The 56,719-nt window shown below is 66.8% G+C and carries 53 protein-coding genes (1 of these 53 only partly in view); 36 read left to right on the top strand and 17 right to left on the bottom strand.

Features of this window, described 5'->3' with window-relative positions:
- Both K320_RS0106800 and hemC read right to left on the bottom strand, forming a co-directional pair.
- Positions 1-39, bottom strand: the beginning of a protein-coding gene (locus K320_RS0106800; RefSeq protein ID WP_024538085.1) for a uroporphyrinogen-III synthase. 777 nt of this gene lie to the left of the window's left edge; only the first 39 of its 816 coding nucleotides appear in the window; its start codon is at positions 37-39; the stop codon falls past the left edge of the window.
- Between the two features lies 1 nt (position 40).
- Positions 41-979, bottom strand: coding sequence for a hydroxymethylbilane synthase (gene hemC / locus K320_RS0106795; RefSeq protein ID WP_024538084.1), 939 nt, complete (start codon positions 977-979; stop codon positions 41-43).
- 83 nt (positions 980-1,062) lie between these two features.
- On the opposite strand from hemC, the gene ppc reads away from it, so the two are divergent.
- The gene (ppc, locus tag K320_RS0106790; RefSeq protein ID WP_024538083.1) at positions 1,063-3,909 is read left to right on the top strand and encodes a phosphoenolpyruvate carboxylase; all 2,847 of its coding nucleotides are present in this window, start codon (positions 1,063-1,065) and stop codon (positions 3,907-3,909) included.
- A gap of 145 nt (positions 3,910-4,054) precedes the next feature.
- Here the strand turns inward: ppc and K320_RS0106785 are convergent, their stop codons facing one another.
- On the bottom strand, positions 4,055-4,390 hold the full coding sequence (locus tag K320_RS0106785) for a YegP family protein (RefSeq protein WP_024538082.1): 336 nt from the start codon (positions 4,388-4,390) through the stop codon (positions 4,055-4,057).
- A 170-nt stretch (positions 4,391-4,560) separates the two neighbouring features.
- Here K320_RS0106785 and K320_RS0106780 point away from each other — a divergent pair, with 170 nt between their 5' ends.
- The gene (locus tag K320_RS0106780; RefSeq protein WP_024538081.1) at positions 4,561-5,106 is read left to right on the top strand and encodes a hypothetical protein; all 546 of its coding nucleotides are present in this window, start codon (positions 4,561-4,563) and stop codon (positions 5,104-5,106) included.
- 5 nt (positions 5,107-5,111) lie between these two features.
- Here K320_RS0106780 and flhC read toward each other — a convergent pair whose 3' ends face one another.
- The 3 genes from flhC to bfr all read right to left on the bottom strand — a co-directional run bounded on the left by flhC (position 5,112) and on the right by bfr (position 6,672).
- Complete coding sequence (flhC, locus tag K320_RS0106775) at positions 5,112-5,648, bottom strand: flagellar transcriptional regulator FlhC (RefSeq protein WP_024538080.1); 537 nt, start codon at positions 5,646-5,648, stop codon at positions 5,112-5,114.
- Positions 5,649-5,664: 16 nt separating this feature from the next.
- Positions 5,665-5,994, bottom strand: a complete 330-nt coding sequence (flhD, locus tag K320_RS0106770) for a flagellar transcriptional regulator FlhD (protein WP_024538079.1) — start codon at positions 5,992-5,994, stop codon at positions 5,665-5,667.
- 201 nt (positions 5,995-6,195) lie between these two features.
- Positions 6,196-6,672 carry a bacterioferritin gene (gene bfr / locus K320_RS0106765; RefSeq protein ID WP_024538078.1) on the bottom strand — a complete coding sequence of 159 codons (477 nt, stop codon included), beginning with the start codon at positions 6,670-6,672 and terminating at the stop codon, positions 6,196-6,198.
- Between the two features lie 205 nt (positions 6,673-6,877).
- On the opposite strand from bfr, the gene ahpC reads away from it, so the two are divergent.
- The 7 genes from ahpC (at position 6,878) to K320_RS0106730 (ending at position 16,951) form a co-directional block, all read left to right on the top strand.
- The gene (gene ahpC, locus K320_RS0106760; protein WP_024538077.1) at positions 6,878-7,453 is read left to right on the top strand and encodes an alkyl hydroperoxide reductase subunit C; all 576 of its coding nucleotides are present in this window, start codon (positions 6,878-6,880) and stop codon (positions 7,451-7,453) included.
- 105 nt (positions 7,454-7,558) lie between these two features.
- On the top strand, positions 7,559-9,127 hold the full coding sequence (gene ahpF / locus K320_RS0106755) for an alkyl hydroperoxide reductase subunit F (RefSeq protein ID WP_024538076.1): 1,569 nt from the start codon (positions 7,559-7,561) through the stop codon (positions 9,125-9,127).
- Between the two features lie 248 nt (positions 9,128-9,375).
- On the top strand, positions 9,376-13,647 hold the full coding sequence (locus K320_RS0106750; RefSeq protein ID WP_024538075.1) for an Eco57I restriction-modification methylase domain-containing protein: 4,272 nt from the start codon (positions 9,376-9,378) through the stop codon (positions 13,645-13,647).
- Between the two features lie 240 nt (positions 13,648-13,887).
- The gene (locus K320_RS0106745; protein ID WP_024538074.1) at positions 13,888-14,775 is read left to right on the top strand and encodes a DMT family transporter; all 888 of its coding nucleotides are present in this window, start codon (positions 13,888-13,890) and stop codon (positions 14,773-14,775) included.
- 54 nt (positions 14,776-14,829) lie between these two features.
- On the top strand, positions 14,830-15,804 hold the full coding sequence (locus tag K320_RS0106740) for an NAD(P)H-dependent flavin oxidoreductase (RefSeq protein WP_024538073.1): 975 nt from the start codon (positions 14,830-14,832) through the stop codon (positions 15,802-15,804).
- 67 nt (positions 15,805-15,871) lie between these two features.
- Complete coding sequence (locus tag K320_RS0106735) at positions 15,872-16,234, top strand: type II toxin-antitoxin system prevent-host-death family antitoxin (RefSeq protein ID WP_051384850.1); 363 nt, start codon at positions 15,872-15,874, stop codon at positions 16,232-16,234.
- 57 nt (positions 16,235-16,291) lie between these two features.
- Positions 16,292-16,951, top strand: a complete 660-nt coding sequence (locus K320_RS0106730; RefSeq protein ID WP_024538071.1) for an AAA family ATPase — start codon at positions 16,292-16,294, stop codon at positions 16,949-16,951.
- 10 nt (positions 16,952-16,961) lie between these two features.
- Here the strand turns inward: K320_RS0106730 and K320_RS0106725 are convergent, their stop codons facing one another.
- Positions 16,962-17,420, bottom strand: coding sequence for a CopD family protein (locus K320_RS0106725; RefSeq protein ID WP_024538070.1), 459 nt, complete (start codon positions 17,418-17,420; stop codon positions 16,962-16,964).
- 60 nt (positions 17,421-17,480) lie between these two features.
- Between K320_RS0106725 and K320_RS0106720 the strand changes: the two genes are divergently transcribed.
- The 8 genes from K320_RS0106720 (at position 17,481) to K320_RS0106685 (ending at position 27,427) form a co-directional block, all read left to right on the top strand.
- Positions 17,481-18,992 carry a sigma-54 interaction domain-containing protein gene (locus K320_RS0106720; RefSeq protein WP_024538069.1) on the top strand — a complete coding sequence of 504 codons (1,512 nt, stop codon included), beginning with the start codon at positions 17,481-17,483 and terminating at the stop codon, positions 18,990-18,992.
- Between the two features lie 126 nt (positions 18,993-19,118).
- Positions 19,119-20,306 carry a substrate-binding domain-containing protein gene (locus tag K320_RS0106715; protein WP_024538068.1) on the top strand — a complete coding sequence of 396 codons (1,188 nt, stop codon included), beginning with the start codon at positions 19,119-19,121 and terminating at the stop codon, positions 20,304-20,306.
- A 144-nt stretch (positions 20,307-20,450) separates the two neighbouring features.
- Complete coding sequence (locus tag K320_RS0106710) at positions 20,451-21,221, top strand: ABC transporter ATP-binding protein (RefSeq protein ID WP_024538067.1); 771 nt, start codon at positions 20,451-20,453, stop codon at positions 21,219-21,221.
- On the top strand, positions 21,218-21,943 hold the full coding sequence (locus tag K320_RS0106705) for an ABC transporter ATP-binding protein (protein ID WP_024538066.1): 726 nt from the start codon (positions 21,218-21,220) through the stop codon (positions 21,941-21,943). Before K320_RS0106710 ends, K320_RS0106705 begins: the two co-directional genes overlap by 4 nt.
- Positions 21,944-22,105: 162 nt before the next feature.
- Positions 22,106-23,089: a branched-chain amino acid ABC transporter permease gene (locus K320_RS0106700; protein WP_024538065.1), complete on the top strand. Its 984-nt coding sequence runs from the start codon at positions 22,106-22,108 to the stop codon at positions 23,087-23,089.
- Between the two features lie 15 nt (positions 23,090-23,104).
- Positions 23,105-24,169, top strand: coding sequence for a branched-chain amino acid ABC transporter permease (locus K320_RS0106695; protein WP_024538064.1), 1,065 nt, complete (start codon positions 23,105-23,107; stop codon positions 24,167-24,169).
- Positions 24,170-24,227: 58 nt separating this feature from the next.
- Positions 24,228-26,411 carry a 3-hydroxybutyrate oligomer hydrolase family protein gene (locus tag K320_RS0106690; protein ID WP_024538063.1) on the top strand — a complete coding sequence of 728 codons (2,184 nt, stop codon included), beginning with the start codon at positions 24,228-24,230 and terminating at the stop codon, positions 26,409-26,411.
- A gap of 164 nt (positions 26,412-26,575) precedes the next feature.
- Positions 26,576-27,427 (top strand): alpha/beta fold hydrolase, encoded by an 852-nt coding sequence (locus K320_RS0106685; protein ID WP_024538062.1) that lies wholly within the window; start codon positions 26,576-26,578, stop codon positions 27,425-27,427.
- A gap of 6 nt (positions 27,428-27,433) precedes the next feature.
- Here K320_RS0106685 and K320_RS0106680 read toward each other — a convergent pair whose 3' ends face one another.
- A complete protein-coding gene (locus K320_RS0106680; RefSeq protein ID WP_024538061.1) occupies positions 27,434-27,865 on the bottom strand; it encodes an RNA-binding S4 domain-containing protein in 432 nt (143 codons plus the stop codon).
- Between the two features lie 244 nt (positions 27,866-28,109).
- Between K320_RS0106680 and rpsB the strand changes: the two genes are divergently transcribed.
- From rpsB to K320_RS0106595, 17 genes are all read left to right on the top strand, one after another.
- A complete protein-coding gene (gene rpsB / locus K320_RS0106675; protein ID WP_024538060.1) occupies positions 28,110-28,865 on the top strand; it encodes a 30S ribosomal protein S2 in 756 nt (251 codons plus the stop codon).
- A gap of 85 nt (positions 28,866-28,950) precedes the next feature.
- Positions 28,951-29,847: a translation elongation factor Ts gene (gene tsf / locus K320_RS0106670; RefSeq protein ID WP_024538059.1), complete on the top strand. Its 897-nt coding sequence runs from the start codon at positions 28,951-28,953 to the stop codon at positions 29,845-29,847.
- 42 nt (positions 29,848-29,889) lie between these two features.
- The gene (gene pyrH / locus K320_RS0106665) at positions 29,890-30,609 is read left to right on the top strand and encodes a UMP kinase (RefSeq protein WP_024538058.1); all 720 of its coding nucleotides are present in this window, start codon (positions 29,890-29,892) and stop codon (positions 30,607-30,609) included.
- A gap of 36 nt (positions 30,610-30,645) precedes the next feature.
- Positions 30,646-31,206, top strand: coding sequence for a ribosome recycling factor (gene frr / locus K320_RS0106660; RefSeq protein WP_024538057.1), 561 nt, complete (start codon positions 30,646-30,648; stop codon positions 31,204-31,206).
- A gap of 51 nt (positions 31,207-31,257) precedes the next feature.
- Positions 31,258-32,010: a polyprenyl diphosphate synthase gene (uppS, locus tag K320_RS0106655; RefSeq protein WP_024538056.1), complete on the top strand. Its 753-nt coding sequence runs from the start codon at positions 31,258-31,260 to the stop codon at positions 32,008-32,010.
- Positions 32,004-32,846, top strand: a complete 843-nt coding sequence (locus K320_RS0106650; RefSeq protein ID WP_024538055.1) for a phosphatidate cytidylyltransferase — start codon at positions 32,004-32,006, stop codon at positions 32,844-32,846. Before uppS ends, K320_RS0106650 begins: the two co-directional genes overlap by 7 nt.
- Entirely contained in the window at positions 32,843-34,018 is a 1,176-nt protein-coding gene (gene ispC / locus K320_RS0106645) for a 1-deoxy-D-xylulose-5-phosphate reductoisomerase (RefSeq protein ID WP_024538054.1), read from the top strand. The genes K320_RS0106650 and ispC overlap by 4 nt, the downstream gene beginning before the upstream one ends.
- Positions 34,019-34,119: 101 nt before the next feature.
- Positions 34,120-35,484, top strand: a complete 1,365-nt coding sequence (rseP, locus tag K320_RS0106640; RefSeq protein ID WP_024538053.1) for an RIP metalloprotease RseP — start codon at positions 34,120-34,122, stop codon at positions 35,482-35,484.
- A 43-nt stretch (positions 35,485-35,527) separates the two neighbouring features.
- Complete coding sequence (bamA, locus tag K320_RS0106635; protein ID WP_024538052.1) at positions 35,528-37,825, top strand: outer membrane protein assembly factor BamA; 2,298 nt, start codon at positions 35,528-35,530, stop codon at positions 37,823-37,825.
- A gap of 8 nt (positions 37,826-37,833) precedes the next feature.
- Entirely contained in the window at positions 37,834-38,358 is a 525-nt protein-coding gene (locus K320_RS0106630; protein ID WP_024538051.1) for an OmpH family outer membrane protein, read from the top strand.
- A gap of 24 nt (positions 38,359-38,382) precedes the next feature.
- A complete protein-coding gene (lpxD, locus tag K320_RS0106625; protein ID WP_024538050.1) occupies positions 38,383-39,384 on the top strand; it encodes a UDP-3-O-(3-hydroxymyristoyl)glucosamine N-acyltransferase in 1,002 nt (333 codons plus the stop codon).
- Entirely contained in the window at positions 39,381-39,824 is a 444-nt protein-coding gene (gene fabZ, locus K320_RS0106620; RefSeq protein ID WP_024538049.1) for a 3-hydroxyacyl-ACP dehydratase FabZ, read from the top strand. Before lpxD ends, fabZ begins: the two co-directional genes overlap by 4 nt.
- A gap of 13 nt (positions 39,825-39,837) precedes the next feature.
- Entirely contained in the window at positions 39,838-40,626 is a 789-nt protein-coding gene (lpxA, locus tag K320_RS0106615; RefSeq protein ID WP_024538048.1) for an acyl-ACP--UDP-N-acetylglucosamine O-acyltransferase, read from the top strand.
- A gap of 14 nt (positions 40,627-40,640) precedes the next feature.
- Positions 40,641-41,783, top strand: a complete 1,143-nt coding sequence (gene lpxB / locus K320_RS0106610) for a lipid-A-disaccharide synthase (protein WP_024538047.1) — start codon at positions 40,641-40,643, stop codon at positions 41,781-41,783.
- Positions 41,758-42,381 carry a ribonuclease HII gene (gene rnhB, locus K320_RS0106605; RefSeq protein WP_024538046.1) on the top strand — a complete coding sequence of 208 codons (624 nt, stop codon included), beginning with the start codon at positions 41,758-41,760 and terminating at the stop codon, positions 42,379-42,381. Before lpxB ends, rnhB begins: the two co-directional genes overlap by 26 nt.
- Complete coding sequence (locus K320_RS0106600) at positions 42,378-43,259, top strand: TrmH family RNA methyltransferase (protein WP_024538045.1); 882 nt, start codon at positions 42,378-42,380, stop codon at positions 43,257-43,259. Before rnhB ends, K320_RS0106600 begins: the two co-directional genes overlap by 4 nt.
- Before the next feature lie 73 nt (positions 43,260-43,332).
- Positions 43,333-43,716, top strand: a complete 384-nt coding sequence (locus tag K320_RS0106595; protein WP_029695879.1) for a DoxX family protein — start codon at positions 43,333-43,335, stop codon at positions 43,714-43,716.
- A 66-nt stretch (positions 43,717-43,782) separates the two neighbouring features.
- Here K320_RS0106595 and K320_RS0106590 read toward each other — a convergent pair whose 3' ends face one another.
- The 4 genes from K320_RS0106590 to K320_RS0106575 all read right to left on the bottom strand — a co-directional run bounded on the left by K320_RS0106590 (position 43,783) and on the right by K320_RS0106575 (position 46,763).
- Positions 43,783-44,373: a C40 family peptidase gene (locus K320_RS0106590; protein ID WP_024538043.1), complete on the bottom strand. Its 591-nt coding sequence runs from the start codon at positions 44,371-44,373 to the stop codon at positions 43,783-43,785.
- A 206-nt stretch (positions 44,374-44,579) separates the two neighbouring features.
- Positions 44,580-45,191, bottom strand: a complete 612-nt coding sequence (locus tag K320_RS0106585) for a methyltransferase domain-containing protein (RefSeq protein WP_024538042.1) — start codon at positions 45,189-45,191, stop codon at positions 44,580-44,582.
- Positions 45,192-45,250: 59 nt separating this feature from the next.
- Complete coding sequence (locus K320_RS0106580) at positions 45,251-46,096, bottom strand: DMT family transporter (RefSeq protein WP_169730037.1); 846 nt, start codon at positions 46,094-46,096, stop codon at positions 45,251-45,253.
- 61 nt (positions 46,097-46,157) lie between these two features.
- Entirely contained in the window at positions 46,158-46,763 is a 606-nt protein-coding gene (locus tag K320_RS0106575) for a GNAT family N-acetyltransferase (RefSeq protein ID WP_211236097.1), read from the bottom strand.
- A gap of 139 nt (positions 46,764-46,902) precedes the next feature.
- On the opposite strand from K320_RS0106575, the gene K320_RS0106570 reads away from it, so the two are divergent.
- Positions 46,903-48,297, top strand: a complete 1,395-nt coding sequence (locus K320_RS0106570) for an MFS transporter (RefSeq protein ID WP_024538039.1) — start codon at positions 46,903-46,905, stop codon at positions 48,295-48,297.
- Between the two features lie 33 nt (positions 48,298-48,330).
- Here the strand turns inward: K320_RS0106570 and wrbA are convergent, their stop codons facing one another.
- Complete coding sequence (wrbA, locus tag K320_RS0106565) at positions 48,331-48,924, bottom strand: NAD(P)H:quinone oxidoreductase type IV (RefSeq protein WP_024538038.1); 594 nt, start codon at positions 48,922-48,924, stop codon at positions 48,331-48,333.
- A gap of 142 nt (positions 48,925-49,066) precedes the next feature.
- On the opposite strand from wrbA, the gene K320_RS0106560 reads away from it, so the two are divergent.
- Entirely contained in the window at positions 49,067-49,990 is a 924-nt protein-coding gene (locus K320_RS0106560; RefSeq protein WP_024538037.1) for a LysR family transcriptional regulator, read from the top strand.
- A 34-nt stretch (positions 49,991-50,024) separates the two neighbouring features.
- Here the strand turns inward: K320_RS0106560 and K320_RS0106555 are convergent, their stop codons facing one another.
- The 4 genes from K320_RS0106555 to K320_RS0106540 form a co-directional block, all read right to left on the bottom strand.
- Positions 50,025-51,575 carry an ATP-binding protein gene (locus K320_RS0106555; protein ID WP_169730036.1) on the bottom strand — a complete coding sequence of 517 codons (1,551 nt, stop codon included), beginning with the start codon at positions 51,573-51,575 and terminating at the stop codon, positions 50,025-50,027.
- Entirely contained in the window at positions 51,568-52,854 is a 1,287-nt protein-coding gene (locus tag K320_RS19015) for a phenylacetate--CoA ligase family protein (RefSeq protein WP_024538035.1), read from the bottom strand. The genes K320_RS0106555 and K320_RS19015 overlap by 8 nt, the downstream gene beginning before the upstream one ends.
- Positions 52,855-52,876: 22 nt before the next feature.
- Positions 52,877-55,396, bottom strand: coding sequence for an acyl-CoA reductase (locus tag K320_RS0106545; protein WP_024538034.1), 2,520 nt, complete (start codon positions 55,394-55,396; stop codon positions 52,877-52,879).
- Positions 55,397-55,478: 82 nt separating this feature from the next.
- On the bottom strand, positions 55,479-56,594 hold the full coding sequence (locus K320_RS0106540; protein WP_211236096.1) for a LuxE/PaaK family acyltransferase: 1,116 nt from the start codon (positions 56,592-56,594) through the stop codon (positions 55,479-55,481).
- Positions 56,595-56,719 lie beyond the last annotated feature (125 nt).

Genomic DNA, 56,719 nt, shown 5'->3' with positions numbered 1-56,719 from the left:
CGCGGCCCGGGTCACGATGGTGCGGCGCGGCGCGGACATGTCAGGTCCGCGGCTCGGCACGCGCGCCGGCGGCCTGCAGCGCGGCGGCCACGCGCAGGCCGAGCGCGTCGGCCTGCTCCAGCGTGCCGATCGCGGCATCGCCCTGCGCACGCACCAGCGGCGCGCCGCCGTCCAGATCACCCCAGGCGGCGGCCAGCCGCAGGCTGCTCCCCAGCCACTGGCCATGGGCCGCCAGCGGCATCGAGCAGCTGCCGCCCATGGCGCGGCTCACGGCGCGCTCGGCCGTCACGGTCAGCCAGGTGGTGTGATCGGCCAGCGGGGCGAGCGCCGCCAGCAGATCCTGCCGGTCGCTGCGCACCTCGATGGCCAGGGCCCCTTGCCCGGCGGCGGGCAGCATCTGCGAAGGCTCGAAGGTGCTGCGGATGCGATCCGCCAGCCCCAGCCGCTTGAGGCCGGCCGCCGCCAGCACGATGGCGGCGTACTGCCCCTCGTCGAGCTTGCGCAGCCGCGTATTGACGTTGCCGCGCAGCGGCTCGATGGCCAGATCGGGGCGCAGCGCATGCAGCAGCACCTGGCGGCGCAGGCTGGACGTGCCGACCACCGCGCCCCGCGGCAAATCCTCCAGCCGCGCGTATTGCGGCGAGACGAAGGCATCGCGCGGATCTTCGCGCTGCAGGATGCAGGCCAGCGCAAAGCCGTCTGGCAATTCCATCGGCACATCCTTGAGCGAATGCACGGCGATGTCGGCCCGGCCTTCCTCCAGCGCCACCTCCAGTTCCTTGATGAACAGGCCCTTGCCGCCGACCTTGGAGAGCGCGCGGTCCAGGATCTGGTCGCCGCGCGTGGTCATGCCCAGCAGCCGCACCTGGTGGCCGCGCGCCTGCAGGATGGACTGCACGTGCCTGGCCTGCCACAGCGCAAGCTGGCTCTCGCGCGTGGCGATGGTGATGGGGGACGGGGTGGCGCGTGCGGTGCTCATGGTGCCATTGTGGCGCAAGCGGGCGCTACACTGCGATGCATGTTGCAATGCAGCATCCGCATGACTCTTTTGCGAGCCTGACCATGACAGACAACGCCAGCCCTTCCGCCCCCGTCCATGCGCCGGCCGCGCGCCGCAGCGACAAGGATGCGCCGCTGATGCAGGACATCCGCCTGCTGGGCCGCATCCTCGGCGACGTGATCCGCGAGCAGGAGGGCGAGCAGACCTACGCGCTGGTCGAGCAGATCCGCCAGCTCTCGGTCGCGTTCCGCCGTGATGACGACCAGGGGGCGGACCGCGCGCTCAAGAAGCTGCTCAAATCGCTCACCGGCGACCAGACGGTGCGCGTGATCCGCGCCTTCACCTATTTCAGCCACCTGGCCAACCTGGCGGAAGACCGCCACCACATCCGCCGCCGCGAGGTGCACGAGCGCGCCGGCAGCAGCCAGGAGGGCGGCATCGACGTGGCGCTCTCGCGCCTGCGCTGGGCCGGCATCGCGCCGCAGACGGTGGCGCAGACGCTGGCGGCCAGCTATGTGGTGCCGGTGCTCACCGCGCACCCCACCGAGGTGCAGCGCAAGAGCATCCTGGATGCCGAGCGCGAGATGGCCCGCCTGCTGGCCGAGCGCGATGCCATCCAGGCACGTGCCCGGATGTTCAACAGCGCGCGCGATCTGCTCAGTCCGCGCGAGCTCGCCGCCAACGAGGCCGGGCTGCGCGCGCGCATCGCCCAGGTCTGGCAGACGCGGCTGCTGCGCGTCTCGCGCCTGACGGTGGCCGATGAGATCGAAAACGCGCTCTCCTATTACGAATCCACCTTTCTGGGCGAGATTCCGAAGATCTACGCCGAACTGGAGCATGCGCTGGCCGGCAGCGAGCCCATCGCCAGCTTTCTGCGCATGGGCCAGTGGATAGGCGGGGACCGCGACGGCAACCCCAACGTGACGGCCGAGACGCTCAGGCTGGCGCTGCGCCGCCAGGCCGAAGTGGCGCTGCGCCACCACCTGGCCGAGGTGCATGCGCTGGGCCGGGAGCTGTCGCTTTCTTCCGGGCTCGTGCAGGTCTCCGGCGCCGTTGCGGCGCTCGCCGAATGCTCCGAAGACAATAGCGTTCACCGCAGCGACGAACCCTACCGCCGGGCGCTCAGCGGCGTCTATGCGCGGCTGGCCGCCACCAGCGAGGACCTCGCTGGCATGGTGGCGGCGCCTTCCCCCGTGGCGAGGCTCCCGGCCTACGCCAGTGCCGACGCCTTGCTGGCGGACCTGCGCGCCATCCAGGCCTCGCTCGCCTCGCACAAGGGGGCCGCGCAAACCGCGCAACGCCTGCATCCGCTGATCCGCGCGGCGGAGGTTTTCGGCTTTCACCTGGCCACCGTGGACCTGCGCCAGAGCTCGGACCAGCACGAACGCGTGATCGCCGAACTGCTGGCCGCGGCGCGCATCGAGCCCGATTACGCCGCCCTGGCGGAAGCGCAGCGCCAGCAGCTGCTGGTGCGCCTGCTGTGCGACGCGCGGCCGCTGCGCGTGGTCGGCGCCAGCTACAGCGCGCATGCGCAGGGCGAGCTGGAAATCTTCGAGACCGCGCTCGAACTGCGCCGCCGCTACGGCCCGCAGGCGATACGCCACTACATCATCAGCCACACCGAGACCGTGAGCGATCTGCTGGAGGTGCTGCTGCTGCAAAAGGAAACCGGGCTGATGCACGGCACGCTCGATGCCCAGTGCCGCGCCGATCTCATCGTCTCTCCGCTGTTCGAGACCATCACCGATCTGCGCAACGCCGCCCCCATCATGCGGGCGTACTACGCCATTCCCGGCATTGCACGCTTGATGCAGGCGAGCGGCGGCGAGCAGGACATCATGCTCGGCTACAGCGACAGCAACAAGGACGGCGGCATCTTCACCAGCAACTGGGAGCTGTACCGCGCCGAGATAGCGCTCGTCGAATTGTTCGACGAGCTCAACGCGCAACTGCCGGGCGGCACCATCCGCATGCGCATGTTCCACGGCCGCGGCGGCACCGTGGGGCGCGGCGGCGGCCCGAGCTACCAGGCCATCCTGGCGCAGCCGCCGGGCACGGTGCGCGGGCAGATCCGCCTGACAGAGCAGGGCGAGGTCATCGCCAGCAAATACGCCAACCCCGAAATCGGCCGGCGCAACCTCGAAACCCTCGTCGCCGCCACGCTGGAAGCCACGCTGCTGCAGCCCACCAAGCCCGCCACCAAGGCCTTTCTGGCCGCCGCGCAGGAACTCTCCAACGCCAGCATGGCCGCCTACCGCGCGCTGGTCTACGAGACGCCGGGCTTCACCGACTATTTCTTCAACGCCACGCCGATCCGCGAGATCGCGGAACTGAACATCGGCTCGCGCCCGGCGTCGCGCAAGGCCGGCCAGCGCATCGAAGACCTGCGCGCCATCCCCTGGGGCTTCAGCTGGGGCCAGTGCCGGCTCACGCTGCCGGGCTGGTACGGCTTTGGCGCGGCGGTGCAGGCCTTCGTCGCCGCGCCGGGCAAGGACGAGAAAGCGCAGTGGGCGCTGCTGCGCAAAATGCACCGGCAGTGGCCGTTCTTCTCCACGCTGCTCTCCAACATGGACATGGTGCTGGCCAAGAGCGATCTGGCGCTGGCCAAGCGCTACAGCGAGCTGGTTCCCGATGCGCGCCTGCGCAGACAGGTGTTTGCCGCCATCGAGCAGGAATGGCAGCGCACCATGGAGGCGCTCTCGCGCATCACCGGCGACAAGACACGCCTGACGCACAACAGCGCGCTGGCGCGCTCGATCCAGCACCGCTTTCCCTACATCGACCCGCTGCACCACCTGCAGGTGGAGCTGATCCGCCGCTGGCGCGCCGAGCCCGGCAACGACCGGGTGCGCACCGGCATTCAGCTGTGCATCAACGGCATTGCGGCGGGGCTGCGCAATACGGGGTGAAGGGGTTGGGCGTTGGGCGTTGGGCGTGTCCAGTGAAGTGGTGTGGCCTCCCGATCCTCACCCCTCACCCCTCACCCCTCACCCCTCACCCCTCACCCCTCACCCCTCACCCCTCACCCAATGCCCCTCACCCAATGCCCAACGCTCAGGCCGTCTGATCGTCGGTGCTGGCGCCGGGCGCGTTGCCGATGCACGACTGGATGCCGTTGTCGCGCGCCGCCTCGCCCGAATACATCTGGCTCTGGCCTATCACCTGGCCATTGGTGGCCTTGAGCACGAAGTAGGGCGAGCCGTCCTTGCCCGTGAGCCTGTCGTAGCGTGCGGCGTCACCGCCGTTCTTCTGCACCGACGCGATGCCGTTGACCGCGCTGGCCTTGGCCTCGTACATCTCGCTGGAAAGAATCACCTGGCCGTTGCCCGCCAGCAGGTTGAAGTGAAATTTGCCGTTCCTGGATTTCTTGAGCTCGAACTTGCCTGCCATGGGTCTCTCCTTTTCATCTGTGAGCGCTGCCGCCTGCCGGCAGCTCGGGGCATTGTGATGCACGGGCCTGGGCCGGCACCGTCACGATTTGTCCGCGGTGGTCTGAATAGGGTGAAAAAACGCCTTTCATGCCGGTATTGCGCCGCTGGGCCGGGTCTAGGATCACGCGCATGCCGAGAACGCCCATTCAGCTCAGCCGCCGCGCCGTCGTACTGGGACTGGCGCCCGCCTCCCTGCTTGCCGGCTGCGCGCGCTACTACTACGGCGATCGCTACGGCCCCTTGCTCGAAGACGGCAGCGGCCAGATGCTGGAAAAAAGCACGCGTGCCGCAGTCGATCGCCTGCTGGGCAAGGGGGCGCAGGTGCCCGCCGCCGCGGTACGGGTGATGGCGCTGACCGAAACAGGGTCGGGCGGCCGCAGCTCCGGCTTTGGCCGTGTGGTCACGGCGCAGCTCACCAGTGAACTCGCGGCGCGCGGCGTGGCGCTGGCGCCGCAAGACCAGGCATCCGCGCCCGACACCGCCGATTGGCAGACGCTGGACGCTGCCATGCAATCCCGCGCAGCGGCGGCGCAGCTGGAGGGCAGCTACACCGTGGCGGCGCGGGTGGCGTATGTGAGCCTGCGCCTCACGGGCGAGGGAGGCAGGCTCCTGTCTGCCGTGGACTACACCGTGGCGCTCGAACCCGATGTGAATGCGCTGCTGCGCACCCCATAGCGCTCTCAGTGCAGCTTGAGCGCCGCCTTGCTCTTGCTCTTGCCCGCCCGTGCCGGCGGGTTGCACAGGCCGCAGACGTAGTGGCGGCTCTCGTACAGCTCGCTCACGAACTGGCCCTTGCATTTGCTGCATTTGGTGCGCGTGAGCATGCCCGCATCGACGAATTTCACCAGCCGCCAGGCGCGGGTGAACGAGAGTAGCGGCTCGATCTCGGCCGTCTGCACCTGCTCGTTGTACAGGCGGTAGGCCTTGGTGAGCAGTTCCACCGCGTCCAGATCCACGCCCTTGGAGAGGTATTCGTAGATGTTGAGGAACAGCGAGCTGTGGACGTTTTCCTGCCAGGTGAGGAACCAGTCGGTGGAAAACGGCAGCTGGCCCTTGGAGGGTGAGCGCCCCGCCACTTCCTTGTACAGGCGGATCAGGCGCTCGTAGGAGAGCGTGGTTTCCGATTCCAGCACCTGCATGCGCGCGCCCATTTCGATGAGCATGGCGGCGCGCTCGATCTGGCGCGATTCGTTGAGGACGCTTTTGGCAATGGCCATGAGGGGCTCCCGTTCGTCAGATCACTTCGGCCACGCGGCTGGCCATCAGGATGTTGGCGTGCAGCGTGTTGGTGGCTTCGTTGCCGGCCTTGGTCGGCGCCTTGTGGCTGGTCAGCAAACTCCACACCAGTTCGTCATCGACGCGGAAGCTGCACAGCAGGGTGTTGCGCGATGCGAGCTTGAGCACCTGCGCGGTGGAAAGCGCCACCAGGATGTCGGCCGCGTCCTCGTTCAGACCCAGGCGGAACACCGCTTCGGCCTTGTCCTGGCGGATCAGGTTCTGCGCCAGCATCAGATAGGTCAGGTTGGCTTCGCGGATTTCCGAGAGCATCTGTTCGTTCGTCATGGTGCGTGCCTTTCAGTGCAGGATCTGCGTGATCCGATGAAATGCATTGTGAAAGTCGCCCATTCGAAAAATAAGTCGGCGCGTGTCGGTAGCTGCTGTCGGATTTGCCGGCGCGCGGTGTAGGAAATTGCCCTACACGGCTGTCCGCGCAAGCACAAAAAAGCGGGCCTGAGCCCGCCTGTTTGCCCCGTAGCGTGCCTGTCAGGACAGCTCGCCCATCTGCGACTGCAGGTAGTTCTGCACGCCGACCTTGGCCAGCACCTCGATTTGCGTTTCGAGGAAGTCGATGTGCTCCTCGGTGTCTTCCAGGATCACGCCCAGCAGGTCGCGCGAGACGTAGTCGCGCACGCTTTCGCAGTGCGCCATGCCCTCCTTGACGGTGGCCTGCGCGGCGCGCTCCAGGCGCAGATCGCATTGCAGGATTTCGGGCACGTCCTCGCCCACCTGCAGCTTGCCCAGGTCCTGCAGGTTGGGCAGGCCGTCCAGCATCAGGATGCGGTCCATCAGCAGGTCGGCGTGCTTCATCTCGCCGATGGATTCCTCATGCTCCTTCTTGGCCAAGCGGTCGAACCCCCAGTGCTTGAGCATGCGGTAGTGCAGGAAATACTGGTTGATGGCCGTCAGTTCGTTCTTGAGCTGCGCTTGCAGATAGGAAATGACTTGTGCGTCACCTTTCATGGGTGCTCCTTGTGAGTGCTGCGGATGCGGCGATTGTGGGCGTGTGAGCGGTGGCTCGCAAGCCAGGGGGTCAAAAGTCTTTTGCACGGCGGATGCGTGCCATTATTCATATTTCCTATTATGTTGATTGATTATACAAACTAGACAAATAAGTATTAAACACTATACTAGGGTTTGTACTTAGTTCAACCACCAAGGAGTAAATATGTCGCTCATCAACACCCAAGTCCAGCCCTTCAAGGCCAATGCCTACGTCAACCGCGGCGGCAAGGGCGAATTCATCGAGGTGACCGAGCAGTCCCTCAAGGGCAAGTGGTCGGTGCTGATCTTCATGCCGGCCGCCTTCACCTTCAACTGCCCGACGGAAATCGAAGACGCCGCCGAGTACTACAGCCAGTTCGAGAAGGCCGGTGCCGAGGTCTACGCCGTCACCACCGACACGCATTTCTCGCACAAGGTGTGGCACGAAACGTCGGATGCCGTGGGCAAGGCCAAGTTCCCGCTGGTCGGCGACCCGACGCACCAGCTGACCAACGCCTTCGGCGTGCACATCCCCGAGGAAGGCCTGGCGCTGCGCGGCACCTTCGTGATCAACCCCGATGGCGTGATCAAGACCATGGAAGTGCATTCCAACGAAATCGCCCGTGACGTGAGCGAGACGCTGCGCAAGCTCAAGGCCGCGCAGTTCACCGCCGCCCACCCGGACCAGGTCTGCCCGGCCAAGTGGAAGGAAGGCGCCAAGACGCTGACCCCGTCGCTGGACCTCGTCGGCAAGATCTAAGCCCTCACGGATCTGCGGCCGGACCGATGCAGAGCGCGCAGGCGCTTTGCCGTCCGGCTTTTTTTCGCCCATTTTTCGTATAGCAAACAGGAGAAGTCCATGTCCATCCTCGACGATCAACTCAAGACCCAACTCGCGGCGTATCTGGAGCGCGTTCAGCTGCCGTTCGAGATGGTGGCTTCCCTGGACGATTCCGAAACCTCCGCGCAGATGCGCGAGCTGCTCACCACCATCCAGGGCCTGCGCGCGGACAAGATCACGCTGCGCCTGGATGGCCAGGACGCGCGCAAGCCCTCGTTCACGCTGCAGCGCACTGGTTCCGATAGCAGCCTGCGCTTTGCCGGCCTGCCTTTGGGCCATGAATTCACCTCGCTGGTGCTGGCGCTGCTGTGGACCGGCGGCCATCCGCCCAAGGAAGAGGCGGATGTGCTGGAGCAGGTGAAGCAGCTCGATGGCGACTTCAACTTCGAGGTTTACATGAGCCTGACCTGCCACAACTGCCCGGACGTGGTGCAGGCGCTGTCGCTGATGGCCATCCTCAATCCCAAGGTCAAGACCACGGTGATCGAGGGCGGCGCGTTCCAGAGCGAAGTCGAAGCGCGCGAGATCATGGCCGTGCCCGCGGTCTACCTGAACGGCGCGATGTTCCACGCCGGCCACATGGAGCTCAAGCAGTTCATCGCCAAGCTCGATACCGGCGCGGCCAGGCGCGATGCCGAGAAGCTCTCGGCCAAGCCGGCGTTCGACATGCTCATCATCGGCGGCGGCCCCGCCGGTGCGGCAGCGGCGGTGTACGCGGCGCGCAAGGGCATACGCACCGGCGTGGTGGCCGAGCGCTTTGGCGGGCAGGTGAACGACACGCTGGACATCGACAACTACCCCTCGGTGCCGCACACCGACGGCCCGAAATTCGCCAGCGCGCTGCTGCAGCACGTCAATGACTACGAGGTCGATGTGATGAACCTGCAGCGGGTCAAGGCGCTCACGCCTGCCGCTACTGCGGGAGGGTTGATCGAGGTGGAGCTGGAAAACGGCGGTGTGCTCAAGGCGAAATCCGTGGTGCTGGCCACCGGCGCGCGCTGGCGCAGCATGAACGTGCCCGGCGAAGACCAGTACCGCACCAAGGGCGTGGCCTACTGCCCGAGCTGCGACGGCCCGCTCTTCAAGGGCAAGCGCGTGGCGGTGATCGGCGGCGGCAACTCCGGCATCGAGGCGGCGATCGACCTCGCCGGCGTGGTCGAGCATGTGACGGTGCTGGAATTCATGCCCGAATTGAAGGCCGACGCCGTGCTGCAGAAAAAGCTCAAGAGCCTGCCCAACGCCGAGGTCATCCTGAACGCGCAGACCACCGAGGTGCTGGGCGACGGCAGCAAGGTCAACGCGCTGGCGTACAAGGACCGCGCCAGTGGCGATGAAAAGCGCCTGGACGGCGAAGGCATCTTCGTGCAGATCGGCCTGCTGCCCAACACCGACTGGCTCAAGGGCACGGTGGAGCTGAACAAGATGGGCGAGATCGTCGTCGATGCGCGCGGTCAGACCAGCGTGCCTGGCGTGTTCGCCGCCGGAGACTGCACCACCGTACCGTTCAAGCAGATCGTGATAGCGGCGGGCGCAGGCTCCACGGCGGCTTTGGGCGCTTTTGATCATCTGATTCGCACCACGGCACCGGCGTGATTTTTCAGGCAAAATAGGGCTGTAACGCTTATCCATCAAGCGCTGGAAGCTATCAAATAAAAAGCGGAGTGGCTGTTGCAGCCCCTCCGCTTTTTTCTGCGCCGATCCCGCCCCCGTCATGGCGGCGCACGCTTGCCTTTGTGGGAGCGGCCTCAGCCGCGAATGAAGCCATTCGCGGCTGAGGCCGCTCCCGCATCCTTCAAGCGCGGGGGGGCGCTTACACTGCCGCCACCCCCCAAGACCCAAACATGCAAGGCCAGCTTTTCACCCAGGATTTTCTGCAGCGCGGCGTGCTCGAAACGCCCGCCTGGCAGGCGCTGGGCGATGAATCGCTGGCGGCGTTCGAGCAGGGCCTTGCCGCCATCTTCGCCGGGCGCGACATCGCCTCGGTGCTCAACGAGGCGCAGACCGAATCCGAAATCATCGCCCCCATCCTCGCGCTGCTGGGCTGGGGCGATGCCAGCCTGCCGCAGGTCAACCTGTCGGTAAAGCGCCGCGAAGACGTGCCCGACTGGCTGCTGTTCGCCGACGCCGCGCGCAAGGCCGAGGCGCTGGCCGAAACCAAGGACGACCGCCGCTACCGCCACGGCCTGGCGCTGCTGGAAGCCAAGCGCTGGACGCGCCCGCTGGACCGCGGCGACGCCACCGACCTGGCCGACCCGGACACGCCCAGCTCGCAGATGCTGCGCTACCTGAGCCGCGCCGACGTGGTGGGCGAGCGCGCGGTGAAATGGGGCGTGCTCACCAACGGCAGCGTCTGGCGCCTGTACTGGCAGGATGCGCGCTCGCGCTCCGAAGAGTTCTTTGAAATCCCGCTGGCCCGCGCGCTCGGCTTGCCCGGCTTTCAGCGCGAGCTGGACGACCCGCCGCCCGCGCACCTGCTGCGCCTGTTCGCGCTGTTCTTTGGCCGCGCCGCCTTTCTGCCGCAGGAATGGGACGCGGCAGGGCGCACGCTGCATGCCTATGCGCTGAACGAGGCGCGGCTGTACGAAGAGCGCGTCTCGCAAGACCTGGGCGCGCGCGTGTTTGGCGAGGTGTTTCCGCAACTGGCCGATGCGCTGGCGCGCGGTGATCTGCAACAGCGCACGCATACCGTCGGCTACGGCGTCTATACCCGCCCGCAGTTCGACGAGGTCTATCTGGACGAGGTGCGCGAGGCGACGCTCGTGCTGCTCTACCGCCTGCTGTTCCTGTTCTACGCCGAAGACCGGCGCCTGCTGCCGGTGCACGACGCGCGCTACCAGGATTACAGCGTGCGCCGCATCCGCGAAGAGGTGCGCGACAAGATGGATGCGGGCGCCAAGTGGTCCAGCACCGTGGGCCGCATCTGGCTTGATCTGCAGGGCGCTTTCCGGCTGATCGACGAGGGCGACGACGGCATAGGCGTGCCCGCCTACAACGGCGGCCTGTTCAAGCGCGCCCGCGCGCCGCTGCTGGAGCGCTCCACGGTGCCCGACAAGGTCATGGCCCCCATCATCGACGCGCTCTCGCGCCGCACCGAAGAGGTCTTGAAGGGCTGGATCAACTACCGCGATCTTTCGGTGAGCCACCTGGGCGGCATCTACGAGCGCCTGCTCGAATACAAGCTGGTGCACGAGGTGCAGGCGCAGGACGACTACCGCGACAAGCCCGAGATCGACCGCGTCGCCGCCCGCCCCGCGAGCTTTGCGCGCAAGGTCTCGGGCAGCTACTACACCCACCACGACCTGGTGCGGCTGGTGCTGCGCGAATCGGTCGGGCGCCTGGCGGCCGAGCGCATGGCGGCGTTTGAAAAGGCGCTGGATGGCTGGAAGAGCCGCGCCAGCCTGACGCCGCCGCTCTGGGACAAGCTGGACGGCACGCCCGGCGCGGGCCAGCGCGACGCGATCGACCCGGCGACGCAGATTCTGGAGCTCACCATCTGCGATCCGGCCATGGGCAGCGGGCATTTTCTGGTGACGCTGGTCGATGACCTGGCCGACCGCGTGCTCGAAGCCGCCAGCCGTGCCAGCGACCTGGTCAACGCCCAGCCCTGGGCCGCGCACCTGGCCGAGCGCGGCCGCGCGTGGGAGAGCCCCATCGCCAGCCGCATCGCCGCCATCCGGCGCGAAATCCGCGCGCAGGCCAGCGCCCACGGCTGGGCGGTGACGGACGAGCAGCTCGACGACCGCCACATCGTGCGCCGCATGGTGCTCAAGAAATGCGTGTTCGGCGTGGACAAGAACGCCATGGCGGTGGAGCTGGCCAAGACCTCTCTGTGGCTGCATACCTTCACCGTGGGCGCACCGCTCTCGTTTCTGGACCACCACCTCAAGTGCGGCGACAGCCTGCACGGCGAACCTTTGGGCCCCGTGCGGCGCGGCCTGGCGGCGCTGGGCACGCTGTTTGACGCGGGCGCCATAGACCGCCTGGCGCTGGCCGCGCAAGGCCTGGCGCAGGTGGCGGACCTGACCGACGTGGACATTGCCGAGGCGCGCCAATCCGCCGCCTTGGCAGAAGAGGCCGAGGCGCGCACCGCGCCGCTGCACCGCCTGCTGGACTTCTGGCGCGCGCTGCGCTGGCTGCTGCCGGGCTGGCCGGTGGACAAACCCACCAAATTGGCCAAGCTGGGCGACGAGGCCACGCGCGCCGCGCTGGCCGCGCTGCTGGCGCCGGGGCGCAATCTGGTGGAGACCCTGAGCGCTGGGCGGCTGGAACAGCGCGAACCGGGCGCGGCCGAGGCGGCAGACCTGATGCGCGCCTGCGCCGAATTGGCGCGGCGCGAGCGCTTCTTTCACTGGTGGACGCAGTTTCCCACGGTGTTTGACGTGAACGGGGCAGGGGGCTTTGACGTGGTGCTGGGCAACCCGCCGTGGGACCGCATCAAGCTGCAGGAGGTGGAGTGGTTTGCCGAGCGCGACGCGGCGATTGCCACCCAGCCGCGCGCCGCCGACCGCAAGGCCCAGATTGCCGCGCTGCAAAAGGCCAACGCGCCGCTGGCCGTCGAATACGCCGAGGCGGTGCAGCGCGCCGAGGCCAACGCTCGCGTGCTGGCCAAGGCGGGCGACTACCCGCTGCTGGGCGGCGGCGATGTCAACCTCTACAGCCTGTTCGTCGAGCGCGCGCAAACCCTGGCCAAACCCGGCGGCCTGGTGGCACTGCTCACGCCCAGCGGCATCGCGGCGGACAAGGGCGCTGCGGCATTCTTCAGTGGCATTGCCACGCATGGGCGGCTGGGCGCGCTGTACGACTTCGAGAACCGCAAGGTGTTCTTTCCCGACGTGCACGCCAGCTTCAAGTTCTGCACGCTGGTGTTCGGCGGCCCCGAGCGGCGCTTTGACCAGACCCTGTGCGCCTTCTTTCTACACAGCCTGGACGAGTTGGAGGCGCGCGAGGCGACGGGCGAGGTGCTGGTGCTGAGCGCTCATGACTTTGCGCTGGTGAACCCCAACACTGGCGCCGCGCCCATCTTCCGCACCCGGCGCGACGCGGACATCACCACCCGCATCTACCGCCAGCATCCGGTGCTGGTGCGCCATGCGGCGGACGGCGAGCAGCGCGCGTGGCCGGTGAAGTACGCACGCATGTTTGACATGACCAACGACTCGGGCAAGTTCATGAAGCCCGGGGAATTGCAGCAGCACGGCTGGCAGCGCGCGCCGCTGAACCGCTGGCGCAAGGGGGGTGAAGAGGCGCTGCCGCTGTACGAAGGCAAGATGGTGCAGATGTTTGACCACCGTGCGGCGGATGTGGTGGTGAATACAGCCAATTTGAAGCGCGCCGCCCAACAGGCAAGCGTTGGTAGCTCTGAAAAAGAGAGTCCAGAGCGCTACCCGACAGCCCAATACTGGGTGGCTAAAAGCGACGTCAGCACAACGTGGGGCGGTACTTGGTGTATTGCCTACAAATCGGTCACAGCGCCGAGCAACATGCGCACCATGATTGCGGCGTTGATTCCAGCCAGCGGCGTTGGCAACAGCATGGCGATGTTGCTTCCCAGCGATGACGGGCTGGGTAGTTACGCCACAACTGCGCCGCTTCTGCTGGCAAATATCTGCTCATTGGCCTACGACTTTGTGCTTCGACAGAAGGTGCAAGGGCAGAACCTGAACTGGTTCATCATCGAGCAGACTGCCGTCATATCGGCTTCCCGCTTCAACGACCCGCTCCCCGCCGCCTTCACCACCGCCGCCCGCGCCGCCGGCCTGATGAACGGCCACCACGCCGAGCCGAGCATCGCCGACTTCGTCGCCCCGCAGGTGCTGGCGCTGTCCTACACCGCGCACGACCTGGCGCCGTTCGCGCGCGACATGGGCTATGTGGATGCGCGGGGCATGGTGCTGCCGCCCATCGCCTGGAACGAGGAGGAGCGCCGTGAGCGCCTGGCCGCGCTCGATGCGCTGTTCTTCTGGCTCTACGGGCTCAGTGGCGCGGAGGTGGACTACGTGCTCTCCACCTTCCCCATCGTGCGCGAGCAGGACGAGCGCGCCTTCGGCCGCTTTCGCACGCTGGAAGACGTGCAGCGCTGGCGCGCGCTGCTGCCGGAGTTTCAAGCCATTTAGGGCTCCAGCGCTTTGCCAGCAAGCGCTGGCAGCTATCAATATGGTAGATAAGTGCGGTGCCGGCAGACTTGGCGCCAAGGTTCTACATTCCACCTGAAATGGAACCAAGACACGGCATGGACGCCGCGCCGATTGCGTCGCCGCACGCCCCCACCCCCGACCTCCCCCAGAGGGGGAGGGAGTAACACCGTCGCCTGTTTCATGCGATGTGGGTGGCGTGCAGCGCCATGGATAACTGCAATGAAGACACCATCCACCGACAAGGTCGCCCTGCTGGGCATTCTCGTGCTCACCGCCATCTGGAGCCTGAACTGGGTGGTGATGAAGCTCGCGCTGCGCGACGGCGGGCCGTTCGCTTTCAGCGCGCTGCGCTATGTGCTGGGCACGGCGGGGCTGTTTGCCCTGCTGGCGCTGCTGCGCCGGCCGCTGCGCCCGACGCCCTGGCTGCCGACGCTGGGCGTGGGGCTGACGCAGACCGCGGGCTTTCAGCTGCTGGTGCAGATGTCGCTGGTGTCCGGCGGCGCCGGAAAGATGGCCGTCCTGACGTATTCGATGCCGTTCTGGATCGTGCCGCTGGCATGGTGGTGGCTGGGCGAGCGGCCGGGGCGCACGCGCTGGCTGTGCATCGCGGCGGCGGCCGTCGGCTTCGTGCTGGTGGTGGAGCCGTGGCAGCCGCTGGGCGCGGCGCGCAGCATCGCGCTGGCGCTGGCTTCCGGCCTGATGTGGGCGGTCTCGGCGGTGCTGGCCAAGCGGATGTTCCAGAAGTACCCGGATGTGACGCCGCTGCGCCTGACCGCCTGGCAGATGCTGGTGGGTACCGTGGCCCTGGTGGCCGTGGCCCTGCTGGTGCCCGAGCGCGGCATCCACTGGACGGCGGGCTATGTGGGCGCGCTGCTGTATGCCGGCTTTCTGGCTTCCAGCATCGCCTGGGTGGCGTGGGCCGTGGTGGTGCAGTGCGTGGCCGCCAGCGTGGCCGGGCTGACCAGCCTGGCGGTGCCCGTCTGCAGCGTGCTGTTTGCCTGGGCGCTGCTGGGCGAGAGTCCTTCCGCCGTTGAATGGCTGGGCATCGCGCTGATCGCGGCGGCGCTGGCGGTGCTGAATTTTGCCGGCACGCAGCGCGCGCCTTGAGCGTGGCGGCGACAATGCCGCACACCACCCCCAACCACGACAGGAAAACAGCGCATGAAGACCCGCATCACCGAACTCTTTGGCATCCAGCACCCCATCATCCAGGGCGGCATGCACTACGTCGGCTTTGCCGAGCTGGCGGCGGCGGTATCGAATGCGGGCGGCCTGGGCATCATCACCGGCCTGACGCAGAAGACGCCCGAGCTGCTGGCCCGGGAGATCGCCCGCTGCCGCGCGCTGACGGACAAGCCCTTTGGCGTGAACCTGACCTTTCTGCCGATCGTGAACGCGCCCGATTACCCGGGCTACATCCGCGCCATCGTCGAGGGCGGGGTGAAGATCGTCGAGACCGCCGGCAACAACCCGCAGAAGTGGATGCCGCTGCTGCACGAGCACGGCATCAAGGTGATCCACAAATGCACCTCGGTGTGCCACGCGCTCAAGGCGGAATCGATTGGCTGCGATGCGATCAGCGTCGATGGCTTCGAGTGCGGCGGCCACCCGGGCGAGGACGACGTGCCCAACTTCATCCTGCTGCCGCGCGCGGCCGAGGAGCTGAAGATCCCCTTCGTCGCCTCGGGCGGCATGGCCGATGGGCGCTCTCTGGTGGCGGCGCTCGCGCTGGGCGCGGACGGCATCAACATGGGCACGCGCTTCATCGCCACGCAGGAGGCGCCGGTGCACGAGAACGTGAAGCAGGCCATCGTCGCCGCGAGCGAGCTCGACACGCGGCTGGTGATGCGCCCGCTGCGCAACACCGAGCGCGTGCTCAACAACGCCGCGGTGGAGCGCCTGCTGGCCAAGGAGAAGGAGCTGGGCAGCGCGATCAGCTTCCAGGACATCATCCAAGAGGTGGCCGGCGTCTATCCGCGCATCATGGAAAAGGGCGAGATGGACGCGGGCGCGTTCAGCTGCGGCATGGTGGCGGGGCTGATCCGCGACGTGCCGACGGTGCAGGCGCTGATCGACCGCACCATGGCCGAGGCGCAAGACCTGATCCGCCAGCGGCTGGCCGGCCTGCTGGCCTGAGAGGTCGAGGAAAAGGGAAAAATACCCAAATAGGGTATATTGAACGCACACCCTACGGAGTTTCACCATGACAGCAGCCGTTGCCACCCTGCCCGCGGATTTCGCGGGCCTGCCGCGCGCCCCGGCGTCGGACGTGAAAAAGCTGGGCTGGCGCGGCGTGATGCGCATGGTGGGGCAGGGCGGCGCGGTGCTGGTCACCAACCACGAGCGGCCCGAGGCCGTGATCCTCTCCATGGCCGAATACCAGCGCCTGCAGCAGGCGGCGGATGCCGCGCGCGCCGCGCCGCAGGATGCGCTGCAGGCGCTGCGCCAGCGGTTTGACGAGCGCCTGCAAAGCCTGCACGCGCCCGATGCTGCGGACCGCCTGCGCGGCGTGCTGGCGCAGGCCCCGTCGCTGGCCGGCCAGGTACGCGCCGGGCAGGGGTACTGAGAACTCTTTTTTCGATAGCTGCTTGCGCTTTATGCAAAAGCGCTGGAGCCGGTTTTGATGCAAAATTCACGCCCCGTCATCTACGTGCTGGCGGGGGTGAACGGGGCGGGCAAAAGCTCCATTGGCGGGCATCTGCTGAGCCGCGCCGGCCTGGCCTGGTTCAACCCCGATACCTATGCCCGCGCACTGCGCGCCGCCGGGATGGCGGACCCGGTGCAGGCCAACGCCGCCGCCTGGACCGAGGGCATGCGCCGGCTGGATGAAGCCGTGGCCCAGGGGCGCAGCCATGCGCTGGAAACCACGCTGGGCGGCTCCAGCGTCGCCGCGCGGCTGCGCGCCGCCAGCCGCACGCACGAGGTGCTGGTGTGGTTTTGCGGCCTGGCCACGCCGGATCTGCACCTGGCGCGCGTGCGCCAGCGGGTTGCCGCTGGCGGCCACGCCATCCCCGAGGCCAAGATCCGCGAGCGCTGGAGCAGCTCCATCGCGCACCTGATCGCACTGCTGCCCTGCCTGGCCGAGGCGCGCCTGTTCGACAACAGCGCCGCGGCGCTGCCGGGCGAGGCGGTGCCCGACCCCGTGCCGGTGGCGGTGCTGCGGCACGGCCGGCTGGTGTGGCCCGCGGCGGAGGATGCCGCCCGGCTGGCGCGGACGCCGGGCTGGGCCAGGCCGGTGCTGGAGGCGGCGCTGGCCTGGGGCGAGCCGCCGCGGTGCGGCTGACCCGGCCGCGCTACCAGAGCAGCACCACCGCCACGATCACCACGCCCAGCGTGAGGTTCACGCCGACCCAGTGGCGGATGGGCGCCAGCGCCGCGGCCGCCTGCGGCCACTGGCGCGCGTTGACCGCCTGGTTCAGGCGCGGGAACAGGCGCAGCCAGATGCCCGCGAAGATCGCCACCATCACCAGCCCGAGGATGGCCATGAAGGTCCAGGCCGGCGGCATGGCCAGCGCCTGCGCGGCGTCCATGTGCGCAAGGCCGATGAGTGCGATGCCGCTGGCCAGCACGATGGCCACGGCCAGCGCCATGGCGCCGAGAAAGCGCTGGAGCACGTCGCGCATCAGCGTGAGGCGCTGCGGCGGCTCCAGCGCCTGCACGGCGGGGCGCAGAAAGAAATGGGCAAACGCCATGCCGCCCACCCAGGCGATGATGGACAGCAGGTGGGCGAGTTTGAGGGCAGGGTAGAGCACGGGCGGAACGCAGAGTGGGGATGCGGCGATTGTGCGGCTTTCAACCGCTACCATTGCCCCATGCCGATCATCGCTCCCGATACCACCGCGCTGCCGCAGGACCCGGAGGGCATCCTGGATCTGGCGGTGCGCTCGATGTTCCAGCTTTTCTCCAGCCTGAGCGAGGGCATGTTCATCATGGACATGAGCGGGCGCATCGTCTGGGTCAACGAAGGCTACCGGCGCTTTCTGCCGGCGCTGGGGCTTGATACGGTGGAGGATTTCGTCGGCCACATGGTGGAGGAGGTGATCCCCAACACGCAGATGCGCCGCGTGCTGGAAACCGGCAAGCCGGAGCTGATCGACCTGCTGACCAACCGCGCCGGCACCTTCGTCGTGAGCCGCCTGCCGCTGCTGGCGGACGATGGCGCGGTGATCGGCGGCATCGGCATGGTGCTGTTCGACCAGCCCGAAACCACGCTGCAGCCGCTGATCGCCAAATTCGCACGGCTGCAGCAGGAGCTGGAAGACGCCCGCCGCGAACTCGCCACGCAGCGCAGCGCGCAGGTGGCGGGCGGGCGCCGCGCCAAGTACACGCTGGCGAGCTTCGTGGGCAGCAGCAGCGCGGCGGTGGAGGTCAAGCGCCGGGCGCGGCGCGCGGCGCTCTCCAGCAGCCCGGTGCTGCTGCTGGGCGAGACCGGCACCGGCAAGGAACTGCTGGCGCATGGCATCCACGCCGCCTCGCCGCGCGCGGGGCAGGCCCTGGTCAGCGTGAACATCGCGGCCGTGCCCGATACGCTGCTGGAGGCCGAGTTCTTCGGCTTCGTGGCGGGCGCCTTCACCGGCGCCGACCGCAAGGGGCGCGAGGGCAAGTTCAAGCTGGCCGATGGCGGCACGCTGTTCCTCGATGAAATCGGCGACATGCCGCTGGCGCTGCAATCCAAGCTGCTGCGCGCGCTGCAGGAGGGCGAGATCGAGCCGCTGGGCAGCAACCGGCTGATTCCGGTGGACGTGCGCATCATCGCCGCCACCAGCCGCGATCTGGCGGCGCTGGTGCGCGAGGGCAAGTTCCGCGAAGACCTGTACTACCGCCTCAACGTGCTGCCGATCCGCGTGCCGCCGCTGCGCGAGCGGCAGGGCGACATCCCCGCGCTGGTGGAGGTGCTGGGCGAAGACCTGGCGCAGAGGAGCGCCAGCGTGCAGCCCGAGCTGCTGCCCGATGCCGCCGCGCTGCTGGCGGCCCAGGCCTGGCGCGGCAACATCCGCGAGCTGCGCAACGTGCTGGAGCAGGCGGTGCTGCGCAGCGATTCGGCGGCGATCGATGCGGCGCAGCTGGCGGCGGTGCTGCGCGAATCGGGCATGGAGCCGCGGGCGCCGGGCGTCGTGGTCGGCGCCCGGCCGTCGCTGCAGGGGGACGCCGGCCTGCTGCGCCCGCTGGCCGAGCAGGTGGCCGAGCTGGAGCAGCGCGCGATCGCGGCATCGCTTCTGGTCCATCGCGGCAACAAGGTGGCGGTGGCGCGCCAGCTCGGTATCTCACGCGCCACGCTCTACGATCGCATGGCCGTGATGTCTGAAAAACAAACTTCAATCTGAAAATCAGGCAAATCATTGCCTTGCAACCAGACAAAATCAGCTGAAATTTCTGCAAAACCGCAGGTGAGGATGCTGGCACGGCTTGTGCAGTGAACGAGGCATCTTTGAAAAACGGAGGCATTCCTCATGCAACGTCGCTCCCTGCTTACTCTGGCTGCGCTGTCCGCTGCCAGCCTGCCGGTCTTCGCCAAGGCCGGCGAAATCCGCATCGCGCATGTCTACAGCAAGACCGGCTTGCTCGAAGCCTATGGCAAGCAGACGCAGACCGGCCTGATGATGGGGTTTCAATACGCCACCGGCGGCACGATGGAGATCGACGGCAGGAAGATCGTCCTGATCGAGAAGGACGACCAGGGCAAGCCCGATCTGGGCAAGAGCCTGCTGGCCACGGCCTACGCCGACGACAAGGCCGATCTGGCCGTCGGCCCCACCAGCTCCGGCGTGGCGCTGGCCATGCTGCCGGTGGCCGAGGAATACAAGAAGATTCTGCTGGTGGAGCCGGCCGTGGCCGACGCGATCACCGGCGACAAGTGGAACAAGTACATCTTCCGCACCGGCCGCAATTCCAGCCAGGACGCCATCGCCAACGCGGCGGCGATGGACAGGGATGGCGTCTCGGTCGCCACGCTGGCGCAGGATTACGCCTTCGGGCGCGATGGCGTGAAGGCCTTCAAGGACGCGCTCAAGCACGCCAGGATCGTGCACGAGGAATACCTGCCGCAGACCACGACCGACTTCACCGCCGGCATTCAGCGCCTGATCGACGCGCTCAAGGACAAGCCGGGGCGCAAGGCCGTCGAGGTGATCTGGGCCGGCGGCACGCCGCCCTTCAACGCGCTGGCGGCGGCGGACCTGAAGAAGCGCTACGGCATCGAGGTCTTCAGCGGCGGCAACATCCTGCCGGCGATGGCGGCCTACAAGAATTTCCCCGGCATGGAAGGCGCCACCTACTACTACTTCGGCATCCCGAAGAACCCGGTGAACGATGCGCTGGTGGCGATGCACTACAAGGAATTCAAATCCCCGCCGGACTTCTTCACCGCCGGTGGTTTTTCCGCCGCGATGGCCATCGTGACGGCGCTCAGGAAGACCGGCGGCGACACCAACACCAACAAGCTCATCAAGACCATGGAAGGCATGAGCTTCGAGACGCCCAAGGGTTTGATGACCTTCCGCAAGGAAGACCACCAGGCGATGCAGAGCATGTACCACTTCCGCATCAAGAACGACCCGGCCTTCCCCTGGGGCGTACCCGAGCTGGTGCATGAAATCAAGCCTGAAGAGATGCATATCCCGATCCGCAACAAGCGCTGATGCGTCTTTCTCCCTCCCCCTCTGGGGGAGGGCGGGGTGGGGGCCGACTGTTGGCGTGCCTCCGCCAGGAAATTTCCAACGGGTGAAAGCCCCCATCCCCACCTTCCCCCAGAGGGGGAAGGAGTTGCTTCGTTCCATCGCACCATGCTCGAAACCCGTGACCTCACCATCCGCTTTGGCGGCCATGTGGCCGTCAATGCGGTGTCGTGCCGTTTTGCACCGGGCACGCTCACGGCCATCGTCGGGCCCAACGGCGCCGGCAAGACGACCTACTTCAACCTGATCTCGGGCCAGCTCAAGGCCAGCGCGGGCAGCGTGCATCTGGATGGGCGGGATCTGAGCGGCCTGGCGCCATCGGAGCGCGCGCGGGCCGGGCTGGGTCGGGCGTTTCAGCTCACCAACCTGTTTCCCAACCTGCCGGTGCTGGAGAACGTGCGCCTGGCGGTGCAGGCCATGCGCGGCGGCAGCCACCGCCGCGGCATGAACCTGTGGAGCATCTGGAGCGACCACCGTCAACTCACTGAACGCGCCGAGGAAATTCTGCGCGGCGTGGCGCTGTGGGAGCGGCGCGCGGACGCAGCCGCCAGTCTGCCGCATGGCGACCAGCGCAAGCTGGAAGTGGCGCTGCTGATGGCGCTGGAGCCCAGCGTCTATATGTTCGACGAGCCCACCGCCGGCATGAGCCACGACGAGGCGCCGGTGATCCTGAACCTGATCCGCGAGCTCAAGAAAGACCGCAGCAAGACCATCCTGCTGGTCGAGCACAAGATGGACGTGGTGCGCGAACTGGCCGACCGCATCATCGTGCTGACCAATGGCACCCTGGTGGCCGATGGCGAGCCGGCCGAGGTGATTGCCTCGCCCGTGGTGCAGCAGGCGTACCTGGGCGTGAGCGACGAGAAGGAGGCGGCATGAGCGCAAACCTTCTGGAACTCGCCGGTGTGCACACCCACATCGGCGCCTACCACATCCTGCATGGCGTGGATATGGCCGTGCCGCGCGGCGCGGTCACGCTGCTGCTGGGGCGCAACGGCGCGGGCAAGACGACGACGCTGCGCACCATCATGGGCCTGTGGCAGGCCTCGCAGGGCAGCATCCGCTTTGCCGGGCAGGACATCACGCGGCTCGATACGCCGCGCATCGCGCAATTGAACATCGCCTACGTGCCCGAGAACATGGGCATCTTTGCCGATCTGACGGTGCAGGAAAACCTGCTGCTGGCCGCGCGCGGCGCGCGCAACGCGGCGGCGATGGACAGCCAGCGCCTGCAATGGATCTTCGGCATGTTCCCGGCGGTGGAAAAATTCTGGCACCACCCGGCGGGCAAGCTCTCGGGCGGGCAGAAGCAGATGGTGGCCGTGGCACGCGCCATCGTCGAGCCACGCGATCTGCTCATCGTCGATGAACCCAGCAAGGGCCTGGCGCCCGCCATCATCAACAACATGATCGCCGCGTTCGACCAGCTCAAGCAAAGCGGCGTGACCATCCTGCTGGTGGAGCAGAACCTGAACTTCGCTCGCCGCCTGGGCGACAGCGTCGCCGTGATGGACAACGGCCGCGTGGTGCATGCGGGCGCCATGGCCGCGCTGGCGCAGGACGAGGCATTGCAGCGGTCGCTGCTGGGGCTGGCTTTATGACGGCGTATCAGCTGGCTCCCTCCCCCTCTGGGGGAGGGCAGGGGTGGGGGCCTGGAGCGCTGGCTTCTTCCCGGGCAGCCCGGCAAGACACACCAGCCCCCATCCCCGCCTTCCCCCAGAGGGGGAAGGAGCAGGAAGCCATGCATGCAGAAAGGGCTATGTATGCGCATGCGTGATACCGACTGGAAACCGCTGGCCTTGGTGCCCCTGCTGGCGCTGCTGGTGCTGCCCTTCATCGGCTCGGGCTCCACCTGGCTCACGCTCACCGTGGCGGGGCTGGCGATGGGGATGATCATCTTCATCATTGCCTCGGGCCTCACGCTGATCTTCGGCCTGATGGACGTGCTCAATTTCGGCCACGGCGTGTTCATCGCGCTGGGCGCCTTCGTCGCCACCAGCGTGCTCGGGCTGATGGGCGATTGGACGGGCTCGGGCGAGCTCTGGCGCAACCTGGTGGCGGTGCTGCCGGCGATGGCCGTCGCCATGCTGGTGGCAGGCGCCGTCGGCGTGGCGTTCGAGCGCTGGCTGGTGCGCCCGGTGTACGGCAACCATCTCAAGCAGATCCTCATCACCATGGGCGGCATGATCATCGGCGAGGAACTCATCAAGGTGATCTGGGGCCCGCAGCAGATTCCGCTGCCGCTGCCCATGGGCATGCGCGGCTCGCTGCTGGTGGGCGATGCGGCGATCGAGAAATACCGGCTGATCGCCGTCGTCGTCGGCCTGGTGGTGTTTGCCATGCTGGTGTGGGTGCTGGCGCGCACCAAGGTGGGCCTCTTGATCCGCGCCGGCGTGCAGGACCGCGAGATGGTGGAGGCGCTGGGCTACCGCATCCGGCGCCTGTTCGTCGGCGTGTTCGTCGCCGGCAGCGCGCTCGCCGGCCTGGGCGGCGTGATGTGGGGCTTGTACCAGCAGAACGTGGTGCCGCAGATGGGCGGGCAGGTCAACATCCTGATCTTCATCGTCATCATCATCGGCGGGCTGGGCAGCACCGGTGGCGCCCTGATCGGCGCGCTGCTGGTCGGGCTGATGGCCAATTACACCGGCTTCCTCGTGCCCAAGGTGGCGCTGTTTTCCAACATCCTGCTGATGGTCGCCATCCTGCTGTGGCGCCCGAGCGGCGTGTACGCGGTCACCCACCGGTAGGCGGAGGCAACAGACATGCTGCATCGCATCTTCTCGGGTGATTTGCCGCGCAACCGCGCGCTCACCGCCATCCTGGTGCTCATCCTGCTGGGTCTGCTGTGCGCCCCCTTCATCTTTCCGGGCGTAAAGGCGCTCAACGTCGCGGCCAAGGTGCTGGTGTTCGTCGTGCTGGTGGCCAGCTTTGACCTGCTGCTGGGCTACACCGGCATCGTGAGCTTCGCGCACACCATGTTCTTCGGCATCGGCGCCTACGGCATTGCGATCGCCACCACGCGCATGGGGCCCACCTGGACGGCACTGGCGGTGGGCGTGCTCGGGGCGCTGGCGGTCTCGCTGGTGCTGTCGCTTGTCGTCGGCCTGTTTTCGCTGCGCGTGCGGGCGATCTTCTTCGCCATGATCACGCTGGCGGTGGCGGCGGCGTTTCAGACGCTGGCCTCGCAGCTGTCGGATTTCACCGGCGGCGAGGACGGCCTGAGTTTCAAGATTCCCGAAGTGCTTTCGCCCAGCTTCGAGCCCTTCGACAATCCCTTCCTGGGTGTGGACATCGACGGCAAGATCTTCTGCTACTACCTGTTGTTCGTGGCGGCGGTGGTGCTGATCCTGGCGATGCTGCGCGTGGTCAATTCGCCGTTCGGGCACGTGCTGCAGGCGATCCGCGAGAACGAATTCCGCGCCGAGGCCATAGGCTACCGCGTGGTGGTCTACCGCACGCTCTCCAGCGTCATTTCTGCCCTGTTCGCCACGCTGGCAGGCTGCATGCTGGCGCTCTGGCTGCGCTACAACGGGCCGGACACTTCGCTGTCGTTCGAGATCATGATGGACGTGCTGCTTATCGTGGTGATCGGCGGCATGGGCACGATCTACGGCGCGGCCATAGGCGCGGTGCTGTTCATGGTCGCGCAAAGCTATCTGCAGGATCTGCTGCGCCTCGCCAGCGACGCGGTGAACGCGCTGCCCTGGCTTTCCGCGCTGCTTTCGCCCGACCGCTGGCTGCTCTGGCTGGGCCTGCTGTTCGTGCTCTCGGTCTATTACTTCCCCACCGGTGTGGTGGGGCGGCTGCGCGCCCGGATCCGGGGCTGAAAACCTGCTTTCGCTTTCCCTTGTGTGATGACAACCATACCTTTTCTAAGGAGACGACATGCGAACGAATGAACGAGTGACGACGCGCTGGGCCGCCACGGCCCTGGCCATCGCAGCGCTGGCTGCCTGCGGCGGTGGTTCCTCCAAGCCGACGAATGATCTGCCCGCCGGCATCACCGAGATGGGGTCCACGGACTATCGCGCCACCACGGCAGGCACGGGTGCCACGGCCGCCGCGCAGGACCTGCTCACGGGCGGTATCGGCAAGACTGGCCTGGGCGCCGCCGCCGCGCCGGCTTATGCCGACCCGGCGAGTCCCTCGGTCGCCGAGTTGCGGCGCAATGCCATCTTCTCCAACTACCGGGGCATCCTCGACTACACGCCGGGTGGCGGCTACGGCTCGCTTTACGGCCCCAATGTGACGCTCGACGGACATGCCACGGCCGATGAAGGCCTGATCCCCGGCATCGAGTACGTCGCCGTGCTCGACGATGGCTCCAAGCGCAAGCAGACCGTGATCGCCGTGCAGGTGCCCGACAGCTTCAGCGCCAGCAGCCCCTGCATCGTGATCGGCGCCTCGTCGGGTTCGCGCGGCGTCTACGGCGCCATCGGCACGGCGGGCGAATGGGGCCTGAAGAAAGGCTGCGCCGTGGCGCTGACCGATGCCGGCAAGGGCGTGGGTCTGCACAATCTCTCCGACGACACGGTAAACAAGATCGACGGCACACGCGCCGCGCGCGGCGCAGCCGGGGCCTTGAGCTTCTTCACCGCCTTGAGCGATGCGGCGCGCACCGCCTACAACACGGCCTTCCCCAACCGCATCGCCATCAAGCACGCGCATTCGCAGCAGAACCCCGAGAGGGACTGGGGCACCGATACCCTGGCCGCGGGCCGCTATGCGTTGTACGTGCTCAACGCCCGCTACGGCACGGCCGACGATCCCGTGCCCTTCACTGCGGGCAATACGCTGGTGATCGCGGGCTCCGCCTCCAACGGTGGCGCGGCCTCGCTGCGCGCCGCCGAGCAGGACGGCGATGGCCTCATCGACGGCGTGGTGGCCTCCGAGCCGGTGACCGAAATGCCCACTGCCGGCGGCTACGGCATCCAGTTCGATGGCGCGGCGGTTGCCGGCTACGGCAAGACCCTGGCCGAATACACCACCTACGGCAACATCTATCAGCCTTGCGCGGCGCTGGCGGCCAACGCGGCGCTGAGCGAAATCTCGGTCTACAACTACCTCGGCCTGACCGGCACGGCGGCGCTCGCCGGGTTCCGCTGCGACAGCCTGGCCGACAAGGGATTGGTGAGCGGCGCCACCACCGCCGAACGCGCCGCCGATGCGCTGGCCAAGCTGCACGCCTACGGCTGGACGGAATACAACGACACCATGCACAACGCCCACTACGCGCTGGGCAACGGGCCCATCCTTTCGGCCATGTACACCATGGCCTACGGCCGCTTTGCCGCCGACGCCAATCTGTGCAACACCAGCTTCGCCGCGGTCAACCCCCTCACCGGCAACGTGGTGGCTGCCGCGCCCGCCGCGCTGGCGCAGAGCTTCGCCACGGCCAATGGCACGGCCAATGGCACGCCGGCCACGGTGATCTACAACGACTCGGTGGGCGGCGCCAAGGCATGGCAGTTCGCGGTTTCGCCGTCCACGCTCAGGTTCGACTTTGGGCTCGATAACGCGCTGTGCCAGCACGCGCTGGTGACCGGCAGGGATCCGGTGACGGGTGACGTGCTCACGGCCACCAGCACACCCACCAAGAGCGACAGTGACCGGGTGCGCGCCGGTATCGCCGAGGTGCTGCACACGGCCAACCTGCGCGGCAAGCCAGCCATCATCGTGGCGGGCCGCAGTGATGCGCTGGTGCCGGTGAACGACAACGCACGCGCCTATACCGCGCTCAATCGCACCATCGAAGGCGCTTCGAGCAAGCTGCGCTACATCGAGGTGATGAATGGCCAGCATTTCGACGCGTTCCTGCCGTTCTCGGGCTTCGACACGCGCTTCGTGCCGCTGCATCCGTACTTCAATCAGGCGATGAACGCGATGTGGGATCACCTGAAGAAGGGCGCCGCCCTGCCCGACAGCCAGGTGGTGCGCGCCACGCCGCGCGGGGGCATGCCTGGCGCGGCGAACACGATCACCGCAGCGAATGTGCCGCCGTTCGTGGCCACGCCGGCCGCGGCTGACCGGATCGGCTACGCGGGTACGTCCATCGCCGTGCCGCGCTGAGGTTCGTGCGCGAACCCGCCGGGCCCCGGAAATGACCGCCCCGCGTGGGCTCCGTCGGTCTCGGGGAATCCATCCGCGCCAGGGTTGCGCACGGGCGGCGGCCGTCGTGCGAACCTGGCCCGGGCGTTTCCATGGGCCGGTCATGCCTGATTCTTAGATTGTCTATGTCCTTCGCTTCACGTTACGCCACCTGCGCCGGCTACGAAATCCACTACATGGACTGGGGCAGTGCCGATGCCCCCGCCGTCATCGCCTGGCATGGCCTGGCGCGCACCGGGCGCGACATGGACGATCTGGCCGAATATCTGGCCGGCCAGGGCTTTCGCGTGGTCTGCCCCGACACGCTGGGCCGCGGCCTGAGCCAGTGGAGCAAGGCGCCCGACGAGGAGTACTGCCTGGCGTTCTACGTCCGGCTGGCGCAGGAGCTGCTGGACCAGCTGCGGCTCAAGCAGGTGCGCTGGATCGGCACCTCGATGGGCGGCGCGATCGGCCTGGCGGCGGCGGCCGGGGCGCTGGCGGGGCGCATCACCCATCTGGCGCTCAATGACATTGCACCGGTGCTCAACCCGGCCGCCATCGCGCGCATCCGCGCCTACGCGGGCCAGCCGCCAGCCTTTGATACCGTGAGCGGGCTGGAGGCGTTTTTCCGGCAGGTTTACGCGCCCTACGGCTGGCTGTCGGAGGTGCAGTGGCGGCGCCTGACGGAAAGCTCCACGCGCCGCCTGCCCGACGGGCGCGTCACGCCGCACTACGATCCGGCGATGGTGCGCCAGTTCGTCGTGCACGAGCACGACTACGACCAGTGGGCGGCTTGGGACGGTCTGCAAATTCCGGTGTTGTGCCTGCGCGGTGTGGATTCGGATCTGGTGCTGCCCGAGACCATCACCGCCATGCGCCAGCGCGGCCCCGGCGCGCGCGGCCTGCTGCAGGTCATCGAGGTGCCCGGTTGTGGCCATGCGCCGGCGCTCAATGTGCCGCGGCAGTTTGACTGGATCGAGGCGTTCTTTCGGCGCTGAACGTTTTCAGTCGCCATCCAGCGACGCACTCCAGCGGTCGCCCCAGCTGCCGTGCCGGGCGTCGTCCAGCGTGCGCCGGTCGCGCTTGGTGGGGCGGCCATGGCGCAGGGCATCGGCGGGCTCGGGCGCCAGGCGCCGGGCCTCGGCCGCCTGGGTGCGCGCCAGCAGGCTTTCGGCCGTTTCCTCGTAGAGTTGCTGCGCCACCGGCGCGGGGCCGCGCATCGCGCTGAGCGCCCGCACCACCACGGTGCGCGCCGTGCCGGCCTGCAGCAGCGCGACGGTGTCGCCCGCATGGATTTCGCGCGCCGGCTTGGCCGGCGTGCCGTTGACCTTGACCCGGCCTTTGTCCATTTCCTGAACGGCCAGGCTGCGCGTCTTGTAGAAACGGGCGCACCAGAGCCATTTGTCTATGCGCATTGCGTCGGGAGGGAGCGTCATGGCGTTCAAAAAGGAGTGTGCCTGACCGCGCGGGCAGCGCGTTCGGCCAAAACAGGCAGACCGCAACGCGGCTGATGCGAGCTATAATCCAAGAGTTTTTCCGTCATTGCAAACCTAGGGTTTACCCGTGTTTTGGCTGGCGAAAAGGCAAATCGCAAACCGGCCCATCCAGGTGTTGCGCCCACCCTATGGTGCAAGCGCGATTGTGGGGCCGGATTTAAGACCCAACCTCTGGAGTACTTCAATGTCCGTCACCATGCGTGAAATGCTGGAAGCCGGTGTCCACTTTGGCCACCAGACGCGCTTCTGGAACCCCAAGATGGCCCCGTTCATTTTCGGCCATCGCAACAAGATTCACATTGTGAATCTTGAAAAAACGCTTCCGATGTTCCAGGAAGCGCAGAAATTCGCCAGGCAGCTCGCCTCCAACCGCGGCACCATCCTGATGGTGGGCACCAAGCGCCAGGCGCGCGAGGTCATCGCCGAGCAGGCGCAGCGCGCCGGCATGCCCTATGTGGACCAGCGCTGGCTGGGCGGCATGCTGACCAACTTCAAGACGGTGAAGACCTCGATCAAGCGCCTCAAGGACATGAAGGCGCAGCAGGAAGCGGGTCTTGAGAGCATGAGCAAGAAAGAGCAGCTCATGTTCTCGCGCGAACTCGCCAAGCTGGAGAAGGACATCGGCGGCATCCAGGACATGACGGCGCTGCCCGATGCCATCTTCGTGATCGACGTGGGCTACCACAAGATCGCGATTGCCGAAGCCAGGAAGCTCGGCATTCCGCTGATCGGCGTGGTCGATACCAACCACAACCCCGAAGGCATCGACTACGTGATTCCGGGCAACGACGACTCGGCCAAGGCGGTGGCGCTGTATGCGCGCGGCATGGCCGATGCCATTCTGGACGGCAAGGCCAACGCGGTGGAGGAAGTCGCCAAGGCCGCCGCCGGGGACGATGGCGCGGACGAATTCGTGGAAGTGCAGGAATCGGCCGCCTGAACCCCCGCCGTGCCCGACGGAGGCACGCACCAACAAGTGGGGCCGGGTGCCCCATTTTTGTACGTACTGAATTGGAGAATGAACAATGGCAGCTATTACTGCAAGCATGGTGGGCGAACTGCGCGCCAAGACCGACGCGCCGATGATGGAGTGCAAGCGCGCGCTCACCGAGGCCGATGGCGACATGGCCAAGGCCGAGGAAATCCTGCGCGTCAAGCTGGGTACCAAGGCAGGCAAGGCGGCTTCGCGCGTGACGGCCGAGGGCGTGATCACGGCCTGGATCCAGGGTGACGCGGGTGCGATCGTTGAACTCAACAGCGAGACCGACTTCGTTTCCAAGAACGACAGCTTCATCGCCATGGCCAACGCCGCCGCCAGGCTGGTGGCCGAGCACGACCCGGCCGACATCGAAGCGCTGGTGGCGCTGGCCTACGAGCAGGACGGCTACGGCCCGACGCTGGAGGACGTGCGCAAGGGGCTGATCGGCAAGATCGGCGAGAACATGTCCTTCCGCCGCTTCAAGCGCTTTGCCGGCACCGCTCTCGCGCATTACCTGCACGGCACGCGCATCGGCGTGGTGGTCGAGTACGAAGGCGATGCCACGGCCGCCAAGGACGTGGCCATGCACGTGGCCGCGATGAAGCCGGTGGCGCTCACCAGCGCCGACGTGCCTGCCGATCTGGTGGAGCGCGAGCGCTCCGTCGCCGCCGCCAAGGCAGCCGAATCGGGCAAGCCCGCCGACATCGTCACCAAGATGGTCGAGGGTTCGATCCAGAAATACCTCAAGGAAGTCTCGCTGGCCGACCAGGTCTTCGTGAAGGCGGCCGATGGCAAGCAGACCGTGGCGCAGATGCTCAAGGACCACAAGACCGCCGTGAAGGGCTTCACGCTCTACATCGTCGGCGAGGGCATCGAGAAAAAGCAGGACGACTTTGCGGCCGAAGTGGCCGCGCAGGTGGCCGCCGCCAAGTCTGCCGTCTGATCGATCCATCCTCTCCCATCCACCATCGACCGAGAGCCCGCCATGACCGAAAAGCCCGCGCACCAACGTGTATTGCTCAAGCTCTCGGGCGAGGCGCTGATGGGCGACGACGCCTTCGGCATCAACCGCGCGACCATCGTGCGCATGGTGCAGGAGATTGCCGAGGTCACGCAGCTGGGCGTCGAGGTGGCGGTGGTGATCGGCGGGGGCAACATCTTTCGCGGCGTGGCCGGCGGTGCCGAGGGCATGGATCGCGCCACGGCCGATTACATGGGCATGCTGGCCACCGTGATGAACGCGCTGGCGCTGGCGGACACCATGAACAAGCAGGGCCTCACGGCCCGCGTGATGTCGGCCATCGGCATCCAGGAAGTGGTGGAACCCTACGTGCGCCCCAAGGCGCTGCAGTACCTCGAAGAGGGCAAGGTGGTGGTGTTCGCCGCGGGCACCGGCAACCCCTTCTTCACCACCGATACGGCGGCCGCATTGCGGGGGGCGGAAATCGGCGCCGACCTGGTGCTCAAGGCCACCAAGGTCGATGGCGTGTATACCGCCGACCCGAAGAAAGACCCCGACGCGGTGCGCTACACCAGCCTCACGTTTGACGAAGCGATGCTGAAGAACCTGGGCATCATGGACGCCACCGCGTTTGCGCTGTGCCGCGACCAGAAGCTGCCGATCCGCGTGTTTTCGATCTTCAAGCCCGGGGCGTTCAAGCGCGTCATCCTCGGTGAAGACGAGGGCACTCTGGTATACGCTTGAATGTTTGCGGCACTTAAAGCCGCGCAGGAGTCCGTCATGGCGATTGCCGACATCCAGAAGAACGCGAAAACGAAGATGGAGCATTCCGTCGAGGCGTTCAGGCACAACCTCACCAAGATCCGCACCGGGCGCGCGAGCACCGCGCTGCTCGATACCATCCACGTGGACTATTACGGCTCCATGGTGCCGCTGTCGCAGGTGGCCAACGTCTCGCTGATCGACGCGCGCACCATCAGCGTGCAGCCCTGGGAAAAGAACATGGGCGCCAAGGTCGAAAAAGCCATCCGCGAGAGCGATCTGGGCCTGAACCCCGCCTCCATGGGCGACCTGATCCGCGTGCCCATGCCGCCCATGAGCGAAGAGCGGCGCAAGGAAATGACCAAGATCGTGCGCCAGGAAGGCGAATCGGCCAAGGTCGTGATCCGCAACCTGCGCCGCGACGCCAATGAGGCGGTCAAGAAGATGGTCAAGGACAAGGAAGCGAGCGAGGACGAGCTCAAGCGTGCCGAGGCCGAGGTGCAGAAGCTCACCGACAAGCAGATCACCGAGATCGATGCCTTGGTGGCCGCCAAGGAACAGGACATCATGGCCGTGTGAAACGGTTGAGCGCCAGGCGTTTGGCGTTTGGCGTTTGTCTGTTCGGTATTCATGACGCTCAACGCACCACGCTCAACGCCCAACGGCGCAAGTCACCCGCCGCAGCACATCGCCATCGTCATGGATGGCAATGGCCGCTGGGCCCGGCGCCGCTTTCTGCCGCGCCTGGCGGGGCACAAGCAGGGCGTCGAATCGCTGCGCCGCTGCCTCAAGGCCTGCGCCGCGCGTGGCGTGGCGGTGCTGACGGTGTTTGCGTTCTCCTCCGAAAACTGGAACCGCCCGCAGGATGAGGTGTCCGGCCTGATGGAGCTGATGGGCAAGGCGCTGCTGCGCGAAGTGCCGCAGCTGGTGGAAGATGGCGTGCGCCTGTTTTTCATCGGCGAACGCGGCGGCCTTTCCGCAGGCATGCGGGATGCCCTCGCCCAGGCCGAGGCGGCCACGGCGCAGGGCGCGCGCATGGTGCTCAACGTCTGTTTCAACTACGGCGGGCGTTGGGACATCGCCCAGGCCGCGGCGGCGCTGGCCGCGCGCGGTGAAGCGATCACCGAAGCGAGCCTGCACGGCGCGATGGCCATGGGCCATGTGCCCGATCCTGACCTGCTGATTCGCACCGGCGGCGAGCTGCGCATCAGCAACTTTCTGCTCTGGCAGGCGGCCTATGCCGAGCTGTACTTCACCGATGCCTTGTGGCCGGATTTTGACGAGGCGGCGCTGGACGCCGCCATCGCCGACTTCGCCGCGCGCGAGCGCCGTTTTGGCCGCACCTCCGAGCAGGTGGTGGGTGTGGAGCCATCCACATGCTGAAGCAGCGCGTCATCACCGCGCTGGTGCTGCTGGCCATTTTGCTGCCGGCACTGGTCTACCCCTCGTTTGTGCCGCTGGCGGTCGTCACGCTGGTCTTGATTGCCGCCGGCTGCTGGGAGTGGGGCCGGCTCAACGGCCTGGCGCACGCTGCGTCGCTGGCGCTGGCGGCCGTGGGCAGCGTGCTGTGCCTGGCCAGCTGGCGGGCCGGCTGGATCGCGCTGCCGCTGCCCTGGCTGTGGCAGGCGGCGGGCGCGGCCTGGGTGCTGCTGGGCGGCTGGCTGCTGGCGCGCGGTGTGGCGGGCTGGCCGCAGGCCGCGCGCTGGCTGCGCGTGGCGGGCGGCGTGCTGGCGCTGTGGCTTGCGTGGCTGGCGATGGCGCGGGCGCGCGCGATCGGCATCAATTTCCTGCTTTCCATCCTCTGCCTCGTCTGGGCGGCGGATATCTGTGCCTACTTTGCCGGCCGGGCGTTCGGCAGGCGCAAGCTCGCACCGGCGATCAGCCCGGGCAAGAGCTGGGAAGGCGTCTGGGGCGGCATGGCGGGTGTGCTGGTGCTGGCACTGGCCTGGGCCTGGGCCGACGGCCATTGGCAGGCGGCGGTGCCCAGCCTGTACTCGCGGCTGGTGGGCATGGGGCTGCTCTGGTGGCTGCCGGCGCTGCTGTTCCTGACGGCCATGAGCGTGGTCGGCGACCTTGCCGAGTCGCTCGTCAAGCGCAGCGCCGGCATGAAGGACAGCAGCAAGCTGCTGCCCGGGCACGGCGGCGTGCTCGACCGCGTCGATGCGCTCTTGCCCACGCTGCCGCTGGCGCTCATGATTTCCAATTTCGCAAGCCCATGAAACAACGCCTCACGATTCTGGGGTCGACCGGTTCGATCGGCACCAATACCCTGGACGTCGTGGCCCGCCATCCGGACCAGTACGAAGTCTTTGCGCTCAGCGCCGCCACACGCGTCGATGACCTGCTGGCCCAATGCGCGCGGTTCAAGCCGTGCTACGCCGTCATGGCCAGCCCTGCGCATGCCGCCCAGCTCGCTGAAAAAATCAAGGCCAATGGGCTTGCAACGCAGGTATTGCAAGCGCCGGATGCTCTGGAACAGATAGCTTCACATCCCGAGGTGGATGCCGTCATGGCCGCCATCGTCGGCGCGGCGGGCCTGGCGCCCTGCCTGGCCGCGGCGCGCGCTGGCAAGCGCCTGCTGCTGGCCAACAAGGAGGCGCTGGTCGTCGGCGGCGAAGTCTTCCTGCGCGCGGTGCGAGAGGGCGGCGCGACGCTGCTGCCCATAGACAGCGAGCATTCGGCCATCTTCCAGAGCCTGCCCGAAGACCGCAACTGCTGGGCGCGGCGCGTGCAGCATGTGCTGCTCACCGCCTCGGGCGGGCCGTTTCGCACGCGCGATCCGGCCACGCTGCGCGACGTGACGCCCGAGGAAGCCTGCGCGCATCCGAACTTCGTCATGGGCCGCAAGATTTCGGTCGATTCCGCGACCATGATGAACAAGGCGCTGGAGGTGATCGAGGCGCGCTGGCTGTTCGATCTGCGCCCGGCGCAGATCAAGGTGGTGATCCACCCGCAGCAGATCATCCATTCCATGGTGCAGTACGTGGACGCGTCCATCCTCGCGCAGCTGGGCACGCCCGACATGCGCGTGCCGATTGCCTGCGGCCTGGCCTGGCCTGAGCGCATCGCCAGCGGCGCCGCGCCGCTGGATTTCAGCCAGCTCGCGGCGCTGACGTTCGAAGAGGCCGACGCACGGCGTTTCCCGGGCCTGCACCTGTCCTGGCAGGCGTTGGCCGCGCCGCGGGGCACGACCACGGTGCTCAACGCCGCCAACGAGGTGGCCGTCGCCGCGTTCTTGCAGCGCCGCATCCGTTTTGACCAGATCCATGCGGTCAACCGTGCAACTTTGGAGGCGGTGCGGCCCTCCAATCCCGATACGCTGCAGGCCTTGCTGGCGCTCGATGAACAGAGCCGCGCGGCAGCGTCGCAACAAGTTCGTCAATTTCAATAAAGTGAGCTGTTCGCGCTTCATGGTTCTGAGTTTCAGATAAAAATTGGCCTGAAACCCTTGTCCACCCAGCGCAAACAGCTCCTGTTTATTTCGAGGCTCCCATGGTTCTGACCGTTGCGGCTTTCCTCTTTGCGCTGGCCGTGTTGATCGCCATCCACGAATACGGCCACTACCGCGTGGCGGTGGCGTGCGGCGTCAAGGTGCTGCGCTTTTCCGTCGGCTTCGGCAAGCCGCTGCTGCGCTGGCAGCCCAAGGGCTCGCCAACCGAATGGGTGGTTGCGATGTTTCCGCTGGGCGGCTACGTGCGCATGCTCGACGAGCGCGAGGCGCCCGTGGCGCCCGAAGAGCGCCATCTGGCGTTCAACAACCAGCGCCTGGCCAAGCGCGCGGCGATCGTCGCCGCGGGCCCCCTGGCCAATCTGGTGCTGGCGGTGCTGCTGTATGCCCTGGTCAACTGGATGGGCGTGATGGAACCGGCGCCCTATCTGGCCGCGCCCGCGGTAGGCACGATTGCCGCGCAGGCCGGGGTGCAGGGCGGCGAGCAGGTGCTGGCCGCCGCGATGGGCGATGCGCAGCCCGAGCCGTTGCGCTCCTTTGACGACCTGCGCTGGCTGCTGGCGCGCAGCGCCCTGGATGGCGAAAGCGTGCGCCTGCTGCTGCAGGGCGGCACGGATGCCGCGCAGCGCTCGGTCACCTTGCGGCTGGACCACCTGGATACGCGCGAGCCGGATGCCGAGTTGCTGCGCAAGATCGGCATCACCGGCCCGTGGACGCGGCCCGTGATGGGCGAGGTGATGCCTGGCGGCGCGGCAGAGCGCGCCGGTCTGCGCGAGGGCGACGTGGTGCTGGCGATCGGCCCCGATGCCGTGGGGGATGGCCAGCAGCTGCGTGCGCTGATCCGTGCCAGCGTGAAAGACGGGCAGCCGCGCACGCAGGCCTGGCAGGTGGAGCGCGCGGGCCGGCGGCTGGAGATCGCCGTGACGCCGCAGCTGCGTGACGAGGAGGGCGTGGCCGTCGGGCGCATCGGTGCCTACGTGGGCGCCGCGCCCGAGATGCTGATGGTGCGCTATGGTCCTCTGGACGGGCTCTGGAAGGGCGCGCAGCGCACCTGGGAAATTTCGGCGCTCACGTTGCGCATGATGGGCCGCATGGTGATCGGAGAAGCCTCGGTGAAGAACCTGAGCGGCCCGCTCACGATCGCCGACTATGCAGGCAAATCGGCCCATAGGGGACTTACGGCCTACCTGGTGTTCCTGGCGCTCATCAGCGTGAGCCTGGGCGTGCTCAACCTGCTGCCGCTGCCCGTCCTCGACGGCGGGCACCTGATGTATTATTTATGGGAGGGAGTGACCGGCCATGGCGTATCTGATGCCTGGATGGAGCGATTGCAACGCGGTGGCGTCGCGCTACTCCTGGTGATGATGTCCATCGCCGTGTTCAACGATTTCACCCGGTTGTTTGGCTGACGATCAATGCCGGCGCCATCGCGCGACGGCTGGCGCTTCATTCATGAAAAATTTCTTTCCTGGTCCGGGAGTGCGCCACGTATTGGCCGCCGCTTCCCTGGTTTTGGCGGCGCAGGCCGCGTGGGCCCTGCAGCCCTTCAAGGTGCAGGACATCCGCGTCGAAGGCCTGCAGCGGGTGGAGCCGGGCACCATCTTTGCCTCGCTGCCAATGCGCGTGGGCGATGAGTACACCGATGAAAAGGGCGCCGCCGCCATCCGGGCGCTGTTTGCCCTGGGCCTGTTCAAGGATGTGAAGCTGGAGGCGCAGGGCAACGTGCTGGTGGTGGTCGTCGAAGAGCGGCCCACGGTGGCCGAGGTCGAATTCGCAGGCATCAAGGAATTCGACAAGGACCAGCTCAAGAAGGCCATGCGCGATGTCGGCGTGGTCGAAGGCCGCCCGTTCGACAAGGCGCTGGCCGATCGCGCCGAGCAGGAGCTCAAGCGCCAGTACCTCAACAAGAGCCTGTACGGGGCCGAGGTGGTCACCACCGTCACGCCAGTGGAACGCAACCGCGTGAACCTCACCTTCACGGTGACCGAGGGCGAGCCGGCCAAGATCAAGGACATCAGCATCGTCGGCGCCAAGGCGTTCAGCGAATCGACGCTGACCGACCTGTTCGACCTCGATACCGGCGGCTGGCTGAGCTGGTACACCAAGAGCGACCGCTACTCGCGCGCCAAGCTCAACGCCGATCTGGAATCCCTGCGCTCCTACTACCTGACGCGCGGCTACATGGAATTCCGCATCGATTCCACGCAAGTGGCGATTGCGCCGGACAAGCAGTCCATCTCCATCATCGTCAACGTCACCGAAGGCCCGCGCTACGTGGTGTCGGGCGTGACGCTGGCGGGCAACTACCTGGATCGCGACGACGAGTTCAAATCGCTCATCACGATCAAGCCGGGCGAGCCCTACAACGCCAATGCGGTGACCGACACCATCAAGGCGATGACCGACCATTTCGGCAATTTTGGCTATGCCTTCGCCAAGGTGGAGGCGGTGCCCGAGGTGGATCGCGAGAACAACCGCGTGCAGCTGGAGCTGCGCGCCGATCCGTCGCGCCGCGCCTACGTGCGGCGCATCAACATCGATGGCAACAACCGCACGCGCGACGAAGTCGTGCGCCGTGAATTCCGGCAGTACGAGGCCTCCTGGTACAACGGCGAAAAGATCAGGCTCTCGCGCGACCGCGTGGACCGGCTGGGCTTTTTCACCGAAGTCGGCGTCGAGACGCAAGAGGTGCCAGGCGCGCCCGACCAGGTGGATCTGCTGGTGCACGTGACGGAAAAACCCACCGGCATGATCCAGATCGGCGCTGGCTATTCGACCGCGGAAAAAATTTCGCTCACCTTCGGCATCAAGCAGGAAAACGTCTTCGGTTCGGGTAATACCCTGGGCGTGGATGTCAACACGGGCAAGTTCAACCGCACCATCGTGCTCTCCACGACCGACCCGTATTTCACCCAGGACGGCATTTCGCGCACGCTGGATGTCTTCTATCGCACCCAGCGGCCCTACCAGTACCAGGGGGGCGACTACAAGCTTGTCACCGAAGGTGGCAGCGTGCGCTTCGGCATTCCGTTCAGCGAGCTGGATACGGTCTATTTCGGCGCTGGCGTGGAGCGCACGCGCATCAAGTCGGGCACCAACATCCCGGCGGCGTATCTGGCCTATGCCGACAAGTATGGCGACTCCAGCTTCGCGATACCGCTCACGATAGGCTGGTCGCGCGACGATCGCGACAGCGCGCTGGCACCCAACTCCGGACGCCTGCAGAAAATCACCACGGAGCTGTCGCTGGCGGGTGATGCACGCTACGCCAAATTTGGCTACCAGTACCAGCAGTACATCCCGCTGACCAAGCGCTACACGCTGGCCTTCAACGGTGAGCTGGGCTACGGCAAGGGACTGAGTGGTCGGCCCTTCCCGGTCTTCAAGAACTACTACTCCGGCGGCCTGGGCTCGGTGCGCGGTTTTGACCAGGGCACGCTGGGCCCGCGGGATGTCACCGGGGCCATTCTGGGCGGCACCAAGAAGATCACGTTCAATACCGAATTCATGGCACCCTTCCCGGGTGCCGGCAATGACCGCACCTTGCGCTGGTTCGTGTTCGTTGATGTGGGCAATGTCTACGGCGACAATGATCCATGGTCGCTCAAGGAGCTGCGTGCCTCGGCCGGCCTCGGTCTGAGCTGGATTTCCCCGCTCGGGCCGCTGCGTCTGGCCTGGGGCCAGCCCATTCGCAAATTCGCTGGCGATAAAATCCAGCGCCTTCAATTCCAGATCGGTACTTCATTCTGATGTCTTCCATGAACCGTTTTTTCCGCAGCCTTTCCGTCATCGCGTTGGTGGGCAGCATGGCGGTCGCCGTGCCCGCGGCAGCCCAGGCGCAGAGCCTGAAAGCCGGGTTTGTCAACACCGACCGAATCTTCCGCGAAGCCGATGCCGCCAAGGCGGCGCAGGCCAAGCTGGAGCAGGAGTTTTCCAAGCGCGACAAGGAAATGCAGGACCTTTCCAAGGCCCTCAAAGCAGCATCGGACAAATTCGAGCGCGATGTCCCGACCATGTCCGAGAGCCAGCGCCAGACGCGCCAGCGCCAGCTGGCCGACCAGGACCGTGACCTGCAGCGCAAGAACCGCGAGTTTCAGGAAGACCTGAACGCGCGCAAAAATGAAGAATTGGCGCAGGTGCTGGACAAGGCCAACCGTATCATCAAGTCCATGGCCGAGACGGAAAACTACGACGTCATCCTGCAGGAAGCCGTGTACGTGAATCCCAAGCTGGACATCACCGACAAGGTGCTCAAAGCCATGAACAGCGCTGCGGGCAAGTAACGCGCCCCGCACCGAGGACATGGGGTGGGCCTGCGCCTGGGTTCGATCGTCGATGCCTTGGGCGGCAGCCTTGAGGGCGGCGACGAAAACCTGACGATAGAGCGCATCGCGCCGCTGGATACGGCAGCCAGCGGCGACCTTTCCTTTCTGAACAACCCGCGCTATGGCGCCCAGCTGGCCGCAAGCCGGGCGGCCTGCGTGATCGTGGCTCCTGCGCTGCGCGAACAGGCGTTGCGGCGCGGCGCGTGCATCGTCACCGATGATCCCTACGCCTATTTTGCGCGTGCGACGCAGTTGTGGGTGCGCCAGCTCGGGCTGGGTGCGGCGGCCGGCGTGCATCCGAGCGCCGTGGTGCATCCTGGCGCGCAGGTGGCGGAAAGCGCCAGCATCGGGCCCTTGTGCGTGGTCGAGCAGGGCGCGGTGGTTGGCGAACACACCGTGCTCAAGTCCCGCGTGACGGTCGGCGCGCGCTGCCGCATCGGCGCGCGCTGCATCGTCCATCCGGGCGTGGTGATCGGGGCCGATGGCTTCGGCTTCGCGCCGGAGCAGGGCGCCTGGATCAAGATCGAGCAATTGGGCGCCGTGCGTATCGGCGACGATGTGGAAATCGGTGCCAACACCTGCATCGACCGCGGGGCGCTGGACGACACGGTGATCGAGGATGGGGTCAAGCTCGACAACCTGATCCAGATCGCGCACAACGTGCATGTCGGCCGCCATACGGCGATGGCGGGCTGCACGGCGGTGGCCGGCAGCACGCGCATCGGCGCGCACTGTACGATTGCCGGCGCGGCGTCGATCATCGGGCATCTCACCATCGCGGACCATACGCACATTTCCACCAATACCGTCGTCATGCGCTCGATCACGCAGCCCGGTGGGCATTACACCGGCGTCTTCCCCATGGACGACAATGCGCACTGGGAAAAGAACGCCGCCACGCTGCGCCAGCTCTACCGGCTGCGCGAGCGCGTGAAGGCTCTCGAACAACAATTGCAGGACGCCGCCAGAGCCCGAAAACCATGATGGACATCCAATACATCCTCAATCAGCTGCCCCATCGCTATCCCTTTCTGCTGGTGGACAGGGTGCTTGAACTGGAGCGCAACCAGCGCATCCGCGCGATCAAGAACGTTACCTTCAACGAGCCCTTTTTCACCGGCCACTTCCCGGGCCGGCCGGTGATGCCTGGTGTGCTGATTCTGGAAGCGCTGGCGCAGGCGGCGGGCCTCTTGGCGTTTGATGCCATGGGCCAGGTGCCGGATGAGAACAACATCTATTACTTCGTCGGCATCGATGGCGCGCGCTTCAAGCACCCCGTGGTGCCGGGCGATCAGCTGATTCTGGACATCACCATAGACCGCGTGCGCGGCGGCATCTGGCGCTTCAACGGCGTCGGCCGCGTGGGCGAGAACGTGGCCGCGGAGGCGCAGCTCATGTGCACCATGCGCCACGTCGGCGAGTGAGCGCGGGGCTTGCGTGAGTCTCATCCACCCCACGGCCATCGTCGATGCCAAGGCGCGGCTCGATGCAAGCGTCAGCGTCGGGCCGTATGCCGTCATCGGCCCGCAGGTCGCCATCGGCGCGCGCACCCGCGTGGGCGCGCATTGCGTGATCGAGGGGCACACCACCATCGGTGAAGACTGCGCCATCTTCCAGTTTGCGTCGCTGGGGGGGGTGCCGCAGGACAAGAAATACGCGGGCGAGCCGACGCGCCTCGTGATCGGCCATCGCAACACCATCCGCGAGTTCTGCACCTTCAGTCTCGGCACCGCGCAGGACCGGAGCGAAACCACGATAGGCGACGACAACTGGATCATGGCCTATGTGCACGTCGCGCACGATTGCGTGGTGGGCAACCAGACCATACTGGCCAACAATGCCACGCTGGCCGGGCATGTGCACGTGGGTGACTGGGCGATCGTCGGCGGCCTCACGGGCGTGCACCAGTTCACGCATATCGGCGCGCATGTGATGGCGGGCTTCGGCAGCCATATTGCGCAGGACGTGCCGCCGTTCATGATGGTCGATGGCCATCCGCTGGCGGTGCGTGGCCTGAACGTCGAAGGGCTGCGCCGCCGCGGTTTTTCCGCCGAGCGCATCGCCACGCTCAAGCAGGCCTACCGCGTGCTCTACCGCGAGGGGCTGACGCTGCAGGCGGCGATCACGCAGATCGATGAGCTGGCCGAAAGCCATCCGGATGCGGAAGAAGACCTCGTGCTGCTGGGCGGCTTCCTGCGCCGCGCGCAGCGCGGCATCGTGCGTTGACCGGGTCCCTGGCCATGGCGCCGGCGCCTCGTGTGGCCATGGTGGCGGGCGAGACTTCGGGCGACCTGCTGGCTGGCTTGCTGCTGGGCGGGCTCAAGGCACGCTGGCCGGACGCCGCCAGCATGGGCATAGGCGGCGCCCGCATGGCGCAGCAGGGCTTTGACGCCTGGTGGGACAGTGAACGCCTGGCGGTGCATGGCTACAGCCTGGAGGTCGTGCAGCGCCTGGCGGGCATCTGGCGTATACGCCAGCAACTGCGTTCCCGCCTGCTGGTGCAGCGCCCGGATGTGTTCATCGGCGTCGATGCGCCGGATTTCAACCTGGGCCTGGAGCAGGGCTTGCGCGGCGCAGGCATCAAAACCGTGCATTTCGTCTGCCCCTCGATCTGGGCCTGGCGGCCCGGGCGGGTGCACAGGATCCGCGCCGCGGCCGACCACGTGCTCTGCCTCTTTCCCTTCGAACCCGCGCTGCTGGGCCAGCACGGCATTGCCGCCACCTATGTGGGCCATCCGCTGGCCAATGTCATACCGATGCAGCCCGACCGGGCTGCGGCACGCGCGGCGCTGGGCCTGCCGCTGGATGCGCCGGTGCTGGCCGTCCTGCCCGGCAGCCGCCGCGGCGAAGTGGCCTACCTGGCTTCGGTGTTCATTCAGGCGGCAGCACTTGTCAAACAAGCGCAACCAGCGGTCAAGATAGTGATTCCTGCCGTGCCCGCATTGCGCCAGCGCCTTGAACAGACCGCGCACGCATGCGGCATGGCCGGACAGGTCGCGATCGTCACCGGCCGCTCGCACGACGTGCTGGCGGCCTGCGACGTGACGCTGATCGCCAGCGGCACCGCCACGCTGGAGGCGGCGCTGTTCAAGCGCCCCATGGTCATCGCCTACCGCATGCACCCCTTTAGCTGGCGCATGATGCGGCGCAAGCAGCTGCAGCCCTGGGTGGGCTTGCCCAACATTCTTTGCGAGGATTTTGTCGTGCCGGAGCTGCTGCAGGATGCAGCGACCCCGCGCGCACTGGCCGATGCGCTGCTGCAGTGGCTGGATGACCCCGGGCGCGCGCAGGCCATGGCGCAGCGCTTTGCGGCTTTGCACGAGAGCCTGCGCCGCGATACCCCGCGGCTGGCGGCCGATGCGGTGGGAGCGCTTCTTGGCTGAACCGCCGATATTGAACTGGGACGCGCCGGGCGAGCGGGTGGCCGGGGTGGACGAGGCCGGGCGCGGACCGCTGGCCGGCCCCGTGGTGGCCGCGGCGGTCATTCTGGATCCGGCGCGGCCGATCGCGGGGCTGATGGATTCCAAGGCGCTATCGGCCGCGCGGCGCGAACAGCTCTTCGATCTCATCCAGGCGCGGGCCCTGGCCTGGCATGTGGCCGAGGCGAGCCGCGAAGAGATCGATGCCATCAACATCCTGCAGGCCACGCTGCTGGCGATGCGCCGCGCGGTGCAGGGCCTGCGCCTGCAGCCCGCGCGGGTGCTGGTGGATGGCAACCGCCTGCCGCTGCTGGCGATGCCTGCCGAGGCCATCGTCAAGGGCGATGCCAAGGTGGCGGCGATTTCCGCCGCCTCCATTCTTGCCAAGGTCACGCGCGACCGCTGGTGCCTGGGGCTGCATGCACGCTGGCCGCAGTACGGTTTCGACCAGCACAAGGGCTATGGCACGGCGCAGCACCTGGCGGCACTGGCAGAGCACGGCGCATGCCCGGAGCACCGCCGCTCGTTCGCGCCCGTGGCGCGGGCCATGGAGGCGCGATGACCGTGCGTGAACCCGTGCTGATCCAGTCGCGCGAGAACGCGCTCTTCAAACAGCTCAAGCGCCTGGCGCACGAGAGCGGGGCGTACCGCAGGCAGGGGCGAGTCTGGATCGAGGGCGAGCACCTGTGCAGCGCGGCGCGGCTGCGCGGCTGGCGCCCGGAGGTGGTGGTGTTTGCAGAATCCGCGCGGCCAGCGCAGGCCACGGCATTGCCCGCTCTCCCTCCCGGAGAGGACGGGGGTGAGGGCGTGCTCCCAGGCGCGCGACAAAAATTTCATCATTCAAATCAGTCTGAAACCCTTTTTGGCAAAGCGCAAGCAGCTATTAAAACCGTCATATTCACCGATGCCCTCTGGCGCGAATTCACCGCCCTCGAATCCCCCGAAGGCGTGGGCTACGTGCTCACCTTGCCTGCAGCGCCCGAGGTGCTGCCCGCTGCGCCCACCGTGGTGCTGGACCGCGTGCAGGACGCGGGCAATGTCGGCTCCATCCTGCGCAGCGCGGCGGCCTTTGGCTTTGCGCAGGTGCTGGCCCTCAAGGGCACGGCGCTGCTGTGGTCGCCCAAGGTGCTGCGCGCGGGCATGGGGGCGCACTTCGGCTTGCGTCTGCTGGAAGGCCTGGCGCTCGATCATCTGCAAGCCTTGAAGGTGCCGCTGCTGGCGACCAGTTCGCATCAAGGCGAATGGCTGCACCGTGCGCCGCTGCCCTGGCCCTGCGGCTGGTTGATGGGGCACGAGGGGCAGGGCGTAACGCCCGCGCTGCAGGCGCGTGCGGCGCAGCACATCCGCATCGTGCAGCCGGGGGGCGAGGAATCGCTCAATGTGGCCGCCGCCGCTGCGGTATGCCTGCACGCGAGCGCTGCCCAGCAGCATCGGGCATAAGCCTCTACACTGCGATACCCTGCGGCCCTCGCGGGTATTCAATCAGGGATCAACCCACTCAGAAGGAGTTTTCATGCCTGTGAACAACACGCCATCCCCCGACCTGCGTGCCTATGCGCTGATGTTGCTGCGCATCACGGCGGCCTATATGTTCCTGCTGCACGGTGTCATGAAATTCCAGGGCGGCGTGCCGCTGGGTTCGCTGCCGGGCGTGGCCATGGTGCTGGAACTGGTGGGCGGTGTACTGCTGATTCTTGGGCTGTTCGTGCGTCCCGTCGCCTTCATTCTGTCCGGACAAATGGCCGTCGCCTATTTTCTGGCGCACGCCTCCATGGGGGATTTCTGGTTGCCGCTGAAAAACAAGGGCGAATCGGCGGCCCTGTTCTGCTTCATCTTCCTGTACCTGTCGGCCGCCGGTGGCGGGGCCTGGGCGCTGGATCGCAAGCGCGGTGGCTGACGGCGCTTGTGCGCGCCGCGCCGCGGGGGCCGCACATGCCCTGCGCGTCGCGGCCCGCCCGCGCGGCTAGCGCATGGCGCTGTCCGCCCGCGGCGCGTCGCCGCCAAGAGCCTGGTCAGCGACCCGGCGTGCGCCGTTGAAGCGCAACCGCCAGTAGCGGGTGCCCATGTCCTCCACGCGCACCCGTTCGCCGCTGCGCGGTGAATGGATGAATTTGCCGTCGCCGATGTAAATCCCCACGTGGCTGAAGGCGTGGCGCATGGTGTTGAAGAACACCAGATCGCCGGGCTGCAGGTCTTTCTTGTCGATTTTTGCCGTGTGCGCGGCCTGTTCGGCGGCGCGGCGCGGCAGCAGCAGGCCGCGCGTCTGCTCGAACATGCTGCGCACGAAGCCGCTGCAGTCAAAACCCGTCTCTGCGCTGCTGCCGCCGCGGCGGTAGGGCACGCCGAGGAACCCCATGGCCGTGGCGACGAGGTCGGTGGTGTGGTCTGCCACATCGTGCACCTGGCCTGCAACGCCCTGGCCCAGGCTGGCCCAGTGGTCGCGCAGTTGCGCAGTCCATGCCGTGGGCTCCTGGGGCGTGGCAGTGAGGGAATCGGGCGCGGCGTAAGCGGCGGTGCTGCAGGCGAGCACCAGGATTGCGAACCATCGGGACATGGGGCGCGAGGATAACGGAATTTCGGCGCCCTTCCGGACGCAAAAATGTTTCAGAGTGAACCCCCTCGGAAAACGGTGTGGTTGCACCGTTTGCAGCTATCAAAACAAGGCGCCATCCGGCAATGTGCGTGGATGGGGTGGGGCTTGTGCCCGGCGCCGCATGACGCCCTCGCCGGTTTGCCAGTCCTGTCGGGAAAGATCAGGCGTCAGTGCGGCCACTCCGAAGGCTTGCGGGCGATGGCAGTTGCGAAGACCTTCCGGGTGTCATGGGGCGCCGGAAAGGTCTCGATTTTGCTGTACAGCACCTGCCAGCCTGCGAAGCGCTCGATCAGGCCGTCAGTCTTGAACAGGCAATGGCCTTCAGGCGCCAGCATGTCCGTGAAGGTACTGCCCTCCGTCAGCACGTTCACCGCGGCCACGCCGCCCGGCCGCACATGGGCCTGCATGTCCGCGAGCCTTCGGTAGGCGGTGGGACAGTCGAAGAACATCAGCAGCCCGATGCAGACGATGGCGTCGTAGTCCTTGTCTATCCGGTGCTCGCGAAGATCCGCTTCCGTGGCCGAAATACGCAAGCGCGCCTTCCGGGCGACCGCCTCGATGTGCTCGATGGCGGTGTGGCTCGCGTCCAGGGCGGTGACCGAGCATCCACGCCGCGCCGCCTCCACGGCAAGATTTCCCAGGCCGCAGCCGTAGTCAAGCACCTCGCCCGTGAGGTACTGGAGCGCGGCGGACTCGAAGGGGTTCAGTGCGAACTCCGCCGCCGCCACCTGGCGCTGGAACTGCTCGTCGAAGAATCGGACGCTCGTATTGGGGTGCATCTGGCGTGAATCTCCAATTCCGCTGGCCTCTGGCACTTTGAATGAGAGGGTGGATTCCTCTAGCCGGCCGTCACCAGGACGACGGACGCCAAGGCCAATGCGAGTCCGACCAGTTGCAGGCGCCCGATCTTCTCGCGCAGGACGAGCACGGCCAAGACGACGGTGACCGCGGAGTAGAAGGCGGTGATGACCGAAACAATGGTCAGCAGCCCCTGCTGCGTGGCCAGCAGGAAAGCCACCACTGCGAGCGCGCTGATGGGGCCGACCGCCAGGACAGGGCCGAGGCTGTCGCCGCGGCGAGGGAGCCACGGTTGGCGCAGTGCCATGGCGACGATGATGATGGCGCCCACGGACGCCAGCCAGAGCAGGGCGATTGGGAGCAGGCCCGACTGGCCGCTGATCTGGCCGACCAGCGCGAATTGGGTGCCGAACCCCAGACCGGCGATGGCCCCGTTGACGATTCCGGCGCGGGTCGTCGAGCGGGAGTCCGCGCCGCGCCGATCCGATTGCGGGATGAAGTAGAGCGCGGGAAACGCGATCACGAGGCCGATCCAGGCCAGCGGCCCGAGTGTGTCCCCGGTGGCCAGCCCGACGGCGACGGGCACGAGGGCAGCGCCTACGCCCGAGATTGGGGCAACGATGGCCATGCGGCTTTGGCTGAGGCCGCGGTAGAGGGCCGCGATGCCAACACCCTCCCCAACCCCTGCCGCGATCGCCCAGGCGAAGTCGGTCGGCTGGGGGCTGCCAGCCAGGAATGCCGCGGCGAGCGCGGTGGCGGCGGCGGCAGTGAGCTGGCTGACCATGGCGACCATCCAGCTTGAGCGCGTCTGGCTCAGGGCACCGCCGAGGAAGTCAGACAGTCCGTAGGCCAGCGCCGCAATCAGGGCCAACGTGATTGCCAGCATCGCGGTTTTCCTTTGCGAGTCGCGGGTATGCGCCGCGTTCCGGGCGCTCCTGTGCACAAGATCAAATGCTCCATTCGAAGTTGAGCCAATCGGTGTTCTCTCGTGCGCCCAGTTTCTTGTAGAAATTGATGCCCGGCTCGTTCCAGGGCGCGACAGTCCATTTGATGGTCGTGCATCCATGCTTCCTTGCTTCGTCGTTCAGGGCGCGCATGAGCTTCTCGCCAATGCTCTTGCCTCTGTGGTGCTTGGCGATGAACAATTCCTTCAGATAGATGGCTGGCCGCCCTTGTGCCGTGTAAGGAAGGAAGTAGTACACCAGCATGCCGGCAAGCGCGCCATCGACCTCCGCGACGATGCTGTGGAAATCGGGCGGGCTCTTCCGAAACCCGGATTCACGAACGATTTCAGGCGTGATGGCAAACGAATCAAGGTACCTCTCGAATATGGCGAGGTCCTTCATCAGCTCCCAAAGCTGCTCGGCGTCTTTTTCCTCGGCTTTTCTGATTTTCATGGACGGGTTCTCTTGTTCAATCGTGTTTCCATGGAGCACTTGCCGGTGCAGGACGTGCTGCGGTTGGGTGGGCGGCCTTAACCATAATGGATTTCGGGCAATTCGTTGCGCAGTGATGACCACGGTGTTGGCGCACGCAGTCGCCGAATAGGCCATTTTCTGTTATTTCGCTATATAAAAAGTAGCAATTTGCGCTTGATGACCAACCGTGAATGGCGTATCCGGTGCAAAATCCGCCGATGCCCAAGAGTGCCTGCATCAACGTATCCAGAACTGCTGCTCATGGGGGCTGCGCATGACAGGACTGGCCGCTGCTGTGGCAGAAAGCGACGTGCCGCGCGTACGCATCTTCATCGTGATCGCGCTCGCGCTGTTGATGATGTCGCTCGATTCGACCATCGTCGCCACCGCGCTGCACGCGATGCAGCTGGGTCTGGACACCACGATCAACTGGGCGGGCTGGACGCTCACGGCGTACGCGCTGGGCTTTGTGGTGGCGGTGCCTATCACCGGCAAGCTCAGCGAACGTTACGGCAGGCGGCGGGTGTTTCTGGTCTCGGTGCTGGTGTTCACGCTTGCCTCGCTGGCCTGCGGGCTGGTGAACGATATCTATTCATTGATAGCGCTTCGCGTAGTGCAGGCGGCCGGTGGTGCGGGTTTTACCCCATCGGCGACGGGCATCATCGTCGATCATTTCGGCAGTGCGCGCGACCGGGCGGTGAGCCTGTTTGGCAGCATCTTCCCGATCGGTGCGATGGTGGGGCCGATCTTTGGCGGGCTGTTCGTCGAATACTGGCACTGGCGCGGCGTGTTTCTGGTGAACGTGCCGATCGGCATCGTGATCCTGCTGGCCGCGTGGCGCCTGATTCCGCACGACCGCAAGAACCACCGTGGCGATGAGCCGCTGGATCTCGTCGGCATGGGGCTGATGGCCGCCTGCGTGCTGGGCGGCATGCTGGGGGTGAACTATCTGGGCGAGCGTGGTGTGGGCTTCCTCGCGCCGCGGGTCTGGCTGCCGCTTCTGGTGGCGGTGCTGGCGGGCTGGGCCTTCGTGCGGCATCTGCACCGGGCGGCGCGGCCCTTCATTGCGCCGCGCCTGCTGTTCGGGCCGGATTTTGGCGTGGTCAATCTGGTGAACGTACTCATCGGCGGGCTGCCGGTGGGCGCGATCGCGCTGGCGCCGCTGTATGCCACCAACCGCTATGGCATCAGCGCGCTGTCCTCGGGCACGCTGCTGGTGGCGCAGGGGCTGGCGTCGGTGGTGTTTTCGGTGCTGGCGGTGGTGGTGATACGGCGCACCGGCTACCGCGGGCCCATCGCGCTGGGCGGTTTGTGCGCCGCTGCCGGCCTGCTGCTGCTGGCCGTGCCGCCGCAGGCGGGCGCATCGCCCTATCTGTGGCTGGCGGGTTCTGCGGTGCTGGTGGGCATGGGCATAGGCATCACCAACCCGGCCAGCCGCAACGCCGGGCTGCAACTGGCGCCGCAGAGCGCCTCGTCGCTGGCGGCGATCCGCTCGATGTTCATGCAGGGAGGCACGATTTTGCTGGTGTCGCTCGCCACCGCGGTGCTGGCCGCGGTGGATGACCCGGGCATGGCGCAGGCCTGGATTTACGTGGTGGCGGCGGCGGTGGTGGCCGCTGCGGTGCTGGCACTGGCGCCCAAGGTGCCGGAACACAAAGGGGCGTGGTAACCACGCACCCTTGCTGCCGATGGCTGGGCTGGATTACGCGGCCAGCTTGCCGGCGACTTCCACCAGGCGCTTGGTCTGGTAGCCGATGATGTCCTTCACTTCCTCATCGATGGGGCCCATGTTGTTGCTGGCGCCGTAGGGGTTGCCGCGGCCCTTGAACATCACGCCATCGGTGAAGCCCGGCGGCACGATGATGGAGCCCCAGTGCGCAAACGTGGTGTACATGCCGGTGGTGGTGGTTTCCTGGCCGCCGTGCAGGTTCTGCGCGCTGGTCATCATGCTCACGGCCTTGTTGTTGAGGTGGCCTTGCTGCCAGATCGGGCCCAGCGTGTCGATGAAGGCGCGCATCTGGCTGGCCACGGTGCCAAAGCGCGTGGGGGCGCTGAACAGCATGGCATTGGCCCAGACCAGATCGTCCGGCGTTGCCACGGCAACGCCAGCGGTCTTCTGCTGGAATTCCTTCCACGGGGCGACGGTGTCGATGACGGCCTGCGGTGCGGTTTCCTGCACCTTGCGCAGACGCACTTCGGCGCCCAGCGCCTTGGCGGCCTGCTCGGCGACCTCGGCCATGGCGTGGTTGGTGCCATAGGCGCTGTAGTAGACGATGGCGAGCTTGACCTTGTTCATGAGTTTCTCCTTCAAATTACGGATGTGAATGGGGTGCAAGCCGTGGTGTTGACCCGGGAACTTGCATGAACAGTATTATCAAACGTGAGCCTATACCTTATTGGTAGTGGTATTTGCGTTTAATTGTCCTGAAAATAGAACCATGCACGATTTGAATGACATGTTGTACTTCGCCGAGGTGGTGGAGCGCGGCAGTTTTGCGGCCGCTGGAAGGGCGCTGGGCATTCCCAAGTCGCGCCTGTCGCGCCGCATCTCCGAGCTGGAGGCGCAGCTGGATGTGCGCCTGCTGCAGCGCACCACGCGCACGCTCTCGCTCACCGACGCGGGGCAGGCCTTTCTGGCCCATTGCAACGCGGTACGTGAATCGGCTCAGGCCGCGGCGGATGCGGTGGCGCAGGTGCAGGCGGTGCCGCGCGGCACGGTGCGCGTGACCTGCCCGGTGACGCTGATGCAATCGGTGCTGGCGCAGCAATTGCCGTTCTACCTTGATCGCTACCCGGAAGTGCGGCTGGACGTGCAGGTGACCAACCGCGTGGTGAACCTGGTGGAAGAAGGGGTGGATGTGGCGCTGCGCGTGCGCGCCTCGCTGGAGGAAAGCGGCTCCATGGTGGTCAAGCGCCTGGACGAGGTGTGCCAGGTGCTGGTGGCGAGCCCCGGGCAGCTGCGGCGCCAGGGGACGCCAGCCGCGCTGGAAGACCTGGAGCGCATGGACATGCTGGTCTCGTCCAGCGGCGGCGACGGCCGCGTCGGCATCCGGCTGATGGATGCAGAGGGCCGGGCGCAGACCTTGGAGATCGCGCCGCGCTGCGTGATCGATGACATGCTTTCGCTGAAATTTGCCGCCATGGCAGGCACCGGGATGGGCTGGCTGCCGGATTACATGGTGAGCGCCGAAGTGCAGGATGGCCGCCTGGTGCGATTGCTGCCCGAATGGAGCCAGCCGCGCTCCATCGTGCATGCGGTGTTCGCCTCGCGCCGGGGAATGTCGCCGGCGGTGCGCAGTTTCCTGGATTTTCTGGGGGAGGTGATGCCGTCGAAGGCCGCGGCGTCATGCGTTGGCATGTAGCCTATAAAAAGGTAGAGGGGCGCCCCTGGCGCCGTCAGTCGATATGTTCCCGCAGGCGCCAGGCCTTGAAGAGGCCGCCGCGCAGCGCCTGCGCCGTGGGGCCAACGGCGCACACGTGGGTTTCCTCCAGCCGCTGGTTGTTCAGGTACTGCAGGCACAGCGTTGCCGGCCAGGGCATGAAGGGGGTGAGCCCGGCGGGGATGAAGCCGCAGTCTTGCGCCGCCTGGGCCGCCGGCGGGGCGCTGCTCTGGCTGAGGTCGAGGCTCAGGTAGATTGCGTCCACGCGCGCGCGGCACAGCGTACGCAGCTCGCGGCGCAGCACGGCAAGAAAATCCTCGCCCGCGTGGTGCACGCTGATGAAGGCTGCGTTCAGCGCGCTTTCCACCGCGATCCGCAGGTGCGATGCGCCGCGCAGCGCCACCGGCCTCAGCGGCTGTGGCAGCAGCGGGAACTGAATGTCACGGGCGCTTTGCAGCAGCAGCGCCGCCATGGGCTGCGGCAGATACACCGCCAGCGGGGCACTGGGCCGCAGCAGCTTGCAGGCGTAGTAGACGCTTCCACGCTCCACGCTGCCCTGCGCGCTGATATGGCGAAAGTGCAGGCTGGCCGGGGTGTAGGCCAGCATCAGCGCGGTGGGCAGATAGCCCAGGCGGCCAAAGGTTTTCTGGGTGAAGGGATGGGCGGTCACGGCGTGCACGAAGGCGGCGCGCTCGGGGCGGCCCCGCAGGGCGGCGGTCGCCACATCCAGCAGCTGGCCCAGCAGGCCGGTGCCGCGCTGGCTGGGCGCCACCACGGCGGCGCCGACTTCCAGCGTGTCGTCGTCGCGGTGCGCCTTCATGCAGGCGATATGGCCGACGATGCTCTCCGTGCCCCGCGCATCGGTGGTGGTGGCGACCCAGGAGACCAGGCGCCCGTCCTGCACGCGCGCGAGGATGCGCTCGGCGACGTACATGTCCGGATTGACGTAGGAGTAGCCATAGCTGCGGTACATCAGGCGCGCCAGATGGATGGCGTCGCCGGGTTGCAGGGGGCGGATGGCGGTGGGCCGATGGGGCGCCGTCTGGCCGGGCGCTGCGTCTTCGGCGGCAGGCGGCGGGGCGGCGCTGGCCGGCTCGTTGGCGCTGTTGCTGCCAGCAAGAGGCAGCAGCCATTCCAGTTGAATGTGGTTGCCCTGGGAACCCTGGTTCACCACCTGGCAACGGTCGCAGAGCTTCTGCATCAGGTAGGACGCGAGCGCGGCAGCCTGCACCTCCGACTGTGCGAGCTGCGCCGCCTCGCGCGGATCGTAAGCGGGCAGCAGGCTGGTGTCGTAGGGCAGGCCGTTGTCCGACAGGCGCAGCACCAGGGCCGTGCCTTCCACGGCCAGATGCACCTGAAGGAGGTTCACGGCATCCGCGCCACCCTCCTGGCTGAGTCGCAGCAGGGTGGTCAAGGCCTCTTCGGCAGCCGTGGACATGCGCTGCCGGGCGGCATGGGCAAAACCATGCTGGCTCGCTTGTGACTGCAGCAGGGCCTGCAAGGGCTGCAGTGCCTGCGGCGCGGCCGGCAGTTCCAGCCGCATCCATGAAGAGGCGTGCTCATCCATGGCGCTTGTCCACCACGCGCAGCAGCTTACCGGTGCGCGGGTTGGTGTGCAGCGCCTGCAGCGTGATCCATTCCACCGCCAGCGGGTGCACCAGCGATTGCGCCAGCAGATCGGCGAACATCGGGCGGGCGGCATAGATTTTTTCTGCCACGCGCTGGCTGGCTGCTGCGCTGTGCGCCTCGGGGTGGGCCACGGCAAGGCGCAGGCAGCAGGCGTCGCGCTGGTCGTGGTGCGTGATGATCAGCTGGAAATCCTTGATGGCGAGGCCAGGGTCTGCCGCCGCCAACGCTTGCAAGGCCTGGCGCACATCGTCCACATACAGCGTCATCGGGCCCACGCGGGCGCCTTCTTCGGTGCGCCCGAGCAGGCGAAACCGCCGCGCTGGCGTGCCCGGAGGGTCCAGCCACTCCCCCTGGTCACCTGCCGGGTAGCGCACGATGGGCATCAAACGGCGCTGCAGATTGGTGAGCACGATGCGCCCGGCTTGCCCTGGTGCCGCGATGCCTTGCCCATTGTCATCGAGCAGCTCCATGACGGTGCTCTCGTCAAAGCAGTGGTGCACGCCGGGCTCCCCGCCGGGGCTGGCCCAGCCCAGCTCGCCGTAGTCCACCCCGGCCACGCCGATGGAGCGCACCTGGCAGCCCGGGAAAATCGCTTGCACCGCGGCGATCTGGTCGGCAAACATGGGTTCGCCGCCATAGAGGAAGGCGTCCAGCTTCAGGCTGGCGCGGTCGGCGGGGCTGAGCAGCTCCAGCAGTTTCATGAAGGTGGTCGGCACGCCGGCCAGAACGTTCAGGTTGAATTGGCGCCAGGCGGCGAGGATTTCCTCCAGATCGTCGCCGGCAAGCGGGTAGCAGATGCCGGCATCGGCCATTTCTATCGAGCGGCCAATGAACAGAAACGAGGCATAGAGCTTGCCGGCGTAAAACAGATTGCCGATGCGCTGACCCGGCTGCAGGCCGGCGCGGCGCATGCCCTGGCCAAAGGCGTGGGTGAAGGCGCGCCATTCGCTGTTGGTGAAGACCGAATACTTGGGTTGCCCGGTGGTGCCGCCGCTCTTGTAGGTGATGCCTTCGGTCACTGGCGCGGTGAACACCTGGTTGTGTTCCAGGGTGTTGGCGGCCCAGAAGCGCTGGCTGTCGAGCACGGGGTAGTCGCTCAGGCTCGCGCTGCCGGCAGGCACCTGGCTCCAGAAGTCGCGGTAAAAAGGGGAATGCGCGCGGACAAAGGGGAGCAGATCGGCCAGCGTATGGCTGGCGTGCGTGAGGGTGGATGGCATGCGGTGCTTTCTTTGCCAAGGTTCAGCGCTGGACGCGGTGATCGCAAATGTGCAGGACCTTGCCGCTGACCGCGTTGGTGCTGAATGCGCTGCGTGGGTGAGCACACACTTGCACCGAGACGGGCAAGCCATAGGCCTGTGTCGCCTGCAATGGCTGGTGGCTGGCGAACATGGCTTGCACAGCGGCATCGCTGCTGCTGGCTTGCCAACCTTCATCCACCCAGACCTCAATCCGCGTGCCCGGGCCATCCGCATGCAGATGCAATTGCACCGCACCGGCGTAGCCGAATTGCGTGCTCAGGGTGGTGGTGAATTCGGTGTAATTCATCAATGGGCCGCCGGCCTTGAAGATATCGCCCAGGCGCCCCAGCAGTTCAAAACGCGGCTCCCGGCGCCCGCAGGGGCAGGGTTCGGGCACCCAGCGGCCCATGTCGCCGATTTCGTAGCGCTCAATGCGCGGAAAGCTGCGCGCCCGCGGGGTCAGCAGCAGCCGCCCCGGGGCGTTGCCCTGTACCGGCGCATCCCGATCGAGATCGACGATTTCGAGGTGCTGCAAGCGGGTGAAAAGATGGTGGATGGTGCCGGTGCAGTGCGGGCATTGGTAGCCCATCGGGCCCGCGTCGTTCGATCCGTAGGCGGCGGAGCGCACCAGGGCGACGCCGTAATCTTCGGTCAGCAGGCGCAGCTGGGCGCTGGAGAGCGGCTCTCCGCCGTAAAAAATCTTCCGGATGCCGCCCCAGGCGCGCAGGCGCTCCCCTTGCGCCTGAAAGAGCGCAAGGATATGGGCCGGCATGCCGATCAGGGTGGTGGCCTGGTGCTGGATGATTTCCTTGGCGACATATTCGTAATCCGCGCTCATGCCCATGGGCAGTTGCTTGGCGCGCAGGCTCTCCAGAATGCTCCAGAAGCTGATGAAGCCGCCATACATATTGCCGGCGGCAAAGAGGTTCATCACGCAGTCGCGCTCCGGATCGAGCCCGGCGGCGACCAGGCCATCGGCCGTGGCGGCCATCTGCACGTCGTAATCCGCCCAGCGAAAGCTGGAATACGCCACCTTGCCGCTGGAGCCGCCGCTGCGCACCACCAGGCCGGCCTGGGGGTCCGTGGTGTCCAGCGCCTGAAAGCCGGTCTTGTCCAGAATGGCCGCGTGCGGCGGCGGCAGCGCTTCAGGGGCTTGCAGCATGTCGATCTGCCCGAAGTGGCGCAGTGCGTCCGGGCCGTCCACCGAAATGCGCCGCGCCAGTTGCTGCAGCGCGTACATGCCGTCGTGCGGGGCGCCGAGGTAGCTGTCCACCATTTCGCCCGGCCGGGTGATGCGCGTGACGCCGGCCGAAAGCAGCAAACGCGTGAGCGGCGCCATGCTGGCCAGGCCTGCCGCCAGGCCGCAGGTCTGCAGCCAGGCACGCATGGGGCGCAGTTGCGCGGCCAGTTCGCTGCGCTGCACCGGCTTGAGCCAGAGGGTGCGGTACAGCGGCGAGGGGCGCAGGCCCGGGCGCTCATCGAGCAGGATGCGCCAGGCGCCGGCGCTGTCTTCAATCACCTGGGTGAGGCCCAGCGCCTGCTCGCAGCGCACCACGCTCACCACGCTGGTGATTTCGGCCTGCTCGGCCGCATCCGGCTGCTGCCGGGCAATGGTGGGCGACAGGCGTGCCAGGTGGGCGGCCAGACGTTGGGCGAGGGCGCGCAGACCGGCGGCATCGGTTTCCACCATCAGTGTCTGCGGGCTGGAGCAGGCCTGCTGATCGAGCCGGCAGACATCCAGCGCAAAGGCTTGCAGCGCGCCATCGTCCTCAAGGCATTCGGCCGCCAGGTAGCCGAACGACACCTTGTGCCCCCAGGGGACCAGGCGGGCGTGGCCGGGCACCAGGCCGCGCACGGCGGCGATGGCTTTCTCGCCGCCCCAGGCGGATACCGCATCGGCGCAGGCCATGATCTGGCGCAGCGCCTGCTGATGGCTCGATGGCAGTGCCAGCACCGCGATGTAGTTTTTGAGCCGCCCCGAGACATCGGCCTGCACCAGCGCCTGCGCAAACAACTGCGCCACATGGCCATCGCGTGCGCTGGTCTTCACCACATTCACGTTGCCGGTGAGCAGCCCTTCCACCAGACCCAGCGCGGCCACGGTGAACACGTTGGACGGGGCGATGTGCACCACGCAGCCGCAGGCCATCCAGGCCTCGTACTGGCGCCCGGGGTAGCGCCGCTGCAGCGAGCCGGGGTAGTGGCTGCCGAGTTCGCTGCGCAGTTTTTCATGCAGCGCCTCGGGCTCCAGGATGGCGGCCATGGCCTGCAGCATGGCCTTGGCGTCCGATGCGGTGCTGGTGCGCAGCGCCTCTTGCAGCAGCGCGCCGTGGCAGCCGGTTTGCCCCTGCAGCTGGCGCGAGACGCTGGCGCAGGCGGCCAGCAGCGCCTGCTGCGGAAACGGCTGGGGCAGGGTGGCGTCGATGTGCGCGGCCAGCGCGGGCAGGACGGCCGGCAGTTCGTCGGTCTGCAGCCACTGGCCAAACCAGTAGCAGGCGCTGGGGGCGTTGGAGGCAGTCATGGTTTGTATCCTTGGATTTTCATTATTGATAGCTGCTTGCACTTGTACAGTAAGCGTTAGAGCCCGATTTGGCTTGAAAAACTCAACTGGCAGGCAACAGCTCTGCAGCGGCCGCCGCGCAGCTCTTGTTGGATGACGTACCTGCCCGCCCCAGAATCTCGAACCACGGCGTCGGCGTGCCGCAAGCGCAACTGCCAGCGGGGTGCAGCAGCGCCAGATCGCCCATCACCACGCTGTGTGCCGGCACGCTGGTGATGTAGGGCGAGAGAAAAGACAGAAACCCCGCCTGTCCATGCGGCAGCGGCGCCAGGGTGGCCACGTCGCGCACCAGCACGCGCGACCAGATGGGCGCATGCAGATGGCCGTGGGTGCAGCTGATGTAGGGAATGCTGTGCTCCACCGAGCCAAAGGTCTCGACGATGCGATCGGCCGCAATGCCAAGCTGGCGCCCGAGGCTGGCGTGCAAGGCCTCCTTGCTGATGGCCTGATCGGCGTGGCCCTTCCAGCCGCCGCCAAAAATCGCCGCGCTGCCCGGCGCCAGCTGCAGCGGCGGCACGCCCATTCTTTCCAGCCGCTGCAGGGTGAAATGCAAGAAGGCGGGAAAGCCGATGATGCGCACCGGCGTGCTGCCTTGTGCCCAGCGCCGCAGGGTCTCCACCGCGCCAAAGGCATCGAATTCGTGCTCGCCCTCGCCCAGCGCGCGCAGCGTCCAGAACACCTCGGCAGGTGGCGCGTAGCGCATCAGGTACTGGTTGGTGTTGGAGGTGCCCACGCGCAGCCCGGCGTGGGGTTCGTAGGCGTTGACCAGGTAATGCGCGGGTTCGGAACTCACCATGCCGCGCACCTGCATGCAATCGTCCACCATGCGCCGCGAATGGCTGATGGTGAAGGCATCGAAAAACATCTGCGACTTCTGCCCCGTGGTGCCCGACGATGTCAGGTGCAGCGTGATGGCGTCCTCGGGCACGCTCAGGACTTCGTGCTGCTTGAAGAAATTGGCGTGCAACGGTGGCAGGGCGATGAGGCTGTCCATCGTCGTGAGCCCATCCACTTGCACGCCGTTTTGCTTCAGCAACGCGGCATACCAGGGCGAATGCTGCTGGTGCCAGCGCGTGATGTCGTGCATGGCGGTGATGAAATCGGCTTCGATCTGGGCTTCGGGCAGGTAGGGCGTGGTGCGCTCACAAAAACGCTGCACGCTCCCGGGCGCTGGAATATCGGTCTGTGCGGTGGCAGTGCAATGGACTCTCATCGGCAAGCCTCTGTGACGTGGTGGTTTTTCGAGATTCAGTCTAGCGGGCGTCCTGCGTTCATCTGCTCATG

Origin of the sequence: Comamonas badia DSM 17552 (genome assembly GCF_000484635.1) — a bacterium.
GTDB classification, from domain to species: Bacteria; Pseudomonadota; Gammaproteobacteria; order Burkholderiales; family Burkholderiaceae_C; genus Comamonas_C; species Comamonas_C badia.
Note: the sequence above shows the minus strand (reverse complement) of the source record. Positions and strands in the feature narration are given on the sequence as shown.

Coding starts and splice junctions, on each gene's coding strand:
- K320_RS0106705 (WP_024538066.1), top strand. CDS start 21,218: ATGAGCGCAAACCTTCTGGAACTCGCCGGTGTGCACACCCACATCGGC.
- K320_RS0106575 (WP_211236097.1), bottom strand. CDS start 46,763: ATGGCCTATTCGGCGACTGCGTGCGCCAACACCGTGGTCATCACTGCG.
- hemC (WP_024538084.1), bottom strand. CDS start 979: ATGAGCACCGCACGCGCCACCCCGTCCCCCATCACCATCGCCACGCGC.
- K320_RS0106720 (WP_024538069.1), top strand. CDS start 17,481: ATGCCGATCATCGCTCCCGATACCACCGCGCTGCCGCAGGACCCGGAG.
- K320_RS0106545 (WP_024538034.1), bottom strand. CDS start 55,396: ATGACTGCCTCCAACGCCCCCAGCGCCTGCTACTGGTTTGGCCAGTGG.
- K320_RS19015 (WP_024538035.1), bottom strand. CDS start 52,854: ATGCCATCCACCCTCACGCACGCCAGCCATACGCTGGCCGATCTGCTC.
- ppc (WP_024538083.1), top strand. CDS start 1,063: ATGACAGACAACGCCAGCCCTTCCGCCCCCGTCCATGCGCCGGCCGCG.
- bamA (WP_024538052.1), top strand. CDS start 35,528: ATGAAAAATTTCTTTCCTGGTCCGGGAGTGCGCCACGTATTGGCCGCC.
- K320_RS0106580 (WP_169730037.1), bottom strand. CDS start 46,096: ATGCTGGCAATCACGTTGGCCCTGATTGCGGCGCTGGCCTACGGACTG.
- bfr (WP_024538078.1), bottom strand. CDS start 6,672: ATGAAAGGTGACGCACAAGTCATTTCCTATCTGCAAGCGCAGCTCAAG.
- tsf (WP_024538059.1), top strand. CDS start 28,951: ATGGCAGCTATTACTGCAAGCATGGTGGGCGAACTGCGCGCCAAGACC.
- K320_RS0106740 (WP_024538073.1), top strand. CDS start 14,830: ATGAAGACCCGCATCACCGAACTCTTTGGCATCCAGCACCCCATCATC.
- K320_RS0106560 (WP_024538037.1), top strand. CDS start 49,067: ATGCACGATTTGAATGACATGTTGTACTTCGCCGAGGTGGTGGAGCGC.
- K320_RS0106780 (WP_024538081.1), top strand. CDS start 4,561: ATGCCGAGAACGCCCATTCAGCTCAGCCGCCGCGCCGTCGTACTGGGA.
- uppS (WP_024538056.1), top strand. CDS start 31,258: ATGACGCTCAACGCACCACGCTCAACGCCCAACGGCGCAAGTCACCCG.
- pyrH (WP_024538058.1), top strand. CDS start 29,890: ATGACCGAAAAGCCCGCGCACCAACGTGTATTGCTCAAGCTCTCGGGC.
- K320_RS0106690 (WP_024538063.1), top strand. CDS start 24,228: ATGCGAACGAATGAACGAGTGACGACGCGCTGGGCCGCCACGGCCCTG.
- K320_RS0106730 (WP_024538071.1), top strand. CDS start 16,292: ATGCAAAATTCACGCCCCGTCATCTACGTGCTGGCGGGGGTGAACGGG.
- K320_RS0106650 (WP_024538055.1), top strand. CDS start 32,004: ATGCTGAAGCAGCGCGTCATCACCGCGCTGGTGCTGCTGGCCATTTTG.
- K320_RS0106715 (WP_024538068.1), top strand. CDS start 19,119: ATGCAACGTCGCTCCCTGCTTACTCTGGCTGCGCTGTCCGCTGCCAGC.
- K320_RS0106630 (WP_024538051.1), top strand. CDS start 37,834: ATGAACCGTTTTTTCCGCAGCCTTTCCGTCATCGCGTTGGTGGGCAGC.
- frr (WP_024538057.1), top strand. CDS start 30,646: ATGGCGATTGCCGACATCCAGAAGAACGCGAAAACGAAGATGGAGCAT.
- fabZ (WP_024538049.1), top strand. CDS start 39,381: ATGATGGACATCCAATACATCCTCAATCAGCTGCCCCATCGCTATCCC.
- K320_RS0106695 (WP_024538064.1), top strand. CDS start 23,105: ATGCTGCATCGCATCTTCTCGGGTGATTTGCCGCGCAACCGCGCGCTC.
- K320_RS0106700 (WP_024538065.1), top strand. CDS start 22,106: ATGCGCATGCGTGATACCGACTGGAAACCGCTGGCCTTGGTGCCCCTG.
- rpsB (WP_024538060.1), top strand. CDS start 28,110: ATGTCCGTCACCATGCGTGAAATGCTGGAAGCCGGTGTCCACTTTGGC.
- flhD (WP_024538079.1), bottom strand. CDS start 5,994: ATGACGAACGAACAGATGCTCTCGGAAATCCGCGAAGCCAACCTGACC.
- K320_RS0106585 (WP_024538042.1), bottom strand. CDS start 45,191: ATGCACCCCAATACGAGCGTCCGATTCTTCGACGAGCAGTTCCAGCGC.
- K320_RS0106710 (WP_024538067.1), top strand. CDS start 20,451: ATGCTCGAAACCCGTGACCTCACCATCCGCTTTGGCGGCCATGTGGCC.
- K320_RS0106685 (WP_024538062.1), top strand. CDS start 26,576: ATGTCCTTCGCTTCACGTTACGCCACCTGCGCCGGCTACGAAATCCAC.
- K320_RS0106600 (WP_024538045.1), top strand. CDS start 42,378: ATGACCGTGCGTGAACCCGTGCTGATCCAGTCGCGCGAGAACGCGCTC.
- K320_RS0106680 (WP_024538061.1), bottom strand. CDS start 27,865: ATGACGCTCCCTCCCGACGCAATGCGCATAGACAAATGGCTCTGGTGC.
- rseP (WP_024538053.1), top strand. CDS start 34,120: ATGGTTCTGACCGTTGCGGCTTTCCTCTTTGCGCTGGCCGTGTTGATC.
- K320_RS0106590 (WP_024538043.1), bottom strand. CDS start 44,373: ATGTCCCGATGGTTCGCAATCCTGGTGCTCGCCTGCAGCACCGCCGCT.
- wrbA (WP_024538038.1), bottom strand. CDS start 48,924: ATGAACAAGGTCAAGCTCGCCATCGTCTACTACAGCGCCTATGGCACC.
- K320_RS0106595 (WP_029695879.1), top strand. CDS start 43,333: ATGCCTGTGAACAACACGCCATCCCCCGACCTGCGTGCCTATGCGCTG.
- lpxB (WP_024538047.1), top strand. CDS start 40,641: ATGGCGCCGGCGCCTCGTGTGGCCATGGTGGCGGGCGAGACTTCGGGC.
- K320_RS0106785 (WP_024538082.1), bottom strand. CDS start 4,390: ATGGCAGGCAAGTTCGAGCTCAAGAAATCCAGGAACGGCAAATTTCAC.
- K320_RS0106750 (WP_024538075.1), top strand. CDS start 9,376: ATGCAAGGCCAGCTTTTCACCCAGGATTTTCTGCAGCGCGGCGTGCTC.
- ispC (WP_024538054.1), top strand. CDS start 32,843: ATGAAACAACGCCTCACGATTCTGGGGTCGACCGGTTCGATCGGCACC.
- K320_RS0106555 (WP_169730036.1), bottom strand. CDS start 51,575: ATGGATGAGCACGCCTCTTCATGGATGCGGCTGGAACTGCCGGCCGCG.
- K320_RS0106570 (WP_024538039.1), top strand. CDS start 46,903: ATGACAGGACTGGCCGCTGCTGTGGCAGAAAGCGACGTGCCGCGCGTA.
- K320_RS0106735 (WP_051384850.1), top strand. CDS start 15,872: ATGACAGCAGCCGTTGCCACCCTGCCCGCGGATTTCGCGGGCCTGCCG.
- ahpC (WP_024538077.1), top strand. CDS start 6,878: ATGTCGCTCATCAACACCCAAGTCCAGCCCTTCAAGGCCAATGCCTAC.
- flhC (WP_024538080.1), bottom strand. CDS start 5,648: ATGGCCATTGCCAAAAGCGTCCTCAACGAATCGCGCCAGATCGAGCGC.
- rnhB (WP_024538046.1), top strand. CDS start 41,758: ATGCGGTGGGAGCGCTTCTTGGCTGAACCGCCGATATTGAACTGGGAC.
- K320_RS0106745 (WP_024538074.1), top strand. CDS start 13,888: ATGAAGACACCATCCACCGACAAGGTCGCCCTGCTGGGCATTCTCGTG.